At 41.6% G+C, this 54,329-nt stretch carries 73 protein-coding genes and 5 pseudogenes (2 of these 78 only partly in view); 14 read left to right on the top strand and 64 right to left on the bottom strand.

Annotated features, from left to right (window positions below; translation table 11 throughout):
• From EYS05_RS13210 to EYS05_RS17500, 3 genes are all read right to left on the bottom strand, one after another.
• Window positions 1-232 carry the 5' portion of a phage replisome organizer N-terminal domain-containing protein gene (locus EYS05_RS13210; RefSeq protein WP_138277346.1) on the bottom strand. It extends 503 nt beyond the left edge of the window, so the window shows 232 of its 735 coding nt (coding positions 1-232); it begins with the start codon at window positions 230-232; its stop codon lies beyond the left edge, outside the window.
• A 114-nt stretch (window positions 233-346) separates the two neighbouring features.
• The gene (locus EYS05_RS13205; protein WP_138277345.1) at window positions 347-745 is read right to left on the bottom strand and encodes a cysteine-rich VLP domain-containing protein; all 399 of its coding nucleotides are present in this window, start codon (window positions 743-745) and stop codon (window positions 347-349) included.
• Window positions 726-902: a hypothetical protein gene (locus EYS05_RS17500; RefSeq protein ID WP_009296691.1), complete on the bottom strand. Its 177-nt coding sequence runs from the start codon at window positions 900-902 to the stop codon at window positions 726-728. Before EYS05_RS17500 ends, EYS05_RS13205 begins: the two co-directional genes overlap by 20 nt.
• Window positions 903-1,008: 106 nt before the next feature.
• Between EYS05_RS17500 and EYS05_RS13200 the strand changes: the two genes are divergently transcribed.
• Together EYS05_RS13200 and EYS05_RS13195 are read left to right on the top strand one after the other, a co-directional pair.
• Complete coding sequence (locus EYS05_RS13200; RefSeq protein ID WP_005924829.1) at window positions 1,009-1,287, top strand: type II toxin-antitoxin system RelB/DinJ family antitoxin; 279 nt, start codon at window positions 1,009-1,011, stop codon at window positions 1,285-1,287.
• Window positions 1,284-1,574 carry a type II toxin-antitoxin system YafQ family toxin gene (locus EYS05_RS13195; protein ID WP_066085058.1) on the top strand — a complete coding sequence of 97 codons (291 nt, stop codon included), beginning with the start codon at window positions 1,284-1,286 and terminating at the stop codon, window positions 1,572-1,574. The genes EYS05_RS13200 and EYS05_RS13195 overlap by 4 nt, the downstream gene beginning before the upstream one ends.
• 77 nt (window positions 1,575-1,651) lie before the next feature.
• Here EYS05_RS13195 and mobQ read toward each other — a convergent pair whose 3' ends face one another.
• From mobQ to EYS05_RS13145, 10 genes are all read right to left on the bottom strand, one after another.
• A complete protein-coding gene (gene mobQ, locus EYS05_RS13190; RefSeq protein ID WP_138277344.1) occupies window positions 1,652-3,097 on the bottom strand; it encodes a MobQ family relaxase in 1,446 nt (481 codons plus the stop codon).
• 186 nt (window positions 3,098-3,283) lie between these two features.
• Window positions 3,284-3,574 (bottom strand): DUF3847 domain-containing protein, encoded by a 291-nt coding sequence (locus tag EYS05_RS13185; protein WP_138277343.1) that lies wholly within the window; start codon window positions 3,572-3,574, stop codon window positions 3,284-3,286.
• Window positions 3,575-3,602: 28 nt separating this feature from the next.
• On the bottom strand, window positions 3,603-4,064 hold the full coding sequence (locus EYS05_RS13180) for an RNA polymerase sigma factor (RefSeq protein ID WP_138277342.1): 462 nt from the start codon (window positions 4,062-4,064) through the stop codon (window positions 3,603-3,605).
• Window positions 4,065-4,074: 10 nt separating this feature from the next.
• Entirely contained in the window at window positions 4,075-4,527 is a 453-nt protein-coding gene (locus EYS05_RS13175) for a hypothetical protein (protein WP_055194993.1), read from the bottom strand.
• A gap of 103 nt (window positions 4,528-4,630) precedes the next feature.
• Entirely contained in the window at window positions 4,631-5,044 is a 414-nt protein-coding gene (locus EYS05_RS13170; RefSeq protein WP_024724760.1) for an RNA polymerase sigma factor, read from the bottom strand.
• A gap of 459 nt (window positions 5,045-5,503) precedes the next feature.
• Window positions 5,504-6,418 (bottom strand): sensor histidine kinase, encoded by a 915-nt coding sequence (locus EYS05_RS13165; protein ID WP_014081148.1) that lies wholly within the window; start codon window positions 6,416-6,418, stop codon window positions 5,504-5,506.
• 14 nt (window positions 6,419-6,432) lie between these two features.
• Entirely contained in the window at window positions 6,433-7,239 is an 807-nt protein-coding gene (locus EYS05_RS13160; protein WP_055057437.1) for an ABC transporter permease, read from the bottom strand.
• Window positions 7,232-8,152, bottom strand: a complete 921-nt coding sequence (locus EYS05_RS13155) for an ATP-binding cassette domain-containing protein (protein ID WP_015533989.1) — start codon at window positions 8,150-8,152, stop codon at window positions 7,232-7,234. The genes EYS05_RS13160 and EYS05_RS13155 overlap by 8 nt, the downstream gene beginning before the upstream one ends.
• An 84-nt stretch (window positions 8,153-8,236) precedes the next feature.
• The gene (locus EYS05_RS13150; RefSeq protein ID WP_014081151.1) at window positions 8,237-8,902 is read right to left on the bottom strand and encodes a response regulator transcription factor; all 666 of its coding nucleotides are present in this window, start codon (window positions 8,900-8,902) and stop codon (window positions 8,237-8,239) included.
• Window positions 8,895-9,074 carry a helix-turn-helix domain-containing protein gene (locus tag EYS05_RS13145; RefSeq protein WP_117949865.1) on the bottom strand — a complete coding sequence of 60 codons (180 nt, stop codon included), beginning with the start codon at window positions 9,072-9,074 and terminating at the stop codon, window positions 8,895-8,897. Before EYS05_RS13145 ends, EYS05_RS13150 begins: the two co-directional genes overlap by 8 nt.
• A 144-nt stretch (window positions 9,075-9,218) precedes the next feature.
• Here EYS05_RS13145 and EYS05_RS13140 point away from each other — a divergent pair, with 144 nt between their 5' ends.
• On the top strand, window positions 9,219-9,587 hold the full coding sequence (locus EYS05_RS13140) for a helix-turn-helix transcriptional regulator (protein WP_002596316.1): 369 nt from the start codon (window positions 9,219-9,221) through the stop codon (window positions 9,585-9,587).
• Window positions 9,588-9,614: 27 nt separating this feature from the next.
• Here EYS05_RS13140 and EYS05_RS13135 read toward each other — a convergent pair whose 3' ends face one another.
• From EYS05_RS13135 to EYS05_RS13035, 23 genes and pseudogenes are all read right to left on the bottom strand, one after another.
• On the bottom strand, window positions 9,615-9,914 hold the full coding sequence (locus EYS05_RS13135; RefSeq protein ID WP_117949863.1) for a hypothetical protein: 300 nt from the start codon (window positions 9,912-9,914) through the stop codon (window positions 9,615-9,617).
• A 16-nt stretch (window positions 9,915-9,930) separates the two neighbouring features.
• Window positions 9,931-10,284, bottom strand: coding sequence for a TnpV protein (locus EYS05_RS13130; RefSeq protein ID WP_118013217.1), 354 nt, complete (start codon window positions 10,282-10,284; stop codon window positions 9,931-9,933).
• 26 nt (window positions 10,285-10,310) lie between these two features.
• Window positions 10,311-12,191, bottom strand: coding sequence for a recombinase family protein (locus tag EYS05_RS13125; RefSeq protein WP_138277341.1), 1,881 nt, complete (start codon window positions 12,189-12,191; stop codon window positions 10,311-10,313).
• Window positions 12,192-12,281: 90 nt separating this feature from the next.
• Window positions 12,282-13,250: pseudogene (locus tag EYS05_RS13120) on the bottom strand (type IV secretory system conjugative DNA transfer family protein); the annotation flags it as partial.
• Between the two features lie 215 nt (window positions 13,251-13,465).
• A complete protein-coding gene (locus EYS05_RS13115; protein WP_117457903.1) occupies window positions 13,466-13,948 on the bottom strand; it encodes a PcfB family protein in 483 nt (160 codons plus the stop codon).
• A gap of 124 nt (window positions 13,949-14,072) precedes the next feature.
• Entirely contained in the window at window positions 14,073-14,879 is an 807-nt protein-coding gene (locus EYS05_RS13110) for a hypothetical protein (protein WP_005426603.1), read from the bottom strand.
• Window positions 14,876-15,181 (bottom strand): helix-turn-helix domain-containing protein, encoded by a 306-nt coding sequence (locus EYS05_RS13105; RefSeq protein WP_227094345.1) that lies wholly within the window; start codon window positions 15,179-15,181, stop codon window positions 14,876-14,878. Before EYS05_RS13105 ends, EYS05_RS13110 begins: the two co-directional genes overlap by 4 nt.
• Window positions 15,159-15,353 (bottom strand): hypothetical protein, encoded by a 195-nt coding sequence (locus EYS05_RS17495; RefSeq protein ID WP_005426607.1) that lies wholly within the window; start codon window positions 15,351-15,353, stop codon window positions 15,159-15,161. Before EYS05_RS17495 ends, EYS05_RS13105 begins: the two co-directional genes overlap by 23 nt.
• Window positions 15,354-15,412: 59 nt before the next feature.
• Window positions 15,413-15,700, bottom strand: coding sequence for a DUF6809 family protein (locus tag EYS05_RS13100; protein WP_015541255.1), 288 nt, complete (start codon window positions 15,698-15,700; stop codon window positions 15,413-15,415).
• Window positions 15,666-16,052: a DUF6050 family protein gene (locus EYS05_RS13095; protein ID WP_005426609.1), complete on the bottom strand. Its 387-nt coding sequence runs from the start codon at window positions 16,050-16,052 to the stop codon at window positions 15,666-15,668. Before EYS05_RS13095 ends, EYS05_RS13100 begins: the two co-directional genes overlap by 35 nt.
• A complete protein-coding gene (locus tag EYS05_RS13090) occupies window positions 16,049-17,116 on the bottom strand; it encodes a DUF6017 domain-containing protein (protein ID WP_118013212.1) in 1,068 nt (355 codons plus the stop codon). The genes EYS05_RS13095 and EYS05_RS13090 overlap by 4 nt, the downstream gene beginning before the upstream one ends.
• A 22-nt stretch (window positions 17,117-17,138) precedes the next feature.
• Window positions 17,139-18,026 (bottom strand): ParB/RepB/Spo0J family partition protein, encoded by an 888-nt coding sequence (locus tag EYS05_RS13085; protein ID WP_138277339.1) that lies wholly within the window; start codon window positions 18,024-18,026, stop codon window positions 17,139-17,141.
• Window positions 18,019-18,795: a ParA family protein gene (locus EYS05_RS13080; protein ID WP_005426615.1), complete on the bottom strand. Its 777-nt coding sequence runs from the start codon at window positions 18,793-18,795 to the stop codon at window positions 18,019-18,021. Before EYS05_RS13080 ends, EYS05_RS13085 begins: the two co-directional genes overlap by 8 nt.
• Before the next feature lie 23 nt (window positions 18,796-18,818).
• Window positions 18,819-18,995 carry a hypothetical protein gene (locus EYS05_RS17490; RefSeq protein ID WP_005426617.1) on the bottom strand — a complete coding sequence of 59 codons (177 nt, stop codon included), beginning with the start codon at window positions 18,993-18,995 and terminating at the stop codon, window positions 18,819-18,821.
• The gene (locus EYS05_RS13075) at window positions 18,995-19,453 is read right to left on the bottom strand and encodes a DUF6075 family protein (protein ID WP_055066383.1); all 459 of its coding nucleotides are present in this window, start codon (window positions 19,451-19,453) and stop codon (window positions 18,995-18,997) included. Before EYS05_RS13075 ends, EYS05_RS17490 begins: the two co-directional genes overlap by 1 nt.
• A gap of 396 nt (window positions 19,454-19,849) precedes the next feature.
• Window positions 19,850-20,020: pseudogene (locus EYS05_RS13070) on the bottom strand (tyrosine-type recombinase/integrase); the annotation flags it as partial.
• 121 nt (window positions 20,021-20,141) lie between these two features.
• Window positions 20,142-21,719, bottom strand: a complete 1,578-nt coding sequence (locus tag EYS05_RS13065) for a recombinase family protein (protein WP_138277338.1) — start codon at window positions 21,717-21,719, stop codon at window positions 20,142-20,144.
• Complete coding sequence (locus EYS05_RS13060; RefSeq protein ID WP_138277337.1) at window positions 21,716-23,371, bottom strand: recombinase family protein; 1,656 nt, start codon at window positions 23,369-23,371, stop codon at window positions 21,716-21,718. The genes EYS05_RS13065 and EYS05_RS13060 overlap by 4 nt, the downstream gene beginning before the upstream one ends.
• Window positions 23,372-23,479: 108 nt before the next feature.
• Window positions 23,480-23,665 carry a DUF6870 family protein gene (locus EYS05_RS13055; protein WP_138277336.1) on the bottom strand — a complete coding sequence of 62 codons (186 nt, stop codon included), beginning with the start codon at window positions 23,663-23,665 and terminating at the stop codon, window positions 23,480-23,482.
• 16 nt (window positions 23,666-23,681) lie between these two features.
• Window positions 23,682-24,089, bottom strand: coding sequence for a type II toxin-antitoxin system PemK/MazF family toxin (locus tag EYS05_RS13050; RefSeq protein ID WP_138277335.1), 408 nt, complete (start codon window positions 24,087-24,089; stop codon window positions 23,682-23,684).
• 586 nt (window positions 24,090-24,675) lie between these two features.
• Window positions 24,676-25,149: a sigma factor-like helix-turn-helix DNA-binding protein gene (locus tag EYS05_RS13045; RefSeq protein WP_172677211.1), complete on the bottom strand. Its 474-nt coding sequence runs from the start codon at window positions 25,147-25,149 to the stop codon at window positions 24,676-24,678.
• A gap of 340 nt (window positions 25,150-25,489) precedes the next feature.
• On the bottom strand, window positions 25,490-26,413 hold the full coding sequence (gene trxB, locus EYS05_RS13040; protein ID WP_118624557.1) for a thioredoxin-disulfide reductase: 924 nt from the start codon (window positions 26,411-26,413) through the stop codon (window positions 25,490-25,492).
• Window positions 26,414-26,428: 15 nt separating this feature from the next.
• The gene (locus EYS05_RS13035; RefSeq protein WP_055057012.1) at window positions 26,429-26,752 is read right to left on the bottom strand and encodes a thioredoxin family protein; all 324 of its coding nucleotides are present in this window, start codon (window positions 26,750-26,752) and stop codon (window positions 26,429-26,431) included.
• Window positions 26,753-26,918: 166 nt separating this feature from the next.
• Here EYS05_RS13035 and EYS05_RS13030 point away from each other — a divergent pair, with 166 nt between their 5' ends.
• A complete protein-coding gene (locus tag EYS05_RS13030; RefSeq protein ID WP_044924567.1) occupies window positions 26,919-27,602 on the top strand; it encodes a Crp/Fnr family transcriptional regulator in 684 nt (227 codons plus the stop codon).
• Between the two features lie 120 nt (window positions 27,603-27,722).
• Here the strand turns inward: EYS05_RS13030 and EYS05_RS13025 are convergent, their stop codons facing one another.
• The 18 genes and pseudogenes from EYS05_RS13025 to dinB all read right to left on the bottom strand — a co-directional run bounded on the left by EYS05_RS13025 (window position 27,723) and on the right by dinB (window position 38,038).
• Complete coding sequence (locus EYS05_RS13025) at window positions 27,723-29,414, bottom strand: FAD-dependent oxidoreductase (protein WP_118252844.1); 1,692 nt, start codon at window positions 29,412-29,414, stop codon at window positions 27,723-27,725.
• A gap of 1 nt (window position 29,415) precedes the next feature.
• A complete protein-coding gene (locus EYS05_RS13020; RefSeq protein WP_138277334.1) occupies window positions 29,416-29,736 on the bottom strand; it encodes a rhodanese-like domain-containing protein in 321 nt (106 codons plus the stop codon).
• Window positions 29,737-29,748: 12 nt separating this feature from the next.
• Window positions 29,749-30,054, bottom strand: coding sequence for a thioredoxin (gene trxA, locus EYS05_RS13015; RefSeq protein ID WP_005421612.1), 306 nt, complete (start codon window positions 30,052-30,054; stop codon window positions 29,749-29,751).
• Between the two features lie 92 nt (window positions 30,055-30,146).
• Window positions 30,147-30,893, bottom strand: a complete 747-nt coding sequence (locus EYS05_RS13010; protein ID WP_138277333.1) for an SDR family NAD(P)-dependent oxidoreductase — start codon at window positions 30,891-30,893, stop codon at window positions 30,147-30,149.
• A 154-nt stretch (window positions 30,894-31,047) separates the two neighbouring features.
• Entirely contained in the window at window positions 31,048-31,206 is a 159-nt protein-coding gene (locus EYS05_RS13005; protein ID WP_005339874.1) for a rubredoxin, read from the bottom strand.
• A gap of 91 nt (window positions 31,207-31,297) precedes the next feature.
• A complete protein-coding gene (locus EYS05_RS13000; RefSeq protein WP_005421609.1) occupies window positions 31,298-31,672 on the bottom strand; it encodes a desulfoferrodoxin family protein in 375 nt (124 codons plus the stop codon).
• A 183-nt stretch (window positions 31,673-31,855) separates the two neighbouring features.
• A pseudogene (locus tag EYS05_RS17735) lies at window positions 31,856-32,056 on the bottom strand (rubrerythrin family protein); the annotation flags it as partial.
• Window positions 32,057-32,145: 89 nt separating this feature from the next.
• Window positions 32,146-32,892: a peroxide stress protein YaaA gene (gene yaaA / locus EYS05_RS12990; RefSeq protein WP_138277332.1), complete on the bottom strand. Its 747-nt coding sequence runs from the start codon at window positions 32,890-32,892 to the stop codon at window positions 32,146-32,148.
• Window positions 32,892-33,347 carry a thioredoxin-dependent thiol peroxidase gene (bcp, locus tag EYS05_RS12985; protein WP_005421605.1) on the bottom strand — a complete coding sequence of 152 codons (456 nt, stop codon included), beginning with the start codon at window positions 33,345-33,347 and terminating at the stop codon, window positions 32,892-32,894. The genes yaaA and bcp overlap by 1 nt, the downstream gene beginning before the upstream one ends.
• Before the next feature lie 3 nt (window positions 33,348-33,350).
• Window positions 33,351-33,563 carry a DUF6219 family protein gene (locus tag EYS05_RS12980; protein WP_015541210.1) on the bottom strand — a complete coding sequence of 71 codons (213 nt, stop codon included), beginning with the start codon at window positions 33,561-33,563 and terminating at the stop codon, window positions 33,351-33,353.
• 179 nt (window positions 33,564-33,742) lie between these two features.
• Window positions 33,743-33,892: a hypothetical protein gene (locus EYS05_RS17485; RefSeq protein WP_015524977.1), complete on the bottom strand. Its 150-nt coding sequence runs from the start codon at window positions 33,890-33,892 to the stop codon at window positions 33,743-33,745.
• A gap of 263 nt (window positions 33,893-34,155) precedes the next feature.
• Window positions 34,156-34,590 (bottom strand): bacteriohemerythrin, encoded by a 435-nt coding sequence (locus EYS05_RS12975; RefSeq protein ID WP_015541209.1) that lies wholly within the window; start codon window positions 34,588-34,590, stop codon window positions 34,156-34,158.
• A gap of 76 nt (window positions 34,591-34,666) precedes the next feature.
• Window positions 34,667-34,831, bottom strand: a complete 165-nt coding sequence (gene rd, locus EYS05_RS12970) for a rubredoxin (protein ID WP_015541208.1) — start codon at window positions 34,829-34,831, stop codon at window positions 34,667-34,669.
• 276 nt (window positions 34,832-35,107) lie between these two features.
• The gene (locus EYS05_RS12965; protein ID WP_138277331.1) at window positions 35,108-35,479 is read right to left on the bottom strand and encodes a hypothetical protein; all 372 of its coding nucleotides are present in this window, start codon (window positions 35,477-35,479) and stop codon (window positions 35,108-35,110) included.
• Between the two features lie 9 nt (window positions 35,480-35,488).
• Window positions 35,489-36,061, bottom strand: coding sequence for a hypothetical protein (locus EYS05_RS12960; RefSeq protein ID WP_118050736.1), 573 nt, complete (start codon window positions 36,059-36,061; stop codon window positions 35,489-35,491).
• 250 nt (window positions 36,062-36,311) lie between these two features.
• On the bottom strand, window positions 36,312-36,551 hold the full coding sequence (locus tag EYS05_RS12955; protein WP_117846065.1) for a hypothetical protein: 240 nt from the start codon (window positions 36,549-36,551) through the stop codon (window positions 36,312-36,314).
• Between the two features lie 12 nt (window positions 36,552-36,563).
• Window positions 36,564-36,776 carry a LexA family protein gene (locus EYS05_RS12950; RefSeq protein ID WP_118624547.1) on the bottom strand — a complete coding sequence of 71 codons (213 nt, stop codon included), beginning with the start codon at window positions 36,774-36,776 and terminating at the stop codon, window positions 36,564-36,566.
• A gap of 14 nt (window positions 36,777-36,790) precedes the next feature.
• Window positions 36,791-38,038, bottom strand: coding sequence for a DNA polymerase IV (dinB, locus tag EYS05_RS12945; RefSeq protein ID WP_118624545.1), 1,248 nt, complete (start codon window positions 38,036-38,038; stop codon window positions 36,791-36,793).
• A gap of 194 nt (window positions 38,039-38,232) precedes the next feature.
• Between dinB and EYS05_RS12940 the strand changes: the two genes are divergently transcribed.
• Window positions 38,233-38,964, top strand: a complete 732-nt coding sequence (locus EYS05_RS12940; protein WP_118624543.1) for a helix-turn-helix domain-containing protein — start codon at window positions 38,233-38,235, stop codon at window positions 38,962-38,964.
• Between the two features lie 56 nt (window positions 38,965-39,020).
• A complete protein-coding gene (locus EYS05_RS12935) occupies window positions 39,021-39,221 on the top strand; it encodes a helix-turn-helix transcriptional regulator (RefSeq protein ID WP_118624541.1) in 201 nt (66 codons plus the stop codon).
• Window positions 39,222-39,278: 57 nt separating this feature from the next.
• Here the strand turns inward: EYS05_RS12935 and EYS05_RS12930 are convergent, their stop codons facing one another.
• Together EYS05_RS12930 and EYS05_RS12925 are read right to left on the bottom strand one after the other, a co-directional pair.
• On the bottom strand, window positions 39,279-39,713 hold the full coding sequence (locus tag EYS05_RS12930; RefSeq protein ID WP_119247471.1) for a flavodoxin family protein: 435 nt from the start codon (window positions 39,711-39,713) through the stop codon (window positions 39,279-39,281).
• Window positions 39,710-40,084, bottom strand: a complete 375-nt coding sequence (locus EYS05_RS12925; protein WP_138277330.1) for an MmcQ/YjbR family DNA-binding protein — start codon at window positions 40,082-40,084, stop codon at window positions 39,710-39,712. The genes EYS05_RS12930 and EYS05_RS12925 overlap by 4 nt, the downstream gene beginning before the upstream one ends.
• 250 nt (window positions 40,085-40,334) lie before the next feature.
• Here EYS05_RS12925 and EYS05_RS12920 point away from each other — a divergent pair, with 250 nt between their 5' ends.
• Complete coding sequence (locus EYS05_RS12920) at window positions 40,335-40,658, top strand: MobC family plasmid mobilization relaxosome protein (protein WP_138277329.1); 324 nt, start codon at window positions 40,335-40,337, stop codon at window positions 40,656-40,658.
• The gene (locus EYS05_RS12915; protein ID WP_138277328.1) at window positions 40,625-41,983 is read left to right on the top strand and encodes a relaxase/mobilization nuclease domain-containing protein; all 1,359 of its coding nucleotides are present in this window, start codon (window positions 40,625-40,627) and stop codon (window positions 41,981-41,983) included. Before EYS05_RS12920 ends, EYS05_RS12915 begins: the two co-directional genes overlap by 34 nt.
• On the opposite strand, the pseudogene EYS05_RS12910 reads toward EYS05_RS12915, so the two are convergent.
• A pseudogene (locus tag EYS05_RS12910) lies at window positions 41,972-42,289 on the bottom strand (plasmid mobilization protein). The gene EYS05_RS12915 and the pseudogene EYS05_RS12910 overlap by 12 nt on opposite strands.
• A gap of 250 nt (window positions 42,290-42,539) precedes the next feature.
• Entirely contained in the window at window positions 42,540-43,511 is a 972-nt protein-coding gene (locus EYS05_RS12905; protein ID WP_118624535.1) for a helix-turn-helix transcriptional regulator, read from the bottom strand.
• 181 nt (window positions 43,512-43,692) lie between these two features.
• Between EYS05_RS12905 and EYS05_RS12900 the strand changes: the two genes are divergently transcribed.
• Genes EYS05_RS12900 through EYS05_RS17945 form a run of 6 tightly spaced genes read left to right on the top strand, consistent with a single transcriptional unit; the run spans window position 43,693 to window position 50,079 of the window.
• Complete coding sequence (locus EYS05_RS12900) at window positions 43,693-44,301, top strand: MptD family putative ECF transporter S component (RefSeq protein ID WP_118050731.1); 609 nt, start codon at window positions 43,693-43,695, stop codon at window positions 44,299-44,301.
• Window positions 44,298-45,023, top strand: a complete 726-nt coding sequence (locus EYS05_RS12895; RefSeq protein WP_138277327.1) for an energy-coupling factor transporter transmembrane component T — start codon at window positions 44,298-44,300, stop codon at window positions 45,021-45,023. The genes EYS05_RS12900 and EYS05_RS12895 overlap by 4 nt, the downstream gene beginning before the upstream one ends.
• Entirely contained in the window at window positions 45,020-46,492 is a 1,473-nt protein-coding gene (locus tag EYS05_RS12890; protein WP_138277326.1) for an ABC transporter ATP-binding protein, read from the top strand. The genes EYS05_RS12895 and EYS05_RS12890 overlap by 4 nt, the downstream gene beginning before the upstream one ends.
• Before the next feature lie 3 nt (window positions 46,493-46,495).
• On the top strand, window positions 46,496-48,259 hold the full coding sequence (locus tag EYS05_RS12885) for an ABC transporter ATP-binding protein (RefSeq protein WP_138277325.1): 1,764 nt from the start codon (window positions 46,496-46,498) through the stop codon (window positions 48,257-48,259).
• The gene (locus EYS05_RS12880; protein ID WP_118050728.1) at window positions 48,252-49,961 is read left to right on the top strand and encodes an ABC transporter ATP-binding protein; all 1,710 of its coding nucleotides are present in this window, start codon (window positions 48,252-48,254) and stop codon (window positions 49,959-49,961) included. The genes EYS05_RS12885 and EYS05_RS12880 overlap by 8 nt, the downstream gene beginning before the upstream one ends.
• The gene (locus EYS05_RS17945; RefSeq protein ID WP_118050727.1) at window positions 49,921-50,079 is read left to right on the top strand and encodes an iron dependent repressor, metal binding and dimerization domain protein; all 159 of its coding nucleotides are present in this window, start codon (window positions 49,921-49,923) and stop codon (window positions 50,077-50,079) included. The genes EYS05_RS12880 and EYS05_RS17945 overlap by 41 nt, the downstream gene beginning before the upstream one ends.
• A 237-nt stretch (window positions 50,080-50,316) precedes the next feature.
• Here EYS05_RS17945 and EYS05_RS12870 read toward each other — a convergent pair whose 3' ends face one another.
• The 6 genes and pseudogenes from EYS05_RS12870 to EYS05_RS12845 form a co-directional block, all read right to left on the bottom strand.
• On the bottom strand, window positions 50,317-50,754 hold the full coding sequence (locus EYS05_RS12870) for a hypothetical protein (RefSeq protein ID WP_118513284.1): 438 nt from the start codon (window positions 50,752-50,754) through the stop codon (window positions 50,317-50,319).
• 156 nt (window positions 50,755-50,910) lie between these two features.
• Window positions 50,911-51,879, bottom strand: coding sequence for a TlpA family protein disulfide reductase (locus EYS05_RS12865; RefSeq protein WP_138277324.1), 969 nt, complete (start codon window positions 51,877-51,879; stop codon window positions 50,911-50,913).
• Window positions 51,880-51,892: 13 nt separating this feature from the next.
• Window positions 51,893-52,861 carry a 4Fe-4S binding protein gene (locus EYS05_RS12860; protein ID WP_118063000.1) on the bottom strand — a complete coding sequence of 323 codons (969 nt, stop codon included), beginning with the start codon at window positions 52,859-52,861 and terminating at the stop codon, window positions 51,893-51,895.
• On the bottom strand, window positions 52,854-53,018 hold the full coding sequence (locus EYS05_RS12855) for a CD1871A family CXXC motif-containing protein (protein WP_015541225.1): 165 nt from the start codon (window positions 53,016-53,018) through the stop codon (window positions 52,854-52,856). Before EYS05_RS12855 ends, EYS05_RS12860 begins: the two co-directional genes overlap by 8 nt.
• Window positions 53,019-53,198: 180 nt before the next feature.
• Window positions 53,199-53,622, bottom strand: a pseudogene (locus EYS05_RS18095) (IS1634 family transposase); the annotation flags it as partial.
• 84 nt (window positions 53,623-53,706) lie between these two features.
• A protein-coding gene (locus EYS05_RS12845) for a Fic family protein (protein WP_138277323.1) crosses the window boundary here: on the bottom strand, window positions 53,707-54,329 show its 3' portion. 460 nt of this gene lie beyond the right edge of the window; 623 of the gene's 1,083 nt are visible here — the last part of the coding sequence; the start codon falls outside the window, past its right edge; its stop codon occupies window positions 53,707-53,709.

The following is a 54,329-nucleotide window of genomic DNA, read 5'->3' as shown; positions in this document are numbered from 1 at the left end:
TCTCCACAGTGCCGATCTGCTGGCGGGTAATGGTGGCGATCATCTGCGCCGTGTAAGGAATGTCCTCGTCAAGTTGAAGCCGTCCACCATGTTTCAGCGATTTCAGATACAGCTTGAGCAGAATGTTGGAATACAGCACACCGTCCTGCATACTTTCCAGCAGCACGATGGAATCATCGTCAAAATAGTTTTCTTTGAGTTTCAGGTAATAATATTTTCGGTTGTCTGACATAGGGTTCCTCCTTTGGGGTTCTCTTGGGATTCTGTACGCATTTTAAGGCCGTTTTAGGGGGCGGAGGATAAATCCTATCAGCCTGCCTTTGACACCCTCGAAAAAAGCCTTGATTTACAAGGGTTTTTCTGCCCCTAAAGCGTGACATTTCTCCCGTTGTTTCCGCTTGCGCTTTGCGGCGTTGATCCGCTTCATGCGCGCGGCACATTCCGGGCAGTATTTGGCTCGGTTGGAGCCGGGAGTAAACAGCGCCCCGCAGACGGCGCACCGTTTGGCGTCCAGGCGGTGGAACAGGGCCGTTTCCAGTTCTCTGTCCAGCGGCAGCACCGCCGCCCGGAACCACCGGCACAACAGGGAGTAGGAAATGGACTGGACGCAGACACATTCCTCCCCATCATCCAGCGCGATACAGTGGCCGCCGTCATAGTTGCAGCACTCATGTACCAGCCGCCGCGCTCTGCGGTACTGGCGGTAGTCCATGACGGGGACGGGTTCAGGCTTGCTTTTTTTCATGCTGGCACTTCCCACACCCGCCGCAGTTGCCGCAGCCCTGGCAGGCATGGGCCTCCGGCTCCGGGCCAGTGGGCGCGTCTGCCGATTCCGGCTGCAAGAGGGCAAGGGGCAGGCGGATATTCAGGTGGATAGTGACGGGCAAAATAATTTGCTTCATACAGTGACCTCCTTCAATGAATTTACTGTTAAATATTCGTGCAAAGTATTGTTTTCTTCGTGCAAATGGCATATACTATAATTGCCAGCAGAAAGGGGTTGATCGTATGGCTGGAAATACCACAAACATCAGTATCCGCATGGACGCAGATTTGAAAGCGCAGGCGGACGCACTGTTTACTGAACTTGGCATGAACCTGACTACGGCGTTTAACATCTTTGTGCGCCAGTCGCTTCGTGAAGGCGGCATTCCCTTTGAAGTAAGGCTGGAACAGCCGAACAAAGAAACGGTTGCTGCCATGCTGGAAGCGGAAAGGATTGCAAAAGACCCGTCTGTAAAGGGCTACAATGACCTTGACGAGTTATTTGCTGACCTGAAAAGATGAAAGAAACCAAATATACCGTCAAGTACACGACCAGTTTCAAAAAAGACTACAAACGAGCCATCAAGCGTGGCTTGAAGATCGAGGTGCTGGAGCAGGTCGTAGCGTTGCTGGCGATGGGCGAACCGCTGCCAGATAAGAACCGTGACCATGACCTGTCCGGCGATTGGGCAGGCCATCGGGAATGTCACATTCTCCCGGACTGGCTGCTTGTCTACCGCATAGAAGATGATGTTCTGGTGCTGACGCTGGCCCGCACCGGCACACACAGCGACTTGTTCGGCAAATAAACAGTCTGCCGCCGTATGGGGAAACCTGTACGGCGGTTTTTCTGTGTGCAAAAGTATGTCGTGAAACGCGGTAGCCCTTACCGCTCCGGCTCCCGGTCGTGAGACTTGTCCCGTTCCTGTCTGGACAGCTGCTCGGCGGTTTTGCGGAGCCGTTCCACTGCTTTCAAATCCTCCCGCATGGATTTCATGGCAAGCGTGTCCGTCTGCTTTCCAGCGGCCAGCTGGTCAATTTCCAGCTGCCATGCCTTTGGGGTGATTGCCTCGCCGCTGTCTTTCAGTTCTTTCAGATACCGGGCCGCTGCGTCATAGAGGATCAGTTCCCGGCTGTGGCGCTGTTCAAACGGTTCCCGTTTTTCCGGCTTTACTTTGGCAAGCTGCTTGTGGATGGACTTGTACTGGTTGTACTGTTCCCACATCTCCCCGCGTTCGGTAAGAATGGCGATCCGGCGCTCGGTCTTGACGATCCTTCCACGCAAGTCATAGTAATGGCTGTTCATATCAGCGATTTTTTCATGAAGCTGCTGCATAGACTGGATGCCGTTTGCCTGCAAAAAGCTGAATAGTGCAGCTCTTTCCTGCAAAGCCCGGATTTTGCCGGTGCGGGTGTGGGGAGCGTTCAACTGCTGCTGAGCCTCCCACAAAGCTGTCAAGCTGCTTTGCTGTGTTTGTGGTTTTTCCGTTTCGGCTTTCGACCAGCGATAAAGACGGGTAATGCGGGCCTTGATTTCTTTCAGCAGCTTATTGTCGGCGGCGATCTGCCGGTTGACTTCTCCCTTGTCGGTGCGGATGCCGCGCTTTTCCATTTGGCTGGCGGCTGGCCCCAGATGGACAGAGGGAATCTTATCAATGCCCTGCCGCTTGTAACTGCGGTGGTCAATGCGCTCCGGTCTGCCGGCAGATTCCAGCGCCCGGTTGGTGTAGGCCGCCCACGCTGCCCTCCAAATCTCCACATTCCCTTTATCGTTCCAGTTGGTCGCATCCTCTCGATGATTTTTCCAGCCGCCTTTCCCATCCGGGATACGCTGTCCATTCTCGTCCAGATCGTATGCCTTGCGGCACTTTGCGCCCCATGCGCCATTTTCTTTCAGAGGCCGGAGCGTCAGCATGATATGGACATGAGGGTTGCCGGTTCCCTTGTCATGGATAGCAAAGTCGGCGCACATTCCTTTGTCTACAAAGTTGTCCTTCACATAGGCACGCACAAGGGCAAGCTGCTGTTCGCCGGACAGTTCACGGGGCAGGGCTGCTTCAATCTCGCGGGCAAGCTGGCTGTCCCTTGCTTTCTCGATTTGCTCCACGCTGTTCCAGAGGATAGAACGGTCTGCAAATTCCGGCGGGGCGTGGGCGGGCAGCATGATCTCCGCATGGACAATGCCGCCTTTCCGGGTGTAGTCGTGGGTCATTCCATCCCATTCATTTGTCATCTTGGTTCCGCTGCGGTAAGCAGCTGCGGCAACGGCAGAACGGCCTGCGCTGCGCTTGATAATACTGACGGGGATATGACAGAAATCTATGGGGAACACCTCCTTTTAGTGAGGGGATAACAGGCTCTGTGGAGCCGGACAAACGCAAAGCGGGTGTCTGGCTGCGCAGAGCGCACAAGGGGTTTGGGGAGCGTAGCTTCCCATCGCGGACGAAGTACGCAACGCCCCCGGCAGGGCGCACAGCACCGGCAACGGTGTATAAGTGCGCCCTTGTAAACAAGGGACTTATGGCGTGTTCCCGGATTTTGGCAGGTTTGCAGTCAATTCCACAGCCCCCGGAAGATGGGACAGGGCAATCAGAAATGCTTTGACCTCTGCGCCGGAAAGGTTGGGAAGCAGCGGAAAAATACCCTCCAAAATGGCTCCGCGCTCAATCAGGCGGCGGGTGCGAACCCTGCGTTCTTCGTTCCGCTGCTTGTTCTCCAAAATCTTCTTGCGGTTTTCAAGCTGTCGAATCTCCTTCAGGACTTTCTCCCGTTCTTCTTTTTGGGGGTGGGCTGTAATTTTTTCGTTCATGTCAGGCACCTCTTTTCTTTGGAAATACTCATAGATTGACCGTCCATTTCTGTCGAGCAAAGTACCGGCGCAGCCTCCGCAGTGCGGCATGGATGGATTTTCCCGCCTGTGATGGCGTGATACCCTCCATTGCGGCAATATCTTTCACTTTCATACCCAGCATATAGCGGGCATGGACACGGCGGGCCTGCATAGGTGGCAGGGAAGAAATGGCTTCGTACAATCGCCGTATCAGTTCTTCGTATTCGGCTAATTCCTCTTTTTCTATCAGATGATCCTCTGGCGATGGCTGCGCCCAGCCGATTGCAGCATTTTCGATTCCATCGTTACAATCGAGGGAATAAAACGCCTTATACCGGAACATCTTGCGATCTCTGGCGGCCTCGGCTCTCTTATCCAGAAGAAACGCTTCGACGATCTCATCGGACACCTCCAAAAAAATGTCCTCTTTGCAAAATGGATAATATTGTTTGAGATTGATAGTCTGCATAGGCACGCCCTCACTCTGTTTGGAAAAGGCCATCATAGCAGCGGCGCATATTCCGCAGACCCCGGCGGATGGCAACGCTAACCTTGCTGCTGTGGACGCCCTCTATCCGAGAGATTTCCGGCTGCTTGATACCAGCAATGTAGTAGGCGTGAACACGGCGGGCCTGTGTCGGAGTGGCATGAGCCAGAGCCACCGGCAGAGCTGCAATCAGGTATAGGCGGGTGGTCATTTCTTCTCGTTCCAGCAAAATATCTTCCGGCGATCTGCTGTGTTCCAGTGCGTAATTTTCCAGCCAGCTGTATGCGTCCAGAGAGTAGTAGGCGCGGTGGTAGACTTTCCGACGCTCATAGTTCTCCATCTCCCGCTTGGCCTGATACATCGCTGCCCATACCTCGTCCGTAACATCCACAAACTCGTCATGCCGGTAGTGGGGATACATCCACCGCAGATTGATTGTTTTCATAGGCTTACCTCCTGAAAATCGGAGAGGCGGACAGCTCGTCCGCTGTCCGCCCCTCGCCGAGATAAGGGAAATGATCCCTTTCACTTGGTAGCCCGAAAACAGGTCATTCGTTAAGCCTGTTCTCAAAGAAATTTATAAATTTTTTTCTGACCGCCTCCACACTTTGATACACAGCCACTTTGGAGCAGCCGCACAGCACACCAATCTCTGCAAGGCTCAGCCCGTCAAGCGCATAGAGCAGGAACCGGCGGCGCTGGGCCTCGGTACAGGTGTCCAGAACAGCCATCAGCTCATGCAGCGTTTCCATGCGGCAAAGGTATTCCTCCGGCGTTTCACTGTAAACGCCCACGCCCTCGGTAAAAGCTATGTACTCGTCAAACTCCCGCCCGTCCCAATGCCGCCGCTGTTCATGGAACAGGTTCTCCGTTTTATGATCGGCCCGGTCAAGAAATTCATAGACTTCCAGCGTAACCTCCACGGCCACAGCTTGTCCGTTATAATTGATGGTAACTTCCATCTGCCTTTCCTCCATTCAGATTTTTTTGGTAAATCTGAATGGGGGCGGCGGAGAACGGCACTGGGGATAAAGTTCGAGCCATGCTGACCCGATGTTCCGGCTCCACAGGGACAAAAAAGCGCCCGGACGGCATAAAGCCATACGAGCGTAATAGAGTATATTTTGCTGTTTAGTTACATGGTATAGTGCATACTTCTGACCGCATTGCTCCGCTGCTGGGAACAGGCTTTTTTTAGCTGGTGCAGGTCATGGGTACTGTGAAAAAAGGCAAGCATAGACACGGCGGCAATCCTCCTATATGCCGCCGTGGATTTACACGGTGTTAGGGTCGTCGTAGACTTGCCGATAGGCAAAAAGAAACGGCGGCTCTGAAAATCAAAGCCGCCGTAATTTAGAAATGGCGCGTGAAAATACCTCTGCTTTGCGACGGCTTTTTTTCTTTTGCCGTCGTCCGGCAGATTATTTCTTTATGAGTAAGGGCGAAAAATCAATCGTAATCATAAAATTATGGTCATGTATTTCAATTATTGGATTTGTACAATTCATCATAAGTAATAGCTTTTTCACAATGTAAAGTCCTTGTCCAGACGTACCATTACTTCTTGAAACATCTGCTACATAAAAGCGTTCCAACAGTTTTGAATATTCTTCTGTAGGAATAGATGCAACAGGATTTTTAATACAGAGTTGTACAGAATCTGCGATATTAATTAGTTGAATTACAACATTATTTGTAGTGGATGTTACCGCATTGAATATAAGATTTTGTATAATGCGAATACACGCCTTTCTGTCAGCATTAAGATAGATGTCCATATTAGGTATTTCTATTTGGGGTTCAATTCCATTAACGCTGAAAATCGAATAATTGTCTAGCAGGATTTCAGTAAGCAATGAGCATAGCTCAACCTTTTCATAGTAAAATGGATATTGTCCTGCTTCTAAAAGAGAGATTTGATAAAAGTCATCTATGAGACGTTCTAATCTCAATGCTTTTCCGGATAATGCTGAAATATATTCCGCTCTTTTTTCATCAGGCGCACTTGATAGAAGTTGCAAATATCCGCGAATGGAAGTTAGTGGTGTCCGTAAATCATGAGAAAGGCAAGAAATATTCTCTTTTAATTCATTCTCCTTTTTTTGAATTTCGCCCAGATAAATATTATCTTTTGATACAATCTGATTTATGATTTCAACCAAATGCTCTAACCGCCTATCAGATAAAGACACTGTAACTAACTTTTTCGTTTTTCTATTCAGAATAGCATTTAGTTGGACGATTACTTTATATATCTGTATTTTCCAGTTAATTAAAGAAATTGAAAGGATAATGACCAATGCTATCAGAACAAGAAACATAATCGCCCAACCCATATTCTACCTCCCTTTTACTTGATTTCTTTTCTAATCATAATAAGACCGCCAACAATCAAAAGAGAAATGCACCCTATGAAATAGAATGGTAAATGCTCAATAATACCCATTGTGCGACAAGAGCTGAAATTCATCCAATAGTACATAGGATTTCCATATACAAAAAATTTTAAGGGTATTGAAACCGTCTCCATATCACTCCATAGCATTAAGTAAACAGACGCTCCACTGAATACATATAAGCAGCAAATCCCTGTTACAATCCCTGTATTTTGAATAACGACACATAAAAAAATAGAAATGCTTTCTAATGCTAATAAAACCGTTCCGCAAGCAAGAGCCCATCCCAAAAGGTTTATTACTTCACTCGCAGTTGGAATGTAACCGGATTGTATGATTTCAATAACGAAAAATGTAGCTACAAAAATCAGATACGTTATCAGAGACACCACCAATATTGTAATCGCTTTGGTGTAGTAGAGAATAGTTCGTTTAGTGCCGTATGCAACAGATAATTTGATTGTACCCGTATTATATTCTTTTGTAAAAAATATGGTTGCAAATAAAATGCCAATAATCCAGAAAAAGGCTGTATATGCAAGAGATGAGCGGGCAACAGTTTGAAACGTTGGTATTTCACTAGATAGATAACACTTAGCTTGAAATCCGATTACACTTTCTGTTCCATCTCCGGCTCCAAAAAAAGTCATGTCACCAAGTGCAAAAGAGACCATTATAACCGCCGCACATACGCCTAATATAGTTATCAATATCTTTGAGTGACGCAATTTATAAAATTCAGCTTTAAAATGGTTAATCATTTTGGCACCCTCCTATCAAATTAGTGTAATAAGTTTCAAGACTATCTCCAGATTGTGCTAACTGATAAATCGTAATGTTATTTGCACTTAGCAACGCTGATACTTTTCCGGCATTTTCAACATAATCATATAGATGAATACTTTTGTCTGGCATAACAGAAAAATTTGAAGTATTCAGTTTGCTTTCCAATAAAACACTAGCAGCAGCTACATCATTCACTTGCAACAACAAATGCTTTTTGCAGCGTTTGTCTAACTCTGTAGCGGTAATTTCCTGTAAAAGTTTCCCCTCATGTAAGATACCATATCTATTTGCTAATTGATGAAGTTCCGTGAGAATGTGACTTGAAATCAAAATAGTGATTCCACGTTCTTTATTTAGTCTTTTGAGTAAGTTTCTTAATTCGATAATTCCAGTAGGGTCTAGTCCGTTAATTGGTTCATCTAGTACGAGAAATTCAGGATTCCCAAGCAAAGCGATTGCGAGAGCTAGTCTCTGCCGCATACCCAAAGAGAAATCTTTTGCTTTTTTCTTTCCGGTATCTTTCAAACCAACTAATGCTAAAGCATTATCAATGCAACCTTTTCCTGGAATACCGCGTTGCAAACGTTGTACCTCCAAATTTTCATAGGCTGTCATATCAAGATAAAGAGAAGGGCTCTCAATAATACAGCCAATGCGCTCACGCTGCTTTGCAAGTTTCTTATTGCTTTCACCGAATAAAGCAATTTTGCCAGTAGTAGGTTCTGCCAGTCCGGTTAGTAAACGAATCATTGTTGTTTTACCGGCACCGTTTTCTCCGATAAACCCATAAATATCTCCTTGCATTACAGACATAGATACTTGATTTAGGGCTAGTGTATTGCGATACTTTTTTGTGATGTTGATAGCTTCAAAAACTGTTACGTTCATTTTTTCACAGCTCCTTTCTTGTTATTTAGTATCGCAGACAATTCCTTGAATAATCTAAAGGTAAAGCTAAAGATTATCTAAAGCTCACTTTGCAAATCGGTAACCCAAGCCCCATATGGTCTTAATTCGGCAGCCTTCGCCCTTTAATTTTTTTCGTAAGTTACTTATATGTGTGTTAATGACATCATTATCCCTTGCAAATGGTTCTTGCCAAATACTTTCATAAAGATTTTGCTTAGAAAAAACTTTATCAGGATATTTCGCCAGTAGTTCTACAAGTTGATACTCTTTTGCTGTAAGCACAATAATTTCGTCTGCAACAGTAACTATTTTTGAAGATGTATTAATGGAAAGTTCTCCAAAGGTCAAACAAAGATTGGGAGTATCTTTTTGACTTCTTAGCAAATTGCGTTCAATTCGCGCTAGTAATTCGTCCAAATCAAACGGCTTTGTTAAATAGTCATCAGCACCCAAGCGTAGCAGTTCGACTTTGTTGAATGTTAAACTTTTTGCAGAAACAACAATTACAGGTACGTCTGAAAATTTTCTGATATTTCTAATTAACTCATCTCCACTGATAAAAGGAAGCATTAAATCTAAAATAATTAAATCTGGGGATAATTCTTTTATACGTTCAATCGCATTTGCACCAGTAAGTGTGAAGAAGACTTGATAATTGTACTTTTCCAGATGGTCTTTTATCATAACGCAAATTTCTTTATCATCTTCGATAATTAAAACATTATTCATGTTGAAACTCCTTTCTGCGTCTATCAGTCGGCTTTTCCGCGTCCTTTGGGATCAGCCAAACACCAGCCATATTCACAGCGCCAGGGATACGCCCACCAGCGCAATAATAATTTGCACTACGAGGTGTCACGCCCCACTTTTCGGCGGCCTCTTTCAATGTCATATAGTCCATTTCGCACCTCCACAGAGTACATTATAGTTCTCTTTTTCGAACAATGCAAGAAACGGGATATGAATTATAAACTTCAACTAACCTGCATACAGTGACATTCCACAGGCGAAGTATGAATTATACAATGTAACAGGGTGATATTATATGGCGAAAGTTGAAGATTGTCCCGGTTTTGAAACCTTCGGCGCAGATGTCAAAGCCGCACGAGAGGCAAAGCGTCTGGCACGAAAAACATTGGCGGAAATGGTTGGGATTGAATGGCGGTATCTTGCCAACATTGAGAATCAAGGTGCAATTCCGAGCCTGCCTGTGATGATCCAATTGATTAAGATCTGCGGACTTCCCGTGGAACGGTATTTTAACCCGGAGATCATGCGGGAAGAAAGCGAACAGCGGCAACGGGTCAGCCACAAGCTGAAACTCTGCCCTGAAGAATACCTGCCGATTATCGAAGGTGCCATAGACGGGGCGCTCAAAATGGAACAGACTGCGAAGCAGAAGGAGGACGCATAATCGCGGCCTCCTTCTGGCATTTCTATATCAAGGTTCCCGGCACTTTTCCAAAAGTTCCTGACACCTCTGCTGGATTTCTCTGGTTTCTGTCACAGTCAGTTCACGCTCGTTTCCGGTAATTTTATCTTCCAGAAAGTTGGCGTATGTACCCAGCAAAGCGTTCCGTAAATCCTCTGGGGTTTTCTGTATCTCGGCGCTATACCAGTCATTCCGGTGGGGTTCCCATGCCATCAATGTATAACCGTGGCTGGTCTGAACCACCTCATACAGAGGGTCATCATCCAGATATGCCTGAAACACTTCCAGAACCTTTTCAAAGGTCAGCATTTCCCACACCTCCCATTCAGCTGCAAATCAGTTCCCTGAGTAAAATTTCCTCAATCTGTGCCGTTAATGTGTTCATCAGCCCCACCCAGCGCATGGGGGCACGGGCTTTCAGTTCCTCGGTGACGCCCGCCGCCTCCATCATGCGGGGCAGCATGGCGTCCATCCGCTCCCGCGCCGCCCGATCAATCTCCAACAGGTGCGGGTACAGCTTTTCGCTCAAAATCAAGCTGCTATAAAGGCCGGGCCGGTGTTCCTTCAGGTAGCGTTGCCGCATACGGCCATACTTGCCGATGGGGGCCTCCGGCTGCTCGGAAAGTTTCAGATCAGGGATGTAGTAATCTCCGCAGCGGGTGTAAGTCAATTCGCTCATGTTCATTCTCCTTTGCACTGTAATGGTTAAACTGTGGCACTGGCCGATACGGTGGCCTTGCGCGGCTCCTGCCTGGGTAACTGGCTGACGGTGGTAAAAATGCCCTTCTCCATGTCCTCGGCCCGGATTGTGGCCTTTGCTGCCTCCACCTGGGCCTTGCGTTTGGCGTTGTAGCGTTTTTCCCATTCCTTCTGCTTGCCGTTGGCCTTGCGGCGTAAGTAGTTCTGGTGAAGCCTGTCCTTGCGTTCCTCCTTCTTCCGCAGTTCTTCTTGTTCTTCCGGGGTCAGTGGAACCGGCTGCAAGGCGGGCGGGATATACCGGCCCACAAAATTGAAGTGGATTTCAACCTCCTGCGTAGTGTCCTGGCTGCCTTTTCGGGCGCGTTCGTGGACAAGGATTTTCTCTACAAACTCGTTGAGCATGGTGTTTGTCAGAGTGTCAAAATTCTCGTACTTATCAATCAGGGCTATAAATTTCTCCGCTGATTTCTGGCTTTGCTCGTAGCCGGTAACAGCCTTTTCCAGCTCCGCAATTTCAATCTCAAGTGCATCCTGCTCTTTGGCATACTGTGCATCAAGCGCCTTATATCGTGCATCCGGCAGCTTGCCGAGGGCGTTGTCCTCATAGATTTTGCAAATCAGTTTTTCCAGTTCTCCAGCTCTCTTTTGGGCAGCAGCCAGACGCCTGCGCTTTTTCGATATATCGGCACTCTGTTGAGCAACCTGCGTCTCCTGAACAGTGTGAATAAATTCCGTCCGGTCATTTCTGGAATATTCAGCAATAGCCCGGAGCGTGTCGGAAACCAATGTCAGAACAGCACTCTCATTGATACGGTGTTGTGTAGGGCATAGTGTCCCACACGGAACTTTGGTATAATTGGAACAGGTATATTGAGAAATCCGCTTGCCATTGTTAGTACGGTGAACATACATCTTGCCGCCGCAATCGGCACAATAGAGTAATCCTGTGAGGGGAGCCGCTTCGCCCCAGCCGTTTGGATAACGCCGTACATTGCTGCGGATTTTCTGCGCCAAATCAAAGGTCTGCTGGTCGATAATGGCTTCATGGGTATTCTCAAAGATCGTCCATTCGTCCTCAGAAACATAGTGGCTTTTCTTGTCCTTAAAGTGCTTACGGGTCTTGAAATTGATGGTATGCCCTAAATACTCTCGTTTTTTCAAAATGTTCACGATGGTAGATGATCCCCATCCATAGGGGTCTTTGACCGGCTTTGAACGGTTCACACCCTCGTTGAAGCGGGCAAGGTGTACGACAGGAATTTCAATCCGGTCTGTGGATAATTTGCAGGCGATCTGGTAAGGCCCATATCCCTCCAGTGTGAGGGAAAAGATACGGCGTACCACTTCGGCGGCTTCTTCGTCCACAAGCCAGTGTTCCCGCTTTTCGTCCCACAGATAGCCGTAGATAACGGTGCCGGTCAGGTGCTTGCCGCTCATGCCTTTGGACTTGAACACAGAGCGGATTTTCCGGCTGGTGTCGCGGGCGTAAAACTCATTCATAATGTTACGGAAGGGCGTAAAATCGTCATCGCCTTTCAGACTGTCCACACCGTCGTTGATGGCAATCAACCGGACACCGCGCTGCCGCAAAATCTCCATGACCTGGCCGACTTTCAGATAATCGCGCCCCAGGCGACTCATGTCTTTTATGACGATGGCCTCCACCCGTCCGGCCTCGACTTCCTCCATCATTGCCAGAAAGCCAGGGCGGTCAAAACGAGTTCCCGATACGCCGTCATCGGTGAAGTGAGTGGGGTTCGGAAGCCCGTTCCGGCGGGCGAAGTCCTCCAACATCTTTTTCTGGTTCGATATGGAGTTACTCTCGCCCTGTAACTCATCATCGCGGCTCAAACGCTCATACAGAGGGGTAATTTTTTCATTTCTCATGGCTGTACCTCCTGAAACAAAAATGCTCTAAGTGATTGCTTCACTAACCATGACAAAATCATGATTAAGAAGTCACTTAGAGCATATATCACCGGCAGCCAGCTTGTATTTTTTGTACTGCCTTACTGCAAAATGGTTCGGGGCTTTCTGCTCCAGTTCATCAAACATCAGATCTACTGGATTCTTGAAATTCTCATCATCTTCCCTGGCTTCTGACACATTGATCATTTCCAACAGAGTATTGAAATTCTTTTCTTCTTCCCTGCCTTCATACCAGATATAACCAATCAGGGCACAATAATAGAGTTTTTCCGCCTTTACCCAAAAATCCTCACCCGATTGCTGCCCTTCACCTTTGGTATTAGCAATAATAGTTGTTACCAGTTTTAGAATATCTTTTTCACTGCGGATATATACAAATGGATTATAGTGCATGGATTTTTTGAAGTTAATTGTATTCAAAACTTTGATTTTATACGGTTCGTATATAACTTTTCCCTCTTTGTCCCGCACTATTTTTCCATTCTCATCCGTCATCGGACTGCCTTTTGCCAGCATACTGCCAACCTCCAGAAGCACAGTTCCCTTTGGATCAGTAATCACATAAGAGCTGTGCATCTGCATAATGTTAGGCTTTACAAAAAATCTGGTTTTTCCAGAACCGGAACCGCCAATTACCAGAATGTTTTTATTCCTGGCGTATTTCGGATTCTTTGGTCTGCTTGACATAGTAAGACTCTCTGTTTCTGTGAGAATAATATTATTTTCAAATTCAGGATCAGCATATGGTCGTATATCTTTTTCTGTTCCCCATCTGGCAGAACCATACTCCACACCCAGCCGATATTTCCTGGCATTTTTCGTGCGGTAAATAATAATAAACTTTACAGCCACGCCTCCTGTAATTCCCCAAAACAGATCCATATGATTCAAGCTTGGCCAGAGATTCCGAAACGCCAGTTCAAAATAAGTAATAGTGTTCATAAATTTATCCCAGGAAGTTGCTCCGGTGTTTACCCGATACAGCCAGGCAATCTTATTGAAAAAATAAGCAAACATCAGATAGGGGAAATTAGCTAAAAACAGCTTTTTCTGATCTGCCCTCTTCAATTCACTTGCCTTATCCGTAATCTGATTTTTCACATCCGCAAGAATTTTTCCTGGGATACTCTCTGAAGAAAAAAAAGCTTTTCCAGATATTTTTCTCTTTTTCGGAGAGCCTCTGATATGCTGAACTTTTCCTCTTTTCTTCTTATGCTGCTGTTTTTTCTCCGTCATAAACTCTGCCCTCTGTCTTTCTGCTGTTCTCTTGCTCGTTCTCTGTTCTTTCCTTTAGACACAGCATCCTTAAAGTGCATAAGTTTTTTCATAATAGATGGTTTATCCTTTTTATTCATCTGTACACCCAAATATTTCTTAAATGCCAGATTCATCATTTCTGTATCCTGCCCTTTAAAGAACACATAGTAAGTCGGTGGCTTGGTCGAACTGTCTTTTTTCAAGGCAAAATCTAAGCGGTATTTCTTCGCCACACGCTCAAAAGACTTGATATTTCCATCTGTGATTTCAATATTGGATAAACCAGAACCCTGGCTTTTCAGTTCTTTGTATGACTGTTTTCCAACCTTGTAAGGATTCTTTCCCTTTTGCTTCTGTCCTGACAGATACTTCCGCAGCATATTTTTTAACACGTCGGCAGTCACTCTTGCAGTTTTAACCGACAATGCGATTGTTTTCTGTGTAACTTCTTCCTGCAATTTGCACGCCTCCTTTCGACTCTGATCCGCAAATTACGGTGGTACTAACAGATGGGGGAGATATATTTTCATTGGAATTTGACTCCTTTCCACTTCCCGACAAATTGTCGAGAAGTCATGGGTTTTAATTTTTCACTGTCTGCTTCAATAAATAAATTGTGCTGAACTGCACATATAACTTTTCTTCTTCCCAATCCATCTGATCCATCAGCAGGCATTGGAATAATACATCTACATCCTGCAATTTATAAATCCTGTTGCACGTTTCTGACAAACCTTTTAATTCCGGAATCTCTTGCATCGCATTTCGTCTGTGCATAAGACATTGCAAGTATAATGCTTCAAGATGTTTCTGGCTGAAAATAAGTGCTGTCGTATCCTGTTCATTGACTGTACATTTACGTTTTTCTAACTCTTCTTGGGAAATGTCCAGAAAACACCGGATATTTTCGACATATACATCACCATCAAATGTTGGATGCTTTTTCTTAATCCATCGTTTTGCCGCTACCTCCATATTCTTTCTGTCTCGATCAGATCTGGCACTACGGAAATTCAGCCTTTTGCCCATTTCTGCATAGATATTACTTTTCACCTGCCGCTCTGCCAAAGCTGCGTATTCTTCATTGCGAAAAAAATAATCTAAAAGTTGGTTCATCTTAGCCTGACTATCTACCAAATGATAACATTCCTCGGAAAACCCCAAACCTGCAAATGCAACTGGCGCACTTCCTTTTTTGATTTCTTTTTCAATTACTCTTAAAATGTCTCTCTGTGATTCCATTTCTCGGTTTCCTCTCTCTTCTTCATTTTTCTGATTCTTTTCACAAATCATCAATAAATTTTCATCTGCTCTTTTCGCTGTCAGTGTCAGTGAATAACAAACAAAGATCAGCAACAGTGATACCAATGCACTTCCAACACCAATCATAAAAACTTTTCCCCCACCAATACATGAAGCAATCCGTCCCATTTAAAAAACGGACTGATTTTTTTCAGCATAGCAATCAAGTCCGCTTCATTTTCTATTTCAATATCCAAAAATTCTATTACACTAATTTCAAGTCCATCCGCAATTTTCTTTAATTGTTCTACTTTCGGCTTTCGTATGCCTATTTCATACTTCCGAATTGTATTCACATTAATTCCTGTTCGTTCTGCAAGCAGCTCCTGCGATAGCCCTCTCTGTTTCCGAAAATAACGAATCTTTTCATTTATCTCCATGTCTTTCATCTGTTGAACTTCTCGACAATTTGTCGGGAAGTTGTTCCCTTTCCCAGTTTTCTTTTCCTTCATATCCATACATAGATATTTCCTCATCCAATAGCCTTGCAACCATAAAGCAACAAGACAGCAAAAACAAAAGCACTATTCCTGCCATAATAATAATTATCAAATCAATCACATCTCATCCTCCTATGTAAGCGGTACAGAAAAAGCAGCCTTGACAGACTGCTTTTTCAATCACCATATTCTATTTTTGTTCTCATGTAAAAAGGCTTCCGAAATTGTGCGAATCCCAAACGCTAATCCATCTATGTAAGCGTCTCTCTGTTCTGTTTGTTTAAGATTTAAAGTATATTCCTTGTAATCCTCAAACATTGCCTGCAGATCCGGACTCATTAGACTTATCATTTCCTTTTCTAATGTTTCACACAGTTCCTTTGTCTCTTCATAACTTTTACTTTGTGTCTCACATTGATTCATTGGATAAATGCTATAATACAATTTTTCCAGTTGCTTTTCGCTCATTTTTGATCACCATTTCTTTCAGTCTTTTTATGATCCATATAATTCCAGAAATGCCGTTTTTTAGCAAAATGCCTGCTACAGCTAATAATCTCCAGGCAAGAACCCCTATTCCAATCAAACTTCCTACCATCAGTTTAAGTACCACCAAACCAAGCATTTCCCCTGTCCCCACATTTCTTGGAACGACCAACAAAAACATTTTCTGGATTCCGAAAGGTATTCCCACAAAAAGCAATAATTTTCTCCAGTCTAATATTTCACCATTCATGCACATAGGGTGAACAATTAAGCAGATAATCATAGCTATTGCACCAGGAATTATCAATTTTGTTATAATTTCTTTTCCTCTCATATGCCACCTCCGTACATATCATGATTTACTTTTGCCTGGTAATAATTGCCTATTGTCGTTATTGAATTCATAAGACAGGTAAGCAAGTACGCTTTTATGTTCTTTACTTCCCTGGTATTCTCATGCAGACAGTCAAGTACATACTCTATGTGGCTTTCTTCCAGCAACAATAATCTGCTTTTTACGAACTGATATGGGTATTTCACTCCACTGATTGTAATATTCTCCCGTTCTATGCTGATTGTTTCCACAATTAGTGCCACAATTTCATCCAACTGTTGCTGTTCCCCTAATCTGCATCGTTGTACAAGACAGTCATATTCAATATTTCTTTTTACAAGTGCAGTATTCATCTGGAATAGCTTCATCTCTTCCATCAAATCCATTGACTGCTGTTCGGAAGAATCTGAAAGATTGATAAGATCAGTATTACTTCTGTCAGTATTACTAATATCAGTATAATTATAATTAGTATTATTAGGGTCGGTTTTTCCGACTTCTGTACTTCGGTTTTTCCGAACTCCAGACTTCGATTTTTCCGACTTCCAGACTTCGGTTTTTCCGAACTCTTGACTTCGACTTTCCAGAACTCCAGACTTCGGTTTTTCCGAACTCTTGACTTCGGCTTTTCCGACTTCTTGACTTCGGTTATCATTCTCTGCCGAATCTAATACTTTTTCTTTTCTATATACAAAGCTCTTTACATAAATAATTGTTGGTTTTCCCAATCCTCTCTTTACTCTTTCAATCAAACCAATTCCTTTATCAGTATCTAATTCTGCAAGAATTTTCACACCTTTGTCTTTTCCGCAGTTCATATATTCCATCACTTGTTCCAATGTAAATATGATATAAACTTTCCCCTCATTGTCCACCCAATTATTTCTGATAGACAAAGCCATTCTGTCCAGCATCAGCCCATAAAGAACCTTTGCATCGCTGGACAGATTACGGAAATATTCATCTGTGAATAATACTTTGGGAATACGGTAAAAAGCAAACTGTTCCGATTCATAATCGTGAAAATAACCAAACTCTATTTTTGTGCTTTCGGATTTTGCCATTTTGCTTTCTCTCCTTCCCTCGTTATTGGCTTTTCTTCCAGTTATCAAGCAGTTCATAGATAACCTGTTCAATCTGTTCTCTGTTATATTCCTTTGGGAAATACTTTCGTATTTTCTTTTCAGTTAAAGTAACTTTTCCTGTCTCTGTTTTCTTTTCATTCAGAATAAGCTGTACCGCTAATTCTGTCAGTTTACCTTCACCGCTGTATTGCTTCAGTTTTGTTGCCATTGAACCTGTAACAGAGCTTGCTCCAGACACTATGCAGTCTTTCACCCAAATCTGCTCCGTTTCTGATAAATAGGTTAATGAAACACCTACTGTAAAATTAATCTTTCCTTCATCCAACAATTTCAGCAATTCCGGAATAAGACAGGTCAAGCGTATGTAACGCTGAACGGTTCTTCCACTGTCACCGGCAGCCTGTCCAACCAGATCTGCACTGTCAACAGAAGCTGCGTTTTCGTCTTTTATGCCCTGATGTTTTACTGCATCCATCTTCATCTTATAAGCATATGCCTTTTCGCTTGGAAGCAAACTTTCTCTCTGTATATTAGAATCCACCATAACGATTACGGCTTCATCATCGGTATAGTTCCGTATGAGTACTGGCATTTTACTTTTTCCAGCCAGTTCGCAACCACGTTTTCTCCTGTGACCAGCAATCAGTTCATATCCTCCCTCTGCGCGAGGACGTACCAATGCAGGATTTAAGATGCCATAATTCTTGATACTTTCTACTGTTTCAGCCATTTTTTCATCATCATTTACATGAAATGGATGATTTCTAAAAGGATGTAACTCATTTAATGGCACTTCAACAATCTGATTAAGAGTATTCTGTTCGGCTTCATTGATTCCAAGCAATTCATCATAAGAAGTAAGCTGAATTTCTTTCTTAGGTTTACGCATGATTCAACACCTCCTGGACAAGTGCTTGATAACTGTACGCACCTTTTCCTTTTGCATCGTAAGAAAAAATACTGACACCTTCTGATGCAGTTTCGGCAAGAGCTTCTGTTCTTGGAATCGTCTGATCAAAAATTATAATCTCTGCTCCATAAGCATCTCGTACTGCCTGCTTATTTCTCTTTGAATTATTATAATGACTGCTGTCCATTGTAAACAGAATCCCTTCAATCTGTAAATCAGGATTAAATCTCTGATGAATGCCTTTCACAACTTTCAGTAATTCCATGAGGCCATCTGCCGCATAGTATTGAGGCTGCACCGGAATCAAAACGCTATCAGCTGCACTTAACGCATTAATTGTCATCATTCCCAACGAGGGCATACAATCAATCAGGATATAGTCATAATCATTTTCCAAAAGTTCCAGATATTCTTTTAAGACTTTTTCTCTGTCCTCTACCGTAAATAATGACATGTCCATTCCCGAAAGAAGTTTATTAGATGGAATTACATCTATTCCTTCCTCATGGTGTAAAATTGCTTCCCTGGGATCAAATTCTAATCCCATAATGATATTTTCCATCATTGTTTTCAATGTTACCCTTAAGTTCTTTGGAAAACCAAGTCCCATTGTCAAATGTCCCTGTGGATCAGCATCTATCAGCATTACACGTTTTCCAACCTTAGACAGTCCTACTCCAAGATTAATAGTTGTTGTAGTCTTTGCTACTCCACCTTTTTGATTTGCGATTGCGATTATTTTGCACATGATATAATTCTCCTGTATTTCTACTATTTTTTATTTACATTACTTTTTTCAATTTCAGCATAAGCTCTATAATATTTGCTCGTCCCTTTATTGGAATAAAGTTCCGATAATTCCATAACTTCAATTTTAGGATGACGCTGCAGGATTTTCTGAAACCATGCAATATCATTTTTTGTTCCCATCAGTCTCACTTTCAGCATTAATCTATTCCTCCAAGCATGGCATGTAACTTTTGATTGTACACTACATATTCCGGATAACGGATCTGTATTGCCTGCCAAAAATATGGTGCATATGCACAGCAGAAGATATCCTCTACTGTATACTGTCTGCACTCGTTTACCTGTTCCTCTGCATCTTCATAATCCCAAACGCTTGGCGTGCTGTTACAGTACAGATTAAATGCCATCCTTACCACTTTTAAGCTACCGCTTGTCTGCCATCCTTCATGTAAACATTTCGTTTTAACAGACCCCGTTTTAAAATTATAAATTCTGTCAGCATTTTTTCTGGTATCTCCATTAATACCCAGACAATAACACAATGCCTTATGGTACACATCCTGATACCGTACTTCTTGTAATTTTTCATAGTAGAATTTTTCATGTGCATCACTGATAAAAATAATGTTTTCTGCTCCTAACGCTGTACTTTTCATTTTGAACCTCCTTGAAATAAAAAAGGACCTTACCAATTGTTCTACCAATTAATAAGGTCATACTATATGTTACTTTTCTAAATTCGTGCTAGGGATTCCTCTCTTTAGTAAAAACTTAGTAAAACATCCCTACTGGTTCAAAAATATACTGTAAAATCAAGGTTTTTCAGAATTTTGCTAAGGTAGTGCCGTGGCAGATGAATAATACTTTTATCATTGTTGCATAACCTCGCATTTCTTAGTTTTTCTTGGTATTTCGGGCTTTGTGAGCCTTTGTAAATTTTTGCTTTCTGGCATAACCTGGTTTATTTTCGCATAATATCGTCCGCAAAAGGTGTAAAATAAGGTGTATGTTTTTCTATTTTACACCTTGCTATTTTCAATTAAAAATCGTAATTACACAACCTGAATCCGGGCAACTTCTTCCCTGGCATCCTCAAGATTTACATACGTATATGTATTCAGCGTTACGCTGATGTCTGAGTGCCCCATCAAATATTGCAATGCTTTTGGATTCATTCCGGATTTTGCCATATTTGAGCAATAGGTATGCCGACATACATGTGGATGTGTCAAGTATAGGATAAAAAAAATTTTATTTTTTTCTGCCGAAGACTATCTGACGCTTCCATCAGGTAGTCCCAGTACCTTTATTATCTTCTGATAAGTCATTCTTGTCCTGCTCAAGTTACCTCTGTTCCGAAAAAATATCGTCAAAATTCCATTCGATTTCAATTTCATCATGACTATGAACACGGATCACCTTGATAATCTCACGCAGCTTCTCTGTATCGAACTTCTGAATTCCCAAGAAATCTTTTAGTTTTATTTTATCAGAAAGTTCATTTTGTTCAAGAAGCTTTTTGCTATTCTCCGCATCTTCTATCTTTCGTTTTATTTCATCCAGCTGTACACTTATCTTTCCAGCTCTCTGCTTATACGAATCACGATCTATACGACCATCTTTGTAATCATCATAGAATTTCATCTTTTCCGAGGTCAACTGTCGGCTCTGTTTTTGCAATTCTGCGGTATTGATCTCTTTGTAGTCGCATTGCCTGTTGGAAGATACTTTCTTTTCTTTTTCCAACATTGACGCTGCATACTGATGAACAAGCCCAAGGATATTCTCCTCTAGCGGTTCCCGTCGGATCACCAGACTTCGACACACAGGATCTCCATTGGTTCGAGCATCTGAGCATTTTAGCAGATGCTCCGTTTCTTTTAGTAAAGAATGCCCACAGTTGGCACATATCAGTAATGCCGGCTGTTTTTTACGCCTTTCCAGAATAAAATTGGTGCGTGATTCCGCAACACTTCTCTTCTTTTTCGGATGCATTTCATTTGCTTTTTCAAACAATGCCCTGTCTATAATTGCCGTATGATGATTTTCCAGGCGAACCCATTCTGTTTCATCATTCAGAACTGCTTTATGACCGGTATGCATACTGCAACGTGTTTTTCCCCAGATTCTGGTTCCAATATAAATCTCATCCCGGACAATTGCCGCTACTGTCGTAGGGCTCCAGTGTTTCTTTTTGATCGTGTCAAACCTCTGGAACTGCACCTGGTCCCCTCTTGATAATTTCTGCTCATCACAAGTGGCAATCGCCTGTCTGTTCAATTCCCTTGTAATATCTGCAAAACTTGTTCCTTCCGCTGCCATTTTAAAAATCATTTTCACAACTTTTGCAGCCTCCGGATCTACTTCCAGCCTTCCATCTTTTCCTTTTTTATAGCCATATCTGGCATTTACCGGAAGGCGTGTACCATTTCTCGTTCTTGTCTGCAATGCTGATGAAATTTTCTTGGACAAATCCAGGCTATACATATTGTATACCAGATTCTGCAATGCCACATTCATTCCACCAGTCATTCCGCTGCTTGCTGCACTGTCATAGCTGTCATTAATCGAAATAAATCGTATCTGTAGAAGTGGAAAAATATATTCAATATAAAATCCAACTTCCAGATAGTCTCTTCCAAATCTGGAAAAGTCTTTCACAACTACACAGCCGATTTCTCCGCTTTTCATGTCATCCTGCAGCTGTTGAAATCCCTGCCTTTTAAAATGAGTACCGCTGACACCGTCATCCACATATTCCAGAATATCCGACTCAGCTACACCCAGCTCATCAATTACAAATGATTTTAACAGAATTCTCTGAGAAGTTACACTGTCGCTCTCTTTTTTGGCTCTGCCATCTACATTGTCATCTTCTGCAGACAAACGGATGTAAACAGCTGTTTTTCTAAGATCTGTCATCTTGACTGCGCCTCCTTCTCTTTCTTTAGTTTCTGTAAATCTGCAAACTGATCGTCATATACCAGCTTGATCTCATAATCATACTTACCATGGATAATAATTGAATCCACAAAGGCATCTGCCATTTCTTTTGTCAGCTTACGCTTTGACATATAAGTATGTATCACATTTCCCCAGCCTTCTTCAATGTGGTAATCCTGGGAATACCGAACCTGTGCCGCCAATACTGTGTCCAGACGGCTCTTGATATTCTCAATTTCATTGGAATAGATCCGAGAAAACTGTATGTATTCTTCTTCTGTAATCAAACGTTCGGAATAGTCTTCATATAAATCCGATTTACGCTTACTGATACGGCTTAGTTCCCGTCGAAGTTTTCCCACCTCTTTATCCAAAAGCAGGTACTGTGTCTGATTTTTGGAAGCTGCATTCATTTTCTGAATCATTTTTTCTGTATCCAATACGGTTTTCATATGCGTTTGGATCAGGCGAAGAACATCGTCATCCACATATTCTTTTCTGACTCTGTGCCCTTTGCATTGCTTTCCTCCGGATTTATGGTTAGTATTGGCTCCGCAGATATAAAAGAATGTGCCATTTCTTTCTCTGGACAACGTCATGCGGTTGCCACAGCCTCCGCACCATATCTTTCCTGTATAGAAATTATGGTTTCTAATAGCCCCATTGTTCTGCTGATGTTTCTTCTTATAAGCTTCCGTATATTCCTGGATTTTAGATTGTACCTGTTGAAACAACTCTCTATCTATAATCCCTTCATGCGTGTTCTCCACATGCACCCAATCACTCTCTGGTCGATTTCTCTGTTTATTTCCCTGAAAAACACTTTGCTGATATTTTCCAAATACAGAATCACCTGTGCAATGAACATCCTGAAGTACTCGCTTCACTTCATAATTGTTCCAGGGTTTTGACTCCGGAAGCGGCTTTTCACCGGTTTTATAGAATTTTCTCTGTAAAGTCGGCGATAAAACTCCATCTTTATTGAGCTGTCTTGCAATATCACTATAGTTCCTGCCATTCATATACATAGAAAATATACTTTTCAGATGGTCTGCAGCTTCTTCATCAACAATCAACTGATGATGGTCTTCTTCTGACTTTCTATAACCATACGGTTCCCAGGCACTTGTAAATTTCCCCTCTTTCCAAAGTGCTTTTTTTGCGCTGCTGCTCTTCTTGGCAAGGTCTTTCGAATAGAACTCATTGATAATATTCTTCAGTGGAACTGTAAGATCCACACCCTCTCTGAAGGAATCGAAATCATCTGTCACAGCCAGGAATCTTACATGGAAAAACGGGAATACTCGTTCAATATAATTGCTGGTTTCGACATAATTTCTTCCAAGTCTGGACAAATCTTTTACAATAACACAATTGATTTTTCCATGCTTGATATCTTCCATCATCTGTACAAATCCAGGACGATCAAAATTAGAGCCTGAGTAGCCATCATCAACTCGGACTGAAACAACTTCTATATCTTTTTTGTCTTTCAGGAAATCCAGAATCAAAGCTTTCTGGTTAGAAATGCTGTTACTTTCCAGTTTTGCTGAACTGGAAATATCGCCATCTTCTTTAGATAATCTGACATAGATGGCGGCATGATAGATTTTATTGATATTCTGATACATATCTTACCTCCTTTTATTACGTCAGAAAATCCATGTAATAAAAGGGGGCTGCATAATTTGTCCTTACCGACATTCTAACACAGTCCCCTCAATCTTGCCAGTACTTTTTCAGACACTCAGAAGCATATTCTCAAATGCCTGCTCCATAGATATACCGTTATTGGCAAATCTGACTTTTACTTTCATATTGCCGATCCGGACCAAATATGGATTTCCTACTTTATTCAGAAAAATATCTCTCCGTTCCTGAAGCGATTTATTTCTGTCTGCTTTTATCATCCGTAGATCAGTCATTTCATTGATATCTACATCACTGAAATCCTACTCCAGATAGTTTCTGTATTCCTCTGCCGTCATGCCCTTCTCCTTCCATTCCCATCTGAATCTGTACTGCTTTCAGTACCCGATCCAGGCTCCACTTGTTCACTCTTCCGCATTTCTCAATAATACATTTCGTAGAAATGCTCATAACCTGTTCAGCCAGTGCCAGGCTTCCTTTTCGGATTCCCGTCATATCATATTTGCTGATAAATACATGTGTTGGCAAATACCGTTTCTTATAAATTCTTGATGTCAGCGGAACTACCGTTATGACTGAACTGTATGTATTGGCTTTATTATTACTCACTACGATCACCGGTCTTACTCCACCCTGAACAGATGTTGTAGGAAACATACCGAGATCTGCCCATAAAATATCTCCTCTGCGGATTGTCATTTGTCCTCTCTCCAATCTATTATTTTTATTTGTAAAGCATCCATAGCGCTATATTGGCTCCACAGGAATACGGCAGAGTTTCTTTCCCATAAGGAAAGCTCTGCCGCATAACCTCTATAGCCAATTTGATTATTAAACAGTGCTCGCTCGATTCTATTTATCCTCGATACCCCGAATCGTTACTCACGCATATGAGGAAGGGAATAATAACCTGCCCGGATGCATAGGATGCATACTCCGGACCACAACCCGGAAACTCTCGTTTCCAGGCTCCAGCAGTTCATAGGTTTACCAGTTACAGACTTCTCAGGGTCTGCAAGTGTATCGCATCTCATACATGTCATCGCATCACCAGCCTGCCAGCTGGCTTCGGTCAGTGCTTTTTCGCAGCATTACGGACTGAACTAAAATCTTTGTTTTGTCTTATAATCCTATAGCGGCATCTTCCTCGTGCTCACTGTATGAAATGTCACATCAGTTATTATTGAATATTCAGTTATCATGGTTCATTTTAGGAAGTCCTTTAACTTCCTCTAATTACTAAAGTCAAATGACTTTGGCAGATGCAAAAGATTTTGAAAAATTTTTAAAAAAATTTATTCATATACATTTCACGCATCTTATTAAGAGTGGATTTCAGCTTGTATGACAGCATCTGTCTGGAAATCCCCATAATCTCCGCCATCTGTGTCTGTGTCTTGTTTTCAAAGAAAATGCCATAAATAATCATGCGTTCCTCTGAGTTCAGTTGATTGATCACTGTGTGAATATCCTGCTGTTCCATTTTTGTCAGTACACAGTGCTCCACATCACAGTTCAGATCTGGAAAATCCTCAATCATGAAGCCTTCTCCATCAATGGACTGACCGCTGTAAGGTACTTCTCTCAGCATCTTATCCACAACCTCACCCAGTTCATTCTTAATCTCAACTTTTTTTGCCTTGCTGCTTCTGTAAAAATTGTTCATCGCATACGCAACTTCTTTTGTAATCTCGATCATTTCTCCATCAATATTTGCGTAGTACTTTCCTTCATAAAAATATGGGTGTTCAATATACATATCCGTTCCTCCTGAATTTGAAATCTTGTTGCTCGTTTCTAATTCAGAAGGCGGACCTCTGTTTAGGATCATGCCTGCTCCACCTTTATCCTGCCGGGACATCCCCGCAGTTATTGGCCGAGAAATTCAGGCACGAAAAAAAGCCCCAGTAGTTTTTTTCCTAACTACTGAGGCTTTTGTCTCTTTCTTGTATTCAGTTATCTATGCCTTCTTTCATCAGCATAATCATTGTATCAGGATAAAGTTCACAAAGTATCCGCAATACGTTCCCATAAGTTCATGTCATTATTGAAATCGTACATATTTCAGTATAAAAAATTCACTATTCAAATTCTGATTATTATTTCTCCATATACTCTTCTGCCATATGTACTGCCATAGCACCATCTGCCACTGCTGTTACTATCTGACGAAGTAACTTTGTTCTGACATCTCCTACAGCATAAACACCCGGAATACTCGTTTCAGTGTTTTCACCTGCCACAATATATCCTTTATTATCCAGTTCTATCTGATTATCTAAAAAATCTGTTGTCGGTTTTCTTCCTATACTCACAAACAGGCCGTCACATTCTATAATGTTTTCTTCTCCTGTAACTGTATCTTTCAACCGCACACCAGTCAATCGTTCTCCATAAATCAGTTCATTTACTGTATTATTCCATCGAAACTCTATATTTTCAGTTTTCATCAGCTGGTCATGGTAGATTTTCGTTGCACGTAATGTATCTCTACGATGAACAATGATGACTTTCTTAGCAATTCGACTTAAAAGAGCAGCATCTGATACAGCAGAATTTCCACCACCAACAACCACCACGATCTTATCTTTATAAAACATACCATCACAAGAGGCACAATAAGCAACCCCATGACTTATCAATTCTTTTTCTTTAGCGAGACCAAGTTCTCTTGGATTTGCTCCAGTAGCAATCACTACTGTTTTCCCAATATAAATTCCCGAACTAGTTTCTACTCTCTTAAGCTTTCCTGTTAAATCCATATTAAAAACTTCAGCATATTCACTTTTAGCGCCAAATTTTTCCGCCTGTTTTTGCATTTTCTCTGCCAATGAAAATCCGTCAATTCCATTTTCAAAACCAGGATAGTTATCAATCTGCCAGGTCAATGACATCTGACCACCTGCAGATAATTTTTCTAAAACAATGGTATCAAATCCTGCTCTGGCTGCGTATAATGCTGAAGTATACCCTCCAGGTCCTCCCCCCACGATAATCATATCGTAAACATGATTTTCATTCATACAGCAGTCCTCCTTTTATTTTTCCAATGCTTCATTAATAAAATTCTCTATCATTATTTTTGATTCAGGTGCAACAATAGAATCTATTGCCTTTCCATTTCGATATAAAACCAGCGTAGGAATCACCTCAATCTTTTCAGCTTCTGCAATCTGTGGTTCTTCATCAATATTCACTTTTCCAGCAATAAGAATATCGCTGTATTCTTCACTTATTTTTTCATAAGCCGCTCCAATTCTACGGCAATAACCACACCAAGGTGCCCAGAAATCAACCAAAACCGGTTTTTCCTTATGAATTAATTGTCCAAACTTTTCTTTATTTATATTTATAGATGTCATATTTTTCAACTCCTTCTCCTATTTGAACTTAATATACCCCAAATAAGTGCTTGCTTCCGTGATGATATCACAGAAAAGATAATTTACTTTATTACACTTCTTTTTATTTCTATTTATGGCATATGCCAGTTATATAATTGACGCATCTAAAAAAAGCAAGTATACTATGTTCGTAAAGGAGATAACGGTTATGAACTTCGAAAATTGTTTTCCACTATGGAATGACTTAAATACAGCACAGAAAAAAATAATTTCAGACAATTTAATCACACAGTATGTAAAAAAAGGGACAATCATTCACAATGGAAACCTGGATTGTACTGGATTATTACTGGTTAAATCCGGGCAGCTTCGAACTTACATACTTTCAGATGAAGGACGGGAGATTACACTTTACCGTCTGTTCGATATGGATATGTGTCTTTTATCCGCCTCATGTATCATGCGGTCTATTCAATTTGAAGTAACCATTGAAGCAGAAAAAGATACGGATCTTTGGATCATCCCTGCTGAAATCTATAAGGGCATCATGAAAGAATCTGCTCCTGTCGCAAATTATACCAATGAGTTAATGGCTACCCGTTTTTCTGATGTCATGTGGCTGATTGAACAGATTATGTGGAAGAGTTTGGATAAGCGTGTTGCTTCATTTCTTTTAGAAGAAACATCCATTGAAGGAACAAATGAACTGAAAATCACTCACGAAACTATCGCAAACCATCTTGGTTCCCACAGGGAGGTTATCACTCGAATGCTTCGATACTTTCAAGGCGAGGGTCTCGTCAAACTCTCCCGTGGCAAAATCACAATCCTTGATCCAAAAAGACTGGAAACACTCCAAAGGTCATAAAATTGTTTTTCTGTAACATATAAAGAAGAATCCTCCATTTATCAGAATTATGAAAGTCATTCTAATAAATGGGGGATCTTTTTATATTACGAGAAAATTATAAAAATATTATGATTATTTTTAATAATCCATACCACATGCATATGCCTTTTCAATCAGCGCACGGTCATTGACAACTGCATCATAGAAGCGGAATCCGCCGGAGAAGTTGTATGTTTCATATCCATTTCCTTCCAGAATACGACTGGCAATATAACTTCGCAGCCCACTCTGGCATATCAGGTAAACAGGCTTTCCCTTCTCAACTTCATTGATACGTTCCCTCAGTTCATCTACAGGAATGTTTTTAAATCCATTAATATGGCCCCTGCTAAATTCACCTACTGTTCTCACATCCAGCAACACAGCATTTTTATCTTTAGAAATCTTATCCATATCTTCCAAATGCCATTGTTTTAAGGTTCCTTTTGCTATATTGTCTATCATGAATCCGGCCATATTTACAGGATCCTTTGCAGAGGAATATGGCGGTGCATATGCGAGATCCAAATCTTTCAACTGGGTTGCCTTCAGTCCTGCATGAATTGCTGTTGCCAGCACATCAATACGTTTATCAACACCTTCATATCCAATAATCTGAGCACCAAGCAAACGATAAGTCTCTTTTTCAAAAACCACCTTCATGGTCATCACTTTTCCACCAGGATAGTAACCGGCATGACTCATAGGAGAAAGAATTACTGTATCTACCTCTAATCCTGACTTTTTGGCATTGGTTTCATTGATACCTGTAGTAGCTGCTGTCATATCAAATACTTTGATAACGGAGCTTCCCTGACTGCCCAGGTAACGACTATCACCGCCACAAATATTATCAGCGATGATTCTGCCCTGTTTATTGGCTGGTCCTGCCAAAGAAATCAGCGCATCATTACCCGTAACATAATGTTTTACCTGAACTGCATCACCTGCAGCATAAATATCCGGTACAGAGGTTTCCATTCTGTCATTCACTACAATACTTTCCTTGATGCCAAGTTCCAGACCGGCTTCTTTTGCTAATACTGTGTCTGGTGTGACTCCGATTGCCAGAACTACCATATCAGCCTGAAGGGATGGATTATCTTTCAACAGGACCTCCACTCCGTTGTCTTTTTCTTTAAATCCTTCTACTGTATAGCCCAGTACCAGTTTTATCCCATGCTTTCTCATTTCATTATGGATCATGGATGCCATATCCGGGTCAAAAGGGTTCATCAGCTGCTTAGGCCTCTGGACAATCGTAACATCCATGCCAAGCTCCCTCAAATTTTCTGCCAGTTCCAGACCAATAAAACCGCCACCTGCCAATACAGCCGATTTTGGATGATTCTTATTTATATATTCCTTTATCCGAAAAGTGTCTTCTACAGTACGAAGTGTAAAAAGTTTATCAATACCTACTCCGGGAAGTCTCGGCTGTGTTGGCTTTGCACCTGGAGAGAGGATCAGCTTATCATATTTTTCTTCAAATATCTCACCATTCTCTAAATTTTTCACTGAAACCGTTTTACGTTCCGGATGTATGGAGATAACTTCATGATGAATTTTCATGTTAATACGGAAGCGTTTAAAAAAACTCTCTGGTGTCTGTAGTGTAAGTTCTTCCGGGTCTGTGATCACGTCTCCAATATAATATGGAAGTCCACAATTTGCATAGGATATGTATCCGGATCTTTCAAACACAGTAATTTCAGCATGTTCATTCAGTCTGCGTATTCTTGCTGCAGCTGTAGCTCCTCCGGCTACACCTCCTACAATTATTACCTTCATCTTATTTTTCCACCTTTCCTGAGTAAGCTGCAATGCCACCGATATTATTTACTTTAGAATATCCCATTCGTTGCAGTATCCCAGCTGCCTGGCGGCTTCGTGAACCTGAATAACAGTATACAAACAGTGGGATATCCTTATTCTTCGCTACAGAAGCAATATTGTCAAGTTGCTGCAACGGCACATTTTTACTTTCTGGTATATGTCCTTCCTGATATTCCTGCGGTGTACGTACATCCAGCAGAACTGCATCATCAGTCCTTTTATATTCTTCTATGCCTTGATTAATATTCGACTGTTTAAAGAGATCAAAAAATCCCATTAGCACACCTCCCTAAAGCATTTCTAAAATCGCATTCTTAGGTCTCGCCCCTGAAACCTGCTGTACAATCTTCCCATTCTTCATAACCACTAAAGTCGGAATGCTCATAATACTGAACTTATTTGCCAGTTCAGGCTCTTCATCTACATTAATCTTTCCAACTTTAATATCTCTACGCTCACTTGCAATCTCCTCTACAATAGGTACTACCATGCGGCAAGGTGCACACCAAGATGCCCAAAAATCTAAAAGAACGGGTTTATCGGAATTCAGTACTTCGTTCTGAAAATTATTTTTATTGATATTAATAGCAGACATTTTATAGTCCTCCTTATCTTTTTCTTTTTGTAGATTTATTATAGTCTTAATTTCATTTATTTTCCGTGATTACATCACCATACCTCATTAACTTAACTTCTTGCCATACCATCTACACTTAATATAACACCTGTAATGTAACTCGCCTCATCTGAAGCAAGAAACACAAACGCATTGGCAATATCTTCTGGCTGTCCAAGACGACGCAATGGAATTCTTTCAATCATAGGTTCGATAACTTCCTTTGGCACGGCCTTCATCATATCAGTTTCTGTAATCCCAGGTGCAACAGCATTAACACGAATACCTTTAGGTCCTAGTTCTCTTGCCAATGAAACAGTTAATCCGTTTACTGCAAACTTCGATGCCGGATAAGCAAACCCACTTGGCTGTCCCGAAATACTCACCATGGAAGAAGTTGAGAGAATGACCCCCTTGCCTCTTGCCACCATACATTCTGCTGCTACACGAGTAGTATTAAATACTCCTTTTACATTTAGATTCATGACTTTATCGAAAGTCTCCTCTGTATAATCCATAAATGAGGTGTTTTCTGAAATCCCTGCATTATTTACCAGTATGTCGACACATCCATATTTTTCAGTTGCCTCTTTAAAAGCCTTTCTGACAGACTCCATGCTTGCCAGATTTGGACTAATTCCAGCAACTATTGCATTGGGATATTTTTCTTTTAATTTATCTACAGCAACATCTGCCGATTCCTGTGAACTTGCTGCCAACACAACTGAAGCGCCTTCCTTCAAGAATTTATCAGCTGTAGCAAATCCTATACCACGGCTTCCACCCGTAATGATTGCAACTTTATCTTTTAATCTCATTTAGACTACCTCCTTACTTAGTTTCTAACTACATTATAAGCAAAAGGTAGATTATTTTCTGTGATATCATCACAAAATATCGCAATAAAAAACCCTGTTGCTCACGCACCAGGGTTTTGGTTTATCCATCCGTATTTAACACAAGATTAGGCTTCTATTCAACTTCTGAAAACTGATCTTTTCCAACATTACATAATGGGCATTCAAAATCTTCCGGAACATCCTCCCACTTTGTTCCTGGTGCAATACCACCTTCAGGATAACCTTCCTCTTCATCATATTCCCATCCGCAAACGTCACATACATATTTCATTAGTTTGTTCCTCCTTATAAATATATTAATACACAGCATATATTACTGTTGTATTTGTGTTGTTCTGTAACCTTAATATGTATAAATGCTTTTAGCATTTCCATAATCCATGCAGGTTACAATATGCATATACTTCTTCTACCTGTTCACCATTGCAAAGACAAAAATCTGCTACCGGCTCCTGCCCTGGATTTAACTGTTTTCTGTATATTCCCTGGTTTGTATTTAATGTAATCCACTCAATGAAATGCTCTTCAAGCATTGGATGTTTTGTCTCTCCGACCACAACATGAACATGACTGCCTTCTATCGTATATACAGGTACATGCTTCTCGACAGCAGCATCTGTCACTCCGGCTTTTAATTCCTGCATAGGTTCTCCGCAACACATTACTGGTACGCCTTGATCCTTTACCATTTCAATAATGTTTCCACAATGATTGCATACAGAATATTTTACTTCCATCTTTTTTATCTTCCTATGTTTAAAATTTAAAATCCAATTGTTTCTATAACTTTTTTCAAAGCATCCGCCGATTCTTAAACTTTAATGCTTCTTTACCAACTGATGCAGAACCAACAAAGCCACAGCCTATCATTACTGCTTTTTTTAATAATCACTTTCTTCTTTGTAATAATCTCCTTCTCTTTAATAGTTCTCTTCACGTATTTCGAAATAACTCTGTGGATGGTTACATACTGGACATATCTCAGGTGCCTTTGTTCCTACCACAACATGTCCACAGTTACGGCATTCCCATACCTTAACTTCACTCTTTTCAAACACCTGTGCAGTTTCAATATTCTTAAGAAGTGCACGATATCTCTCTTCGTGGTGCTTCTCAATCTGTTTATTGTCAATAAATAATAGTAATAATTACTATTATTATAATAATTAATATTACTGATTACCTTTTATTTAAAATAATCATTCAATCATCATTTTTTCCGTTCAAAAACATATTCTGCATCTGATGATAAATCAGAGCGGAATGAATAGCCTAGTCTATCAAATTTCTTAATATCCTCAGGATTTTCAATTCTGTTTTCAGCCATGAACCTAACCATTTCACCACGGGCCATCTTAGCATATGTACCTTTTGTCACCAGTTTATCTCCTGATAACTCACAAAATGTAATCGTAATGTATCTATCCTGTCGTGTCAGATATTTTTCTATGCACTTAGAGTATTCTTTCGATGCCAGATTGATTATAATCCTGCTGTTATCAATCACTGAGCGGTATAATAAATCTCCCCAGTACTCATACAGATTTTTTGTTTCTCCTATTCCAACCTTCGCCTGCATTTCCAAACGATAAGGCGTCACACCATCCCTTGGTTTTAACACACCATAAAATGCAGATATTATTCTCAAATGATTTTGTACATACTCGAACTGACTGTCCTCAAACACGGATGGAGCCATATATTGAAAAGCAATTCCTTCATATGATAAGACAGCTGGGGTAAGTAAATGATAAAGATCCATGTTTTCCAATTTATTGAAGTTCTGTTCTGTAATTTTGTCATTACATTTCCAAATAGTCTTCAGTTCTTCTTTTGACTTACTTTTCAACCAATTTTGTATCTCTGTCGTCTTTTCAATAAATTCAGGCAATCCATCCGGCGCTATGCTGTCAGTATCTGTAATCATCTTTTTAGCAGGGGATAATATTATCTTCATTAATCTAATTCCTTGAGCATATTTTCAGGATCATCTGCAGCCTTGACTTTATCATTTGCCTTTATAATAATCCCCTGTTCATCAATAAGATATGTGGTTCTTACTACTCCCATAGAGACTTTGCCATAATTTTTCTTTTCTTTCCATACATCATATGCTTCAATAACTTTCCGCTCTGGATCTGCTAAAAGTGTAAATGTCAATCCATATTTTTCCTCAAATCTCTTATGAGAGGATACAGAATCCTTACTGACTCCAAGAATAACTGCTCCTTTTTCGGTAAACTGAGGGTATCGCTCAGAAAACCCACATGCCTGTTTCGTGCATCCCGCTGTATTATCCTTGGGATAGAAATATAAGATCACTTTTTTTCCTGTATAATCCGATAATCTATGTATTTTCCCATTTTGATCTGGCAACTCAAAATCCGGTGCCTTAACCCCTACTTCCAACATTATTTATCCCTCCCTTTCTGTATCTTTCTCTTTATTCGCCTTTTTTTTCCTATTCCTGGTAATCATTTTATGACCTGTATATATCGCCATTACCATACATAACATAGAACTTAAAGCAAAGTATTTGTGACTTGATTTTTGCTTTTTATATCCAGTGTAAAAAGTCCCAAGCATTGTGATCAATGCTCCTACTGACCAATATTTATGTGCTTTCATGTAATTCCTCCATTTTTTCAGTGTATTCAATTCTAATTATACGCTACCATATTCCTATGTCAATTTGATAATAGAGCATTCCTATAAATTTTTTCAAAATATCATTGTCAAAACTATGTATTGTTATCCTTTAATTTTTCTTTGAAATAATTGACAAAAAGCTTGCTTTCAGGAGATTACTATTTAATCTCTTTTCCATCTATATATAGTTGAAATTTATCAGGATTATTGACAACATCATAGTCCTTTCCGTATTCTACAGGTCTATATTCGGCTGTCATTACCGATTCCCCGTCTTCAATATCCTCTTTCCATAAATAGATGTTCATATCAATGCTCGTCGCATATCCTCTGTCTGTGGAGAATTTTGTCGAATGAAAAGAGACTTTACAACTTAAAATCGGATAAAAAGGACAACAAAAAAGAAGAGCTACTTGCTCTTCCCATATAGTAGTAGTAAAATAATATGTCATGCCAGCGCAATATATTACCTAGAATATCGCTATAACAGGAAAGGGGCTGCATTGTGACAGCCCCTAGTTTACTTCATCACGTTGTCTACATTCTGAGTGAACTCGTTCCCTGGTTTATTTTAGCATCGGTCTGGATTTTGTTTCATAAAGATAAATTTTGCCACAGAGCGGTCGTATGTTTTAATGTGTCCAAACAGCCAGTCGATTACATTTTTCTGTACAAGTTCACTGAACCGATCTGTTGGTCCTTCATACTCCTGAAGGTATTCATACAGTTCCTGAATTGTCTTTTTAAACTCTTCATGTTTTTCATAATGTTTTTCACGCTCTGGATAACCGGATTTTTCCTGAAGCTTTTCCTCTTCTTTGAAATGAAAGTCAGTATATTCATCCAGATAATCCAGCATTTTGATTGCTTTTACTTTGCTGTCGCCATTTTGACAGGCAGTTACAAAGTTCTGGATACGGTCGATCAATTCTTTATGCTGGGTATCAATTGTTTCATTTCCTGTTACTAAATTGTCATCAAAGGTAATGTTTAAATCGTAAGTCATAATTTGACCTCCATTTCTTTTATATGTTCTCTTAGGCTCTTTTAATGTATGGCAGTTTCGTACCTGCCTTTTCTGCTTAGTCTTCTACAGGAACGAAAACATCTTTTCCTAATCCGCAGATTGGGCATGTCCAGTCATCTGGAATATCCTCAAATGCAGTTTCTGGATCGATACCGGCGTCTGGATCTCCTACTGCCGAATCATAAATATATCCACATGGTTCACATTCATATTTTATCATAGTCATTTTCCATTTTCAATGTCGATTTATTTTTGTTACCAAGTTTCTAGCAATTTTTCTAACACTTTGTTTCTTGTATATCTGTATTATATATGATAATTATTCTTTTGTCAATAATAGTAATTATTATCATTTTTACGCTTAGCATAAACTGATATTTGAATTGCACATTTACATATTGTATATATCATGGGAATAGTTGAATAAAAAAATGAACTCTATTCATTAAAGACAGAGTTGCTGGAAATTATTTCTCTACAACAACTTTCTTCGTCTTTAAGTCCTTGAAACACAATACTTTCCAATCAGATTCATCCAACTGTTATATTTATTCTTTTCACACACTTTTCGGCAAATTTCATTTTCCATCAATACACAGAACATCTTATCATAATCAAATGCCCAAACAGCACCATTCACATGGTTTTCCACTGCTTTCTGATCTATGTTCTTTAAACGTGTGACCATTTTTTCAATTTCTCTATTTCTCAAGTTACCGATATTTTTGCAGATAAACCGAAAGAAATTCAACGTTGCATATTCGTCATGCCAATGGAACTCTTCTGGATTGTTTTTAATTTTACTGACTCGCTGCTGTTCTTTGATTATCTGATCAGCTACACCTTTCATCGAATCTTCGTATCTCATATTACTCACCTACTCTTCCTCAACACCCAGTGACGGTTTAAATCTTTTATCCTTTGCCTGCGGTACCACGATCTCATAAAAATAAAATCCTAAATATCCAAGTGCCTGCTTCTTCATTTTATAAAAAGAAGTCCTGCCTATTCCTAACTCCTGCTGTACTTCCACATCTGTCTTATTATAATGACTGCAAAAACAGGAATGAAGGATTCCACTGAGCATCACACCATTCGGTGCATAGAACTTCACCAGTGTCATTCCACGATAGATCATATCAGACAAGCCATAAATGATCATCAGGTTGTTCATTTCCCGGTGCATCTTTGGCACATTCAGCTGATTGTTATAAATGCTCAGATAACTCAATGCATATGCCATATCTTCATTGATTTTCTCCTGGCACTCCATATCCAGTTCTTCCAATACAACCTGGTTTTCTAAAATCAGTTTTTGGTAGCTTGTCATCAGTTCTTTAATATCAGTATAATGTCTTCCGATTGTAACTTCCAGATAATCCTGTGCATGACTTGCCATCTGGAAGGTGATTTCTTTCATTGATTTAATTGCATAATCTCTGTCTGTCATCAGTTTCAAAATCTCCTTATCATCATCACACTAACTGGCGGTCTTTCAGACCAGTTCGCTTTCCCCATGATTTTGATGGAAAGCAATTACTTACTACAACTTGCAGAAACGGATATCCAAAAGGCATTGTGGGAGCTGCCTTTGCTGACCGAAATCCATCTTCTTATGTAAAACCTGCAGGAATATAAAGGGAAAGTGACTATCCCTGCCGATTAATAATCCAAATAATATCGTCTATACTAATCTCTCCTTATGCTGTTTTTCTCTCCATAAACCATTTATCCACTTCGTAAAACAAGTGGCTTTCCTGCCCCTGTATCATACAGGTGTACATCATTCCTACACCGCCTGCCTTTCTGCTGGCGCATCGCTCAATTTTCAAAATTCTGTCAATACTATATTTTCTTCCATCCTCCCATGTAAAAAATATGGGAACCAGCCGTCCGTCTTTCCGAAACTCTGCCACTACATCTACATATACTTTGTTCATGCCGACACCTCACTATAAAATCTCGATTGCTCTTGGTGATGCCGGGATTCTGCGGATATATCCATTTTGCTCCAACTGCTTGATTCTGGAAAAAGCAGATGATGTTGATTTCACCCCGATCAACTCTCCAAATTCCCGGACTGTCAGCGGGTATCCATGCTCCTTCGTATAATTCAAAATACACTGATAACTTTCTTTCTGTTTTCTGGTTAATACTTTTTTCAAATCTATCCCTCCAATTACCCATGAAAATAACTGTGTGGATGGACCGTGTGCGTACCAGCGTCTAAGTGGGATAAGACTTTATCCTGATACATTGTCGCTCGCTGTATACTGAAATAACCAAACCGTCGTCTGATCTCATCTACAGTACGATCCAGCTTCTCTAACTTTTCCTTTTTCTCCTGATTTCCAAATAAATCCAACTGCACGGGAATATCATCTAACACAAGATCCGCAGCTCGGATTCCCAGGCTTCTAATGGGATGTTCCCATTTGTAATTATCTTTAAATAGCTGAAATGCTGCAGTTACAATCTCGTTTGTAATATTCGTTGGCTGTCGTAAATGTATCTGTCTGGAAAAACTATACAATCCATTATCTCGAACTGTAATTTCTACTGTTTTGCATTTAAATCCATGTTTCCGCAATCGTGCAGCTACACTTTCTGCCAATGCTATTTGAATGATCCAGACATCCAGATCATTTTCCAGATCTCTCGGTGTTGTAGTGCTATTACCTATCGACTTTACTGGTGCTTCATATCCTTCCTTGCAAACCGGATCTTCATCCCAGCCATTTGCGAAAGCCCATAATACATTTCCTATTTTTCCAAAATGACTCTCTAACAACTTCTCGTCTGATTCCTCAAGTTGCCCGATTGTCCGGATTCCAAGTTTTTGCAATTTCTTATTTGTCTGTCTTCCGACATAAAGCAAATCTGACGCTGGAAGCTGCCATATCCTGTCTTTATAATTTTCTCGATTAAACTCTGTGATTGCATCCGGCTTTTTATAATCTGGACCAAGTTTCGCATAAATCTTATTCCAGGAAATTCCAATACTTACCGTTACACCCAGTTCGTATTTAATCCGATGGCTGATTTCTCTTGCAATCGTCATTCCGCTTCCTTTCAGATTTCTGCTGTCCGATACATCCAGCCAGGCTTCATCAATTCCATATGGCTCGATCTTGTCCGTATACTCCGAATAGATTTCTCTTGCCATCTGTGAAAATCTCAAATACAAATCCATCCGTGGTGGTACAAATATGATTTCCGGACAAATCTGTTTTGCCTGCCATAATGCCATTCCGGTCTTTACACCTTTTTGCTTTGCAATATAATTTGCTGTCAGCACAATCCCATGTCTGGCTTCCGGATCGCCACCGACTGCCAGCGGCATTCCGGCAAATTCCGGATGATGTAACATTTCTACACTGGCGTAAAAACAGTTCATATCACTATGCAGGATCACACGCTCACTCAAACTTTTCACCTCCCAGCTGTTTCCTTAAACATGATGTCTTATCAATTTTTGTATGTTTAGTATATATCGACATTCCGGAGATGGTCAAGCGACATCTTGGTTGTATTTTCTCCATTTTGGAGATTATTATTGATTTTATTTCTAACATACGGTATAATGCATATAGAAAATTCAAATAGAAATGAGGCGAACAAATGCGTGATTTCGGGGAAATATTAGCAGAAAATAGAAAAAAGAAAGGATACTCTCAATCAGATCTGGTAGACCTGCTTTCTCAGGAAGGTATTCAGGTCACTACAAAAGCAATCTCCAAATGGGAGACCAATGCACGAGAACCAGCTTTACATGTTTTCCTGACACTTTGCCAGTTACTTGATATCGAAGATATATATGAATCCTTCTTTGGAGAAAACCCATATAACATTATGAATGGATTGAATGAAGAAGGCAGAAATAAATTGATTGAATTTGCTGATATTTTGAAAGCTTCTAAAAAGTTTTCTCCACTGTCTGCAAAGATTATCCCATTCCATCATCCTATAGACATTACCTGGGAACCTGTTTCTGCTGGTACTGGAAATTATCTGGAAGATTCTGTAAAAGAAACCTATGACGTAGGACATCTTGCTCCTGAGCAGACTGACTTTGGTGTACGGATCTCCGGTGACAGTATGGAGCCACTTTATCACACAGGCGATGTCGCATGGATTCAGAAAAAAGATTCTCTTGCTAATGGTGAAATTGGAATCTTCTATCTCAACGGTAATACTTACATCAAGGAATTACACGATGAGCCAGATGGTGTTTATCTGATTTCTTTAAATCAAAAATATCGTCCTATCCAGGTTTTGGAATCTGACTCTTTTAAGATTTTTGGAAAAGTAATCGGGAAATGCAAAGGTGCAGAAATTCCGGGATTCCATTAGATTTCAACAGCAGGTTCATGATCCTGCTGATAACAATAAGCAAAGGAAGTGATTGAATGGCAATCAATAATACACTAAAAGATATTCGTGAAGAACGTAATCTCATTCAAGCAGATTTGGCTGAAGCCATAGGTTCCTGTAGCCAAACTATAGGCCATATCGAACGTGGAGAACGTAATCCATCTCTTGAGATTACAATCCGGCTGGCACATTACCTGAAAGTACCTGTAGAAGATATTTTTCAGGTTGAAGACTGAAGCACAACAGCCAGAAAACCGAGGAATAAAATCCCCGGTTTTCCTTTTGCTCCAAAATCAGTGTAATCCTTTTACAAAGTCCGTTGCATTTTTCATATCTTCCTCATTCGGATGGCCTTTAGCAATACCTCCAACCAGTTTAAATGGTCCGAATGTGTCATACCCTTTACAGCCAAATTTTCCAACTACACTGGCATGTTTTTTATCCAAAATCTGCTCTATGGATTTATAATTCGCACTTCCACCATAAGTACAGATCAGAAATATCTTTTTGTCGTCCGGTAGATTCTTCTCTGCAAATTCCAATATCGACTGATGAAACTTTGAAAAATAGATTCCTGATGCAAACCCAATCATATCATAACTGCTCAGATCTGCATCTGGCTGTTTCACAGCATCAATCAAATCCACCTGACATTCTTCTGCGATCCTCTTTACTAATTTTTCTGTATTTCCATGATGCACAGATGCGTATACTATCGCTGTTCTCATTTTTCTTCCTTTCTGTCTGCTCCGTCAATCAGGTCATAGCTCATATCCAAAAAGTCCAATGTCTTCGCTTCACTGACTGAACCATCCAGTAAAATCGTGATCCAGTGCTGTTTATTCATATGGTATCCTGGTAAAAATCCATAAGTCTGAATAATCATGCTGGTCATTTCTGGATCGCACTTTACGTCCATGATGTCAACCAGATCATTTCCCTCTAATCCCAGTTTCGATTTTTCAACCGTCATGATCACTGCATACCATTTTCTATTTTTATGTCGGAGTATTGCACTGTCCGGTAGTTTACTCCATAAATATTCCGGAACTGTGCCATACTGTTTCTGCACATATTCAAAAATTTCTTCTTTGTTCACAATCTATTCAACTCCTGATTCTTCTGATATCCTGCTCATAATCATACCACATTTTCGTATCCCGTACTACCTGCCAAATTCTTTTGCATTTTCCCGGTTCTCCTGACTTTAACTAATAGAGGGGTAAAACAGCAAGGACAGGAAGTGAGGATACACTTCCGGGAAATCCCAATTTAGGGAACCCTGCCCTAAATTGAAAAAACGCTGAAAGCAACGATACTACTGTCCTCTCAGAAAGGAGAACCCGCCAATGGCTGAAAGAAAGAGAAACAAAGAAAGCCATTTCTATGTAACCGAAGAAGAACGAAAGTTAATCCGCAGGAAGATGATAGAATCAAAGACAAAAAACATGGGAGCTTATCTGCGCAAAATGGCAATCGACGGTTACATCGTCAACACAGATACCACTCCACTTAAGAAACAGTATGAGGAAATGCACAAGATTGGTGTAAATATCAATCAGATTGCAAAAAAGGTAAATACCACCGGAGATCTACATCCGGAAGAAATGCAAGAATTGAAAGAGATGGTAAAAGAAATATGGCATATCTTAAAATCTTCCCCATTAAAGTAACAGACAAGAAAGCTCTAGACTATATTACAAATCCAGATAAGACAGATGAAAAACTGTTAGTTTCCAGTTTTGGCTGTTCCCCGGAAACTGCAGATCTTGAATTTTCTATGACAAGAGAAATGGCAAAAAAGAATGGAATGGACAAGGGCGATAACCTGGCATTTCATCTGATCCAGTCATTTAAGCCTGGAGAAGTTGATGCCGAAAATGCCCATCGCTTAGGGCAGCAATTTGCTGACGAAGTACTGAAAGGAAAATATGAATATGTGATCAGTACCCATGTTGACAAAAATCATATCCATAACCACATCATCTTCAACGCTGCAAGCTTTGTTGATCATCACAAGTATGTTTCCAATAAGCGGAGCTACCATAAAATCTGCCGGATCAGTAATCGCATTTGCCATGAAAACGGACTTGCCACCAGTATGCCAACCGGAGAAAAAGGTAAAAGCTATAAAGAGAATATGGAATATCATCGTGGCACCAGTTGGAAAGCCAAGCTACGTGTTGCAGTTGATAAGGCAATCTGGACTTCCATCAACTATGAGGAATTTCTACAAAAAATGCAGTTAGCCGGATATGAAATCCGGCAGGGAAAGCACCTGTCATTCCGTGCACCGGAACAGCAGAACTTCACTTATATGAAATCTCTCGGAAGCTATTATTCCGAAGAAAATGTTCGCATCCGTCTAGCTAAAAATCGTAGCAAAGTAAAAACTCCAAGACATCTGTCCAGAGAAGCTCGCTTGTATATCAATATCTCCACTTATGTCACAACTGGAAATCGAGAGGGATTTGAACGATGGGCAAAGCTCAATAATCTAAAAGAGGCAGCCCGCACCTTCAACTATCTTTCCGAAAATAACTTGCTGAATTATGACGATTTCAGGCAGCATGTATCTGACATTGAAGCTTCTGTGAAAGTTGCCGACCAAAGAATAGCACAAATCAACAGTGAGCTGAGCACGCAGAAAATCATTCAGAAACACTGCGATTCTTACCGGCTTTGTCGAAAAGTGATTGAGGATTGCAAATCTGCTAAAAATCCAAAAGATTACCGTACCAAGCATCAGGCAGAATACCAGCTCCACGATTCACTAAGAAAAGAGCTTCAGGATCTCGGCGTTACCAAAATCCCAAGCTCTGACAAAATCCAGAAGCAAATTGAAAATCTTGAATCTGAACAGGCTGCTACCGTCCGGGAAAAACAGGAATTACAGAAAAAGCAAAAGACACTTGATATCATTCGGCAGAACTTCACATCACTGCTTAATGCTCCAGAGATGCAAGTTCCCGTATCAGGAAAAGAGCTAGCTCTTTAAAAAGAAGAGGTACCTACTTAACGGTGCCTCTTCCCGGATTTCCTCCATATCCGCCTGATAGGGGGAGCCCTCTGCATTGATCCGCTTGGCGATCTGATTGATATTCCGTCAGATGGCGGAAAGCTCCGCGGTGAACGCTTTGATATCCGCCGTATCGGTGTAAATGATATATCCGTCAATCGCCATCTTGCAGAGGTAGGCACCATAGCACCTTGTGGGGAGCTGTGCCATCTTCTCGTCAATGAGCCGTTTTTCTTCCTCCGTGATATAAAATTTCATTTGAACGCTCCGCTTCCGGTTTGCCATGCTCCGCCTCCGTTTCTCATAAGGGTCTGGGATATCCCAGCAAGCATTTTTCATTTTCGGGCAAGGGACCTGAAAATCCGAAAAATCGCAAGCGGGTACTCGCTTGCTGTGCTTGCTATCGAAACCCTATCTTTGTTTTTCCCTCTGTTAATACTACAATTTGGAACGGAGATTTTGGCTGTTCGGAAAAGATATATCGTATAAATTGACAAAGAAAACGCCAGAGAAAAAATCCCTAGCGTTCATGATGTTATTGCTTATGTGCCATCTTCCGATAATCTATCGGCAAAATTCCTGTGCTTTTACGGAACAGCTCCGCAAACCGGCTGGATGTAGAATATCCAATCATTTCCGCAATTTGTCCCATCGTAAAATCCGTATCTATCAACAAGTGTTCAGCTTGGCTCATGCGACGCTGTTGAACATATTCCGTGATCGTGCAGCCTTGTAATTGCTTGAAAGATGATTTCAACTTGGTTGTTCCCATGCATGCAATCTTGGCAAGTCGTTCCAGCGGAACGTCAAAAGCATAATGGTCGTTCAAATAAGCAATCACATTTTCCAGTTGTGCTATATCCTGATCAGTTAGCTGTTTTTCCTTGCGAGTGAGAAGCTTTTTCTGTTCTTCCACCACAAGAGAAACCGCCTCGGCAACCTTAGCTTCATAAAATAAACCTGCAGCAATACCATCTCCTCGATAGAGTTTTACTTCATGGAGCAACTTTGCCATGGCTGGAAAATCCGTTGTCTGATCCACCTTCTTGAATGCAGCAAGAGGATTTATATAATCACTCGGATACTGCTTTTTCAGATAGCCCTCATAATATGCAGGCATGACCTCAATACCGATGGAATAAATGGGAATCTTCTTGTGGATCAATGCCTTATAGGGTTTGTCACCTCCGATAAAAGTCTTGATACATCCGGCAGAAAGACGCCGATATGGATTCAGTTCTTCGCCGGAGATTGATTCGTATTGAGTGATACTCAAACATTCCGGCAAATTAAATTCCATGAAAAAATCATCGTGGAAATAGAAGTCGTGAATCTTAATATCATACAGGTCTTTTTTTGCATAGACCCAATAGAAGCCTTCTCCAAACTCATGAGAAAGCCTCCAACATTGTCCAGCAGAATTAAAGCTGTTGTTGTCATCTGCTGGAATAAAATGATTATCTGTTAAAAGCGGTTCATAGTAGTCCGCAATAATGCTATTGTCCAAATAACGGCCTCCTTTGAAACGATTGGACGAACCTTTGCAATGAAAGGACGAACATCTCCCTGAATTATTGCATAATCTTCGTCCTGTGAGTATTATAGGAGCGTAGTTAGCAGTAACTAATCATACTATAACAGATTCGGGGCGAAAGGTCAATCGCTCCTGAAACAAGGAGGAAAATTTTATGAGCAATCAAGAAACTGTGAGAAAAGGATTGTCCGTCAAGGACTTGGTAACGACAGGAATCTTTACGGCGCTGCTGTTCGTTTTCACGATGGTGGGCGGTGTTTTCTTTGCAACAAACCCGGTACTTACGTTCTATATGCCGGCAGGCAGCGCCCTGCTCTGCGGGCCAATCTACTTATTGATGGTCGCTAAAGTGCAAAAACGCTGGAGCCTGACGATCATGGGGGTTCTGATTGGCATTGTTTGGTTTGTGACGGGTATGCATTGGGCTTTTGCTCTTGGGTATATGCTTATGGGTATCATCGCTGATTTTGTCGCTGGTGCAGGACAGTACAAAAGCAAAAAATTCAATATCATTTCCTACATCCTGTTCTCCCTCGGTGGAACAGGCTCGTATCTCGTGTTCTTTGCAGACCCGGATGGATGGGCGCAAACAATGTTAGGAAACGGGACGGAACAGGGCTACATTGATACCATGCAGGCAACGGCAAATACCGGGATTCTGATTGCAATGTTCGCAGCTGTGCTTGTGGCGGCCACAATCAGTGCCATAGTAGGAAGCCGGATGTTAATAAAGCAGTTTGAAAAAGCAGGTATTACAGCATGATGGGTGAAAACCGTAAGAAAGGGTTCTGGCTCGATCCACGGGCCAAACTCTTTCTTATTCTGATGTGTGTACTGGCGTCCATGGTTGCTCCGTCACTCGGATATCAATTTATACTTGTACTTCTGATTGCATTATTAGGAGTATTGTTCGGAAAGTGGAAGTATGCTGTAAACGCAGTGTGCTTCTATGCTGTTATCTGTGTTTTGACGGTGTGGATCATGACAGAGATGACTGGCACGTTGCGGACAATGTTTGTGGCGTTTCTCGGTCTGTTCCATAAGGTTTATGCCTGTGGTATGTTGTCCGGAATTGTCTTGTCAACAACGAAAGTCAGCGAATTTTTATCAGCAATGAACCGGATTCATGCACCCAAAAAGCTGGTTATCCCGCTGGCGGTCATGCTGCGCTACATTCCAACTATTCAGGAGGATTGGCGCTTTATCAAAGACGCTATGCGTATGCGGGATGTTTCCCCAACGCCAGCCGGGTTTCTTAAAAATCCGGGAATGACAATCGAGTGTATTTATGTACCGCTGATGATGGCAGCTTCAAAAGCGGCAGACGAACTTTCCATCGCTTCTATTACTCGTGGCATTGAGAACCCCAGTCCCCGCACTTGCCTTGTTCAGATAAAATGTGGGGCTGCGGACTGGATCGGAATGAGCGTTGCTGTTGCCTTTTTTGCACTCGAATTGTGTTTGCAGGGAGGTGTGATTGGTTGATTGAATTTGAAAATGTGTCTTTTTCATATCAGGGACAGGAACATAATGGCCTGCATGAAATCAATCTGAAAATCTCAGACGGCGAATGTGTCCTGTTCTGCGGACGCAGCGGATGTGGGAAAACGACAATTACAAGGCTGGTAAATGGTCTGATTCCACAGTTTTATCAGGGTGAGTTACAAGGCCGCATATTGGTAGACGGGCAGAAAATCAGCAATCTACCTATGTATCAGATCGCGTCAAAGGTCGGTTCGGTTTTTCAGAATCCCCGGACGCAGTTTTTTAACGTGGATACTGACAGCGAGATTTCTTTTGGAATCGAAAATGAGGCACTGCCTCCGAAAGAGCTGGCAGAGCGTGTAGATCAGACAACGGATGATCTGAATATTCAAAATCTGCGGAACCGCAATATTTTTGAGTTGTCTGGAGGGGAAAAGCAAAAAATTGCATTTGCGTCAGTCTATGCAATGAACCCGGAAATCTATCTGCTTGATGAACCTTCCTCTAATCTGGACATGACTTCGATCCAGGAATTAGCGGGACATCTGCGACTGATAAAGGCGCAGGGCAAAACCGTTCTGATTGCCGAACACCGTCTATATTACCTGATGGATATTGCAGACCGCATTGTGTATCTGGATAACGGCAGGATTACAAATATTTTCACGCCGGAGGAATTGCGGCGGTTGCCTCAGGATATGCGAGAACGAATGGGACTTCGGGCAGTGGATTTGCAGGAGGTTCTTCCATTGACATGTCAGCCTGCATCTGGAAAGGAAATGCTGAAGCTATGTGATGTGGCGCTGCATTATAAGGAACGGTCGATTTTACATAATATCAATATTTCTGCTACAAAGGGTGAAGTGATCGGAGTGGTCGGTCACAACGGAGCCGGAAAGACTACATTTTCCCGTGCCATCTGCGGGCTTCACAAAGACTGCGAGGGACAATTCCTGTGGGAAGGTAAGCCGATGGATCGTAAGGCAAGGCTGAAACGTTCCTATATGGTTATGCAGGATGTAAATTATGAACTTTTTGCTGACAGTGTGGAAGCAGAGTGTTCCTTTGGTATCCGCAATCCAGATCAAACGCTGATAAATGCGACTTTGGAGGAACTGGGGCTTGCCCCATACCGGGAACGCCATCCAAACACACTTTCCGGCGGTCAAAAACAACGGGTGGCGGTAGCCGTCAGTATGATTTGTGGGAAAGACCTGCTGGTATTCGATGAACCGACCAGCGGCCTTGACTTTGACAGTATGACACAGGTGGCAGGACTGATCCGCAGGTTGTCCAATATGGGAAAGGTTATTTTCATTGTTACCCATGATTTTGAGTTTGTCTGCCGTACCTGCTCCCGTGTCCTGCATTTTGACGAGGGCGAAATGCCCGATGATGTACAAGTTACAATGGATGCCCTCCCGAAATTGAGAGAGCTGTTCTCTGTTTCAGATGGAAAGGAGAGGTAGTCTATGAAGCAGAAAAAGGAAAACAGAGTGGCTTTGCTGCTCCACTGGGCCGGTGAGCAGAAAATCTGGCTGTTTCTGGCGATTTTTCTATCGGCGGTCAGTGGTCTCTGCATTATCGTCCCTTACATTGGGATTTACAGGCTGATGGATGCCACATTTAACAATGCCTGCACAAAAGAACTTGTGGTACAGACTGTGGCAATGATTGCCGCCGCTGTCACCCTGCGTTTTGCATTATTCGGCTGTTCCGGCGTGGCAGCCCATAAAGGCGCATACGGCGCACTGTTCAAAGTGCGCTGCATGGTTGTTGAACACATAGCCAGAGCGCCTTTGGGGGCCTTGAATGAACGGCGCACCGGGGATATTAAAACGGTTCTGAATGAAGATATTGAAAAGCTGGAGTTGTTCCTGGCCCATAACCTTCCTGACCTTGTGTGCTATCTGGTTGGGCCGGTAGTCATCTTTATTTACCTGATGACCGTCAATATTCCTCTGGCATTGATTTCCCTGGTTCCGCTGATCCTTGCTGTTGTTGTAATGGGGATGATGTTCCGCAACACGGATGACCTGATGGAACGGGCTAATCGCTCCATTACCACACTGAACTCGGTTATGATTGAGTACATCAGCGGTATGAAATTGATTAAAGCCTATAACATGGGGAGCAAATCGTTTCAAAAATTTTCAGACGCTATCCAGGAAGAAAACGCCATGTGGAATGAAACTTCCCGGCGCATGGGGCCACCTTATGCGGCCTTTGTTGTTATCATCGAATGTGGGATGTTGCTGATGGTTCCAATCGGCGGAATGTTTTTCCTCAAAGGCTCACTGGCGGCCAGCGCATTTTTGCTGTTCGTCTATGTAGGTTCCATGTATCTGACGGAAATCCGCCCCCTGCAAGAACTGGGGACTAATTTTGCCAATGTACTGAACGCTATTACCAAGACCAAAGAAATCCTGGATATTCCGATTTATGAGGGTGGAACGGACTTTCCCCAAAATCACGATATTGAACTTCGCAATGTTCGATTTTCCTATGACGGCAAGACCGATGTACTGCAAGGTGTCAACCTCAAAATCAATGACGGGGAACGCGTGGCTCTTGTGGGACAGTCTGGTGCCGGTAAAAGCACTGTGATTGAACTGATCTCCCGCTTCTATGATGTGCAGGAGGGCGAAGTGCTGATTGGCGGAAAAAATGTCAAGGAGCTTGACTACGATACCATTCTGAAAAATGTAGCCATCGTATTTCAAAAGACATTCCTGACCCGTAACAGCGTTTTAGAAAATATCCGAATGGGCAGCAACGCCACTCTGGAAGAAGTGCGGGCTGCTGCAAAAGAGGCGCAGATTGACGATTTTATCATGTCCTTGCCAGATGGATATAACACGAAAGTGGGCAGCTTTGGCTCTCGCTTCTCCGGCGGTGAAAAACAGCGGATTGCCATTGCCCGCGCTATCCTGAAGAACGCCCCCATTTTGATTTTAGACGAAGCCACAAGCGCCTCTGACCCGGAAAATCAGATGGAGATTGACAAAGCCATTCAAAATCTCTGCAAGGGAAAAATCGTCATTGTGGTAGCCCATCGTTTGAGCGCGTTGAAGATGTGCGAGCGTGTAGCAGTGGTTGAAAATCACACAATTACCTGTGTCGGAACCCATGAGGAAGTCCGAAAGAACAATGCTTACTATCGGAAGGCGTGGGAGGACTACGAAACAGCTCAGAATATTACTTATCAGTTGGAGGGAGGCGAGCAGCATGAGTAAGCATGATGTATTGAAAAAGAACCGTAATTTTTATATTGGCGTTGGCGGGACTGTTCTGGAAGGGCTTCTCTCCGGCAGCTTGTTCATGCTTCTTTACTCTGTCATGCAATTTCTGTGGTCATGGCAATTTGACATGAACCGGGCATTGATATTGACTGGTGTAATTGCGGTCATTTTCCTGCTTCGTATTCTGATTTACAGCTATGGTTATACCAAAGCGCAGATTGGCGGCGCAGAGGTCAGCAAAAACATCAGACTTTTTATGGGCGACCATTTAAAGCGTATCCCGCTATCCCGGTTTACCCAGGGACAGACCGGCGATTATATCAATACCATCACAAGCGATGTAAACAACTATGAAAAAATCCTGACCCATAAGATCGGTGATCTGGCAAAGAGTTTTGCACTGTCGCTCATGCTGATTATTTTTGTGATGACCATTTATGTGCCTGCCGGAATTATCCTGCTGATTGCCGACCTGCTTTTAATCCCTGGACTGTGGCTTTCTTTCCGTATGGTTCGGAAGTATGGTAAAGAAAAGAATGATATTTGTGCGGAGAATATCAGCAGCATTGTGGAGTATGTGTCTGGTATTCAAACTTTCCGGACCTATGGCGTAGGTGGTTTGAAGAATAAAACCGTTATCAATGCCATGCGGGAGTTCTGCCGGATCAGCTTTGTGTACGAAGCAAAGGTACTGCCTATCGGTGCTGGATTTGGCATTTTAAGCTGGCTGTCCTGCCCACTGGTTATTTGGACAGCGTATGCGCCCTGGGCCACAGGGACACTGAACACGGTAGACTATCTTTTGATCTGTATGCTGCCTTTGTTCTGTGCAAAGCTGGCAAACTCTATTTTTGTAGACCTCACCAGCTATAAAAACCTGATGATTTCCAAAAACAAAATCCTGGGTGTTATGGACGAGCCGGAAGAAACAGGCAGTATGGAGACATTCCAAACAGCTACACATGAGATTCGGTTTGAAGATGTGGATTTCTCCTATGTCCCCAGAGAGCCTGTTTTGAAACACGCTTCCTTTACGGTTCCCGATCAGAAGTTGACCGCCATTGTCGGGGATTCTGGAAGCGGAAAGTCTACAATCTTGAATTTGATTGCAAAATACTATGAAGCTGGCGGTGGTACAATTTCCATTGGCGGTAAGCCGATAGATCATGTGGCAGCAGAGCGGGTACTGGAACAAATCTCTATGGTGGATCAGAATGTATTTCTGTTTGATGATACCATCCGTGAAAATATCCGTCATGCCCGTCCTGACGCTACGGACGCTGAAATAGAGGCGGCTTGCCGGGAGGCGAACTGCGACGGATTTATTCGTAAGATGGAAAAAGGGTATGACACGCCAACCGGCGAAAATGGCAATCTGCTTTCAGGTGGTGAGCGACAGAGAATTTCGATTGCCCGCGCTATCCTGAAAAACAGTCCTATCCTGCTGCTGGATGAAGCAACGGCGTCTCTTGATATTGAAAATGAGCTGGCTGTAAAGCAGGCAATCGCTAATCTTCTGAAAGAGAAAAAGACCGTAGTTATGATTGCTCACACATTGTCCATCGTGAAAAATGCAGATCAGATACTTGTTGTGGCGGACGGCAGAATTGCAGAATCTGGCACACATGACGAGCTTTTGACGAAAGGCGGGAAATATGCTGCCATGTGGAATGCAGAGCAAAAAATTTCCGCATGAACTTGTGATTACTGGTAATGATTGGGAAACGGCGAAGCAGGATGCTTGCCGGATAGAACATGCAATCAGTGATACAGCTTTTCAGAAGTTGAAGAAAAAAGTACAGGGAACCGAATAGCGCACGTCGGCCCTGCACTGCATAATGAATTATCTGCCCCCGAACGTGGAAAGAAAAAAACCGTTGGTCTGGGCAGATAATTTCGTGTGCCCACTTTGGGAATACCATGCTTACCGGCGGTTCTGTAAATTGGGATACTGTTCCGTATACAACAGAGGATCCAGAAACATTTTGCTGCAGAAATCAGGGTTTGCAAATCTTCTTTTTCATCTGTAATGAGAGTAATTGCATCGTTCATTACAATGTCAACATTTCCATAATCCAGTCGTAAACACTTTTTACATAACTATATTCGTCAACTGGAACACTATATGATTCTTTGGATAGTTTATTCTTAATTGCACTCAATCTAAGAATCCATTGTGTCTTAGCTTCTTTGCCTCCTGCAATCCTTGTTTCCTCCGGTCTAACTAACATCTCTTCAAAGAAAGAGGACCAGTTTTTTCCATTGGTTACAATCGAAACATAATCCGCTAATGAAACAAAATCCCAGACATTAACATCCTCTGCATCGTCACCGCTATTTAACTGAAGATCATATGCTTTCTCATCGGCCAGTTTCTTTGCCTTGGTATAGGTGTTTTTAGGAAGGCCTTTAACTAGCCAAGATGTACCAAAATATTCCTGAAGACTACCAGATATAATAGTTTTTAATTTGTTCTCAATCTCGCACAACAATTACCGTATTCAAACAAAACTGACTCCGTTAGAAAAACGAAATCAGTTTGTTGCTTAAAATTTAATTATTCTACCATAGACCTGTTTTTTTGTGCTGTCTGCACAACTTGGGGCAGTTCAATTCGGGAGAGATTATCACTTTATGCTTTATTCTTATTTGACCTGTAAAGCCTGGTCTATGAGTTTTTCAAGTGTCTTTGCTTGATTTTTTTCAGTGATTGCACCAACGATTGGCTCGCCTACAATGTTGCCGTTCTTGTCGACAACATATGTTGTTGGGTAAGAGAAGATACCTGATGTAAACTTGCCTGCATCGCTGTTTGAATCAAACCAGATGTTCTTGTAGGTTACACCTTTCTTTGAAAGGATGTCTTTTGCTTCTGAAATTGCTGTCTTGTCACCATCAAGTGTAAAAGTGTTGATGCCGACAACCTGACCGCCTTTTTCTGCAAGCTTTTTGTTGAGTGCTTCCAATTCGGAAAGTTCGCCGACACAAGGCTTGCAAGTGCTGAACCAGTAGTTAACAACTGTTACATTGCTGTTTGCGAAAAGTTCACTGCTCTTTACATCGTTGCCGTCAAGGTCCTTGCCGTCAAATGACGGAAAACTTGTTGCGTCACTGCTGTTTGAAACAACGCCGTTACTGTCAGCCGGAACGCTGTCGCCGTTGCCCGGAACCTTTGCACATTCAGGATATTTTTGTTCCAAGATTGTGAGCTTGCCCTCAATTTCCTTGATTTGTTCTGCACCGGCAACGAGTTTTTTGTATTCCTCATCTGTGAATTGGTCCTTTGCACTTTCGATTGTCTTGAGAAGAAAGTCGCCGTAGTTTGTGCCGTCCTCAATCATTGGGGTTTCCTTGTTTGAAGCCATAAATACTTTTTCCCAAAGGGCTTTGTCTGTTGACAAAATTTCGTTTTCTTTTTTCATAAGCTGATTGTAGAGCTTTAAAGCTTCATCAGCATCACTTGGCTCTGTTGCCATCAAGGTTGAAATGCTTGAATCTGTTGATTGTTTTTCGTCTTTGTTGTCTTTTGATGTTGAGCAAGCAATAAGGCTGATTGCCAACACAGAAACTAATAATACTACTGTTAAGATTTTTGAAAGTTTTGAAAACTTCATAATTATTCCTCCGTTATAATTCCTCTTTTGTTTCTTTTTTGTTTGTTTTGTTTTCGATTTTTGCATTTTCGTCTACTGTTTTTCCAAGCATGCCAAAGCCGTATTGAAAGCTGACTGCGTCGGTAGGACAGGCACTTATGCACTTTCCGCATCGGATACATTCGGTGCTGTTAGGCGTTTTTGTAACATCAACATCCATTTTGCACACCTTTGCACATTTTCCGCACGAAACGCATTTGTGCTCGTCTACCTTCATCCCAAACAGCGAAACCTTGTTGAACAGTGCGTAGAATGCACCGAGTGGGCAAATCCATTTGCAGAACGGTCTGTAAAACAGCACGCTCAAAACGACTACCGAAATCAGCACAACAAGTTTCCACGAAAACAGTTTTCCCAATGCCGAACGGATACCTTCGTTGACTGCCGAAAGTGGCAACGCACCCTCAAGCACACCTTGCGGACATATATATTTGCAGAAATATGGGTCGCCCATCCCCAAATCATTTACTATGAGCACCGGTAATAAAACAACTGCCAACAGCAGTACTGCATATTTGATATATGTCAGTGGCTTGAGTTTTTTTGTTGAAAACTTTTTGGTCGGGACTTTGTGCAACAAATCCTGTAACCAACCAAACGGACACAAAAATCCGCAGATAAAGCGTCCGAGCAGAACTCCCAACAAAATGAGAAATCCTGTTATATAATAGGAAAACTTATATTTTGACGAGCCGACTACCGCCTGAAATGAGCCGATTGGGCAAGCACCCGATGCGGCAGGACAGGAATAGCAGTTCAGACCAGGCACACAAACGGCCTTGCCTTTGCCTTGATAAATTTCGCCTTTAAAAAAGTTTGGCAGATGAATATTTGTCAGCAGAGTTGCTCCTGCCTGAATCCATCCTCGGAATTTGGCTAATTGGTTAGATGCCGAATGTTTTTTCTTATTATGGTTTTTATTCTTTGTTTTCTTTTTATCCAATTCCTACACACTCCAAACAAAGCCTGATTGCCTTGCTCAAAACGGTTTCAACTTCGCCACGCATCGCACCGAAGCCGAGCATAATAGCTCCCGAAATAAGCAGTACTGCCTGTGATAAAGCCTTTTTTGCTCTGGTCAATTCAATCACTCCTTTCATTTTCTGGCGTCATTGTAGCACATCGGATATAAAATTTTCGTTAAGAACAGAAATTTAACACAGATTTTATGTTTTTGTGCTATAATCCTGTCTTTGACAGTTGCTAAACAAAAAAATCGCTGTACCTCTTGAATTTACTGGGGTTCGGCGATTTTTTGTGCCGTTTTGGAATATAGTATTTTATTCCCGGCCTTTGCTTTTTTTCTGAATGTTTTTCATTTGCCTTTTGGTGATAAATTTATAATCCGTTCCAAAACCGCAAACTGTGTGCAATGCATCGGTTAGCTTGTCTCGTGTGTAAAGTGGAATAAAACCCTGGTCTTGTTTCAAAATCAGTTTTCATTATACGGAAACATTCCTCGATTTCCCAACGACCTTCGCTGACTTTTAAGATATCTTTTACGTCATCGTCTAAGAGGTCTGTAGTTACTGCATACATCCCATCATATAAGGCTTCCTGTTCGATCTTTTCTGTGTCCAGATAATTGTAGATCTTTGCAGTTTCTCCATCTTCAGTTACTGCGACTTTCCCTATGAATCGAGCAGGATCATTCGGATTTCCACGTTCCTTCTTTATCGTACCAGCGCTCCTTAAATCCCTCGCAATTATGAAACTGCACCTCACTTATTAGATAGTATACCATACTGTCTAACAAATGAGGTTCAGTTCCTCTTTCTTAATACTTATTCAAATCAATATTTCCCATTTTCCATATCTTTTTCCGTTCACTCTACGGATATATTCCTTTTTCTGCAAGGACTCCATAATTCGTTTTACGGTGCTGAGCGATTTTCCGGTCTCAGCAACAAGATCCTTCTGCTTAATTGACGGATTCTTGTAAATCAACTCCAAGAACGCCAGCTCATCTAAAGTACATTCCAAAGTGTCAAATTGAGACTTTGGAGCTTTTGGAGTGACACTTTGGGAATTATCATCCACATATCCCACGTGCATATATCTGTTTTTCAGTTCATGTTCCGTTCCCAAAATTAAATTGCTGAAGAACATTTCCAAAAACTTTGTTGTGGCATGAACATTGTTTTGCAGATCGTTATAATTTGCTCTTACCAAAGCGTTGCGGAAATACCAAGAGTTCTTCTCAAAAGCATCGTTGTTTACTTTGAACCCGAATGTTTTCATGTACTTAATTATAAAAACAGCCGTAGCTCTGGTGTTGCCTTCACAGAACGGATGAATCTGCCAGATATCCGAAGCAAACTTGGCAAGATGTTTTACGCAACGCTCTACGGATAAGCCTTCATAAGAATACTGTTTCTCCGTTGCAAAATCATAATCAAGCGTGTCTTTGA

Origin of the sequence: Blautia sp. SC05B48, assembly GCF_005848555.1 — a bacterium.
Taxonomy (GTDB): Bacteria; Bacillota; Clostridia; order Lachnospirales; family Lachnospiraceae; genus Blautia_A.
Note: the sequence above shows the minus strand (reverse complement) of the source record. Positions and strands in the feature narration are given on the sequence as shown.

Bases quoted from the DNA above. Each gene is read 5' to 3' on its own strand.
- EYS05_RS13200 (WP_005924829.1), top strand. From the start codon at position 1,009: ATGGCTGGAAATACCACAAACATCAGTATCCGCATGGACGCAGATTTG.
- EYS05_RS12940 (WP_118624543.1), top strand. From the start codon at position 38,233: ATGCGTGATTTCGGGGAAATATTAGCAGAAAATAGAAAAAAGAAAGGA.
- EYS05_RS13020 (WP_138277334.1), bottom strand. From the start codon at position 29,736: ATGGGATTTTTTGATCTCTTTAAACAGTCGAATATTAATCAAGGCATA.
- EYS05_RS13110 (WP_005426603.1), bottom strand. From the start codon at position 14,879: ATGATTGGTGTTGGAAGTGCATTGGTATCACTGTTGCTGATCTTTGTT.
- EYS05_RS12975 (WP_015541209.1), bottom strand. From the start codon at position 34,590: ATGACTTACGATTTAAACATTACCTTTGATGACAATTTAGTAACAGGA.
- EYS05_RS13025 (WP_118252844.1), bottom strand. From the start codon at position 29,414: ATGAAGGTAATAATTGTAGGAGGTGTAGCCGGAGGAGCTACAGCTGCA.
- EYS05_RS13065 (WP_138277338.1), bottom strand. From the start codon at position 21,719: ATGACAGATCTTAGAAAAACAGCTGTTTACATCCGTTTGTCTGCAGAA.
- EYS05_RS12900 (WP_118050731.1), top strand. From the start codon at position 43,693: ATGAGCAATCAAGAAACTGTGAGAAAAGGATTGTCCGTCAAGGACTTG.
- yaaA (WP_138277332.1), bottom strand. From the start codon at position 32,892: ATGAAGATAATATTATCCCCTGCTAAAAAGATGATTACAGATACTGAC.
- EYS05_RS13150 (WP_014081151.1), bottom strand. From the start codon at position 8,902: ATGAATAATGTTTTAATTATCGAAGATGATAAAGAAATTTGCGTTATG.
- EYS05_RS13130 (WP_118013217.1), bottom strand. From the start codon at position 10,284: ATGAGCGAATTGACTTACACCCGCTGCGGAGATTACTACATCCCTGAT.
- EYS05_RS17485 (WP_015524977.1), bottom strand. From the start codon at position 33,892: ATGAACATCTATTTATGGAAAGAGGATATTGAAGACGGGGAATCGGTA.
- bcp (WP_005421605.1), bottom strand. From the start codon at position 33,347: ATGTTGGAAGTAGGGGTTAAGGCACCGGATTTTGAGTTGCCAGATCAA.
- EYS05_RS12855 (WP_015541225.1), bottom strand. From the start codon at position 53,018: ATGAAAGGAGTGATTGAATTGACCAGAGCAAAAAAGGCTTTATCACAG.
- EYS05_RS13175 (WP_055194993.1), bottom strand. From the start codon at position 4,527: ATGAAAACAATCAATCTGCGGTGGATGTATCCCCACTACCGGCATGAC.
- EYS05_RS13095 (WP_005426609.1), bottom strand. From the start codon at position 16,052: ATGAGAGGAAAAGAAATTATAACAAAATTGATAATTCCTGGTGCAATA.
- EYS05_RS13160 (WP_055057437.1), bottom strand. From the start codon at position 7,239: ATGATTAACCATTTTAAAGCTGAATTTTATAAATTGCGTCACTCAAAG.
- EYS05_RS17945 (WP_118050727.1), top strand. From the start codon at position 49,921: ATGCTGCCATGTGGAATGCAGAGCAAAAAATTTCCGCATGAACTTGTG.
- EYS05_RS13080 (WP_005426615.1), bottom strand. From the start codon at position 18,795: ATGTGCAAAATAATCGCAATCGCAAATCAAAAAGGTGGAGTAGCAAAG.
- EYS05_RS13145 (WP_117949865.1), bottom strand. From the start codon at position 9,074: ATGGACTATATGACATTGAAAGAGGCCGCCGAAAAGTGGGGCGTGACA.
- EYS05_RS12930 (WP_119247471.1), bottom strand. From the start codon at position 39,713: ATGAGAACAGCGATAGTATACGCATCTGTGCATCATGGAAATACAGAA.
- EYS05_RS13185 (WP_138277343.1), bottom strand. From the start codon at position 3,574: ATGAACGAAAAAATTACAGCCCACCCCCAAAAAGAAGAACGGGAGAAA.
- EYS05_RS13195 (WP_066085058.1), top strand. From the start codon at position 1,284: ATGAAAGAAACCAAATATACCGTCAAGTACACGACCAGTTTCAAAAAA.
- EYS05_RS13030 (WP_044924567.1), top strand. From the start codon at position 26,919: ATGTTCGTAAAGGAGATAACGGTTATGAACTTCGAAAATTGTTTTCCA.
- EYS05_RS17490 (WP_005426617.1), bottom strand. From the start codon at position 18,995: ATGCTGAAAGTGAGACTGATGGGAACAAAAAATGATATTGCATGGTTT.
- EYS05_RS13170 (WP_024724760.1), bottom strand. From the start codon at position 5,044: ATGGAAGTTACCATCAATTATAACGGACAAGCTGTGGCCGTGGAGGTT.
- EYS05_RS13000 (WP_005421609.1), bottom strand. From the start codon at position 31,672: ATGGAAGTAAAATATTCTGTATGCAATCATTGTGGAAACATTATTGAA.
- EYS05_RS13060 (WP_138277337.1), bottom strand. From the start codon at position 23,371: ATGTATCAGAATATCAATAAAATCTATCATGCCGCCATCTATGTCAGA.
- EYS05_RS13135 (WP_117949863.1), bottom strand. From the start codon at position 9,914: ATGCTGACCTTTGAAAAGGTTCTGGAAGTGTTTCAGGCATATCTGGAT.
- rd (WP_015541208.1), bottom strand. From the start codon at position 34,831: ATGATAAAATATGAATGTGAACCATGTGGATATATTTATGATTCGGCA.
- EYS05_RS12865 (WP_138277324.1), bottom strand. From the start codon at position 51,879: ATGAAGTTTTCAAAACTTTCAAAAATCTTAACAGTAGTATTATTAGTT.
- EYS05_RS12880 (WP_118050728.1), top strand. From the start codon at position 48,252: ATGAGTAAGCATGATGTATTGAAAAAGAACCGTAATTTTTATATTGGC.
- trxB (WP_118624557.1), bottom strand. From the start codon at position 26,413: ATGAATGAAAATCATGTTTACGATATGATTATCGTGGGGGGAGGACCT.
- EYS05_RS12980 (WP_015541210.1), bottom strand. From the start codon at position 33,563: ATGAAAGCACATAAATATTGGTCAGTAGGAGCATTGATCACAATGCTT.
- EYS05_RS13140 (WP_002596316.1), top strand. From the start codon at position 9,219: ATGGCGAAAGTTGAAGATTGTCCCGGTTTTGAAACCTTCGGCGCAGAT.
- EYS05_RS17500 (WP_009296691.1), bottom strand. From the start codon at position 902: ATGAAGCAAATTATTTTGCCCGTCACTATCCACCTGAATATCCGCCTG.
- EYS05_RS13100 (WP_015541255.1), bottom strand. From the start codon at position 15,700: ATGAGCGAAAAGCAACTGGAAAAATTGTATTATAGCATTTATCCAATG.
- EYS05_RS12915 (WP_138277328.1), top strand. From the start codon at position 40,625: ATGGCATATCTTAAAATCTTCCCCATTAAAGTAACAGACAAGAAAGCT.
- EYS05_RS13165 (WP_014081148.1), bottom strand. From the start codon at position 6,418: ATGGGTTGGGCGATTATGTTTCTTGTTCTGATAGCATTGGTCATTATC.
- EYS05_RS12955 (WP_117846065.1), bottom strand. From the start codon at position 36,551: ATGAACAAAGTATATGTAGATGTAGTGGCAGAGTTTCGGAAAGACGGA.
- EYS05_RS13090 (WP_118013212.1), bottom strand. From the start codon at position 17,116: ATGGCAAAATCCGAAAGCACAAAAATAGAGTTTGGTTATTTTCACGAT.
- trxA (WP_005421612.1), bottom strand. From the start codon at position 30,054: ATGTCTGCTATTAATATCAATAAAAATAATTTTCAGAACGAAGTACTG.
- EYS05_RS13035 (WP_055057012.1), bottom strand. From the start codon at position 26,752: ATGACATCTATAAATATAAATAAAGAAAAGTTTGGACAATTAATTCAT.
- EYS05_RS13205 (WP_138277345.1), bottom strand. From the start codon at position 745: ATGAAAAAAAGCAAGCCTGAACCCGTCCCCGTCATGGACTACCGCCAG.
- EYS05_RS12895 (WP_138277327.1), top strand. From the start codon at position 44,298: ATGATGGGTGAAAACCGTAAGAAAGGGTTCTGGCTCGATCCACGGGCC.
- EYS05_RS13180 (WP_138277342.1), bottom strand. From the start codon at position 4,064: ATGCAGACTATCAATCTCAAACAATATTATCCATTTTGCAAAGAGGAC.
- EYS05_RS12920 (WP_138277329.1), top strand. From the start codon at position 40,335: ATGGCTGAAAGAAAGAGAAACAAAGAAAGCCATTTCTATGTAACCGAA.
- EYS05_RS13010 (WP_138277333.1), bottom strand. From the start codon at position 30,893: ATGAGATTAAAAGATAAAGTTGCAATCATTACGGGTGGAAGCCGTGGT.
- EYS05_RS13075 (WP_055066383.1), bottom strand. From the start codon at position 19,453: ATGAAAAGTACAGCGTTAGGAGCAGAAAACATTATTTTTATCAGTGAT.
- EYS05_RS13005 (WP_005339874.1), bottom strand. From the start codon at position 31,206: ATGAAATATGTATGTGACGTTTGCGGATGGGAATATGATGAAGAGGAA.
- EYS05_RS13050 (WP_138277335.1), bottom strand. From the start codon at position 24,089: ATGACAATCCGCAGAGGAGATATTTTATGGGCAGATCTCGGTATGTTT.
- EYS05_RS13085 (WP_138277339.1), bottom strand. From the start codon at position 18,026: ATGCGTAAACCTAAGAAAGAAATTCAGCTTACTTCTTATGATGAATTG.
- EYS05_RS13125 (WP_138277341.1), bottom strand. From the start codon at position 12,191: ATGAGAAATGAAAAAATTACCCCTCTGTATGAGCGTTTGAGCCGCGAT.
- EYS05_RS13155 (WP_015533989.1), bottom strand. From the start codon at position 8,152: ATGAACGTAACAGTTTTTGAAGCTATCAACATCACAAAAAAGTATCGC.
- EYS05_RS13055 (WP_138277336.1), bottom strand. From the start codon at position 23,665: ATGACTGATCTACGGATGATAAAAGCAGACAGAAATAAATCGCTTCAG.
- EYS05_RS12935 (WP_118624541.1), top strand. From the start codon at position 39,021: ATGGCAATCAATAATACACTAAAAGATATTCGTGAAGAACGTAATCTC.
- EYS05_RS13045 (WP_172677211.1), bottom strand. From the start codon at position 25,149: ATGTATATTGAACACCCATATTTTTATGAAGGAAAGTACTACGCAAAT.
- EYS05_RS13105 (WP_227094345.1), bottom strand. From the start codon at position 15,181: ATGAAAGACATGGAGATAAATGAAAAGATTCGTTATTTTCGGAAACAG.
- EYS05_RS12885 (WP_138277325.1), top strand. From the start codon at position 46,496: ATGAAGCAGAAAAAGGAAAACAGAGTGGCTTTGCTGCTCCACTGGGCC.
- EYS05_RS12960 (WP_118050736.1), bottom strand. From the start codon at position 36,061: ATGACAGACAGAGATTATGCAATTAAATCAATGAAAGAAATCACCTTC.
- EYS05_RS12965 (WP_138277331.1), bottom strand. From the start codon at position 35,479: ATGAGATACGAAGATTCGATGAAAGGTGTAGCTGATCAGATAATCAAA.